Below are 57,671 nucleotides of genomic sequence, written 5' to 3'. Positions count from 1 at the left end.
TCGGCGCACACGCCGGGTCGCTGCTCGTGCTGACCGGGACCCCGGTCAACGTGCTCGTCTCCGAGCTCGCGGTCAGCACCGGGCATGCCCCGTTCGGATTCTTCGAATTCGGTCTCGTCGGCCTCCCGCTCGTGGCCGGAACCATTCTGGTCACCGTTTTCCTCGGCCCACGACTCCTGCCGGACCGAGCTGCCGAGGTCGCACCCAAGGACCTCAGCGACCACGCGCGTACCCTCGCCGCGCAGTACTCGCTCGAGGACGCCGGAAGCCTCCTGAACCGGAAGAACGGTGTCACAGAGGTCGTCATCGCACCCCGTTCGTCCTTCGTCGGAGAAAGTGTCTTCACGGGAATGGTGACAGACAGCGGGGAGCTTGTCGTCATCGCGATCCAGCGCAGCGGGGAGGACCTGACCACCGCCGTCCTCGCCGAGGGGGACGTGCTGCTGCTCCGCGGAACCTGGCAGGCGCTCGACCAGAACACCGCGGACCCCAACGTCGTCGTCGTCGACGCACCCCAGCTGATCCGCCGCCAGGCCGTGCCGATGGGGCCGCGCGCCTCGACGGCACTCGTGATCCTGGCCGGCATGGTCATCCTGCTCGCCACCGGCATCGTGCCTGCCGCCGTGGCCGCCATGGCCGCCGCGACGGCCATGGTGCTGCTGCGGGTGCTCACGGTGGCCCAGGCACATCGCTCGATCTCGTGGACCACGCTGATCCTCGTCGGCGGGATGATTCCGCTGTCGACCGCGATCCAGGTTTCCGGTGCGGCCGACGCCATCGCGAATGGCCTCGTCGCCGCCGTCGGCACCTCGAGCCCGTACCTGCTCCTCCTCGGTATCGCCGTCGTCACGAGCGTGCTCGGGCAACTGATCAGCAATATGGCCACCGCCCTGATCCTCGGTCCGATCGCCATCGCCATCGCGACCGAAACCGGGATCTCGCCGCTCCCGCTGCTGATGGGCGTCACTGTCGCCGCCGCGGCGTCGTTCCTCACGCCGGTCGCGACCCCGGCCAACACCATGGTGATGGGACCGGGCGCGTACCGGTTCGGAGACTACTGGAAACTCGGGCTGCCCCTCCTGCTGCTCTTCATCGCCGGGGCCACCTTCCTGGTCCCCGTCTTCTGGCCATTCCACCCGTGACCTGACCCGCTCCACCACCGACACCACCCAGTTGAACCACTCGAGAGGAACACCATGGCATTCGGACGACGTTCACGCGGACTCGCGGCAAGTGCGGGACGCACTGCCGTCATCGTCGGGACAGCAACCGCAACGAGCAATGCCGTTCACGGCTCCGCAGCCCGCAAACAGGCGGCCGCTACCGCAGCAGCCCCGGCCGTCGCGGCACCCGTTGCTGCGGCGGTACCCGTCGCGGTCCCGGTCGCGACGCCCCGGGAGGACATCATCAGCAAGATCGAGCGCCTCGCGGCACTGCACGCATCCGGTGCCCTCACCGACGCGGAATTCGCCCTCCTCAAGGCCCAGACGATCGCTTGAACCGCGCATGACATTCGGCAGGGTGAACGACACCAGGCTCCTCTCGGGAGGCCCGTTCAAGACCGGGTTCATCGCCACGCTCGGCGTACTCCTCGCCCTCCTTCTCGGTTCGGCGGTGATCTCGCTCAGCACCGCGATCACGCTGATCTTCCTCGCGCTCTTCATCTGCCTGGGGCTCTACCCCGTCGTTCAACGCCTCGAGGGCCGGGGGTTCTCCCGCACCGGGGCCGTGCTCACCGTCCTCGGGGCGTTCGTCCTGGTCATCGGGTTGCTGGCGTGGCTGATCGTGCCGATCCTGGTCACCCAGGCCGGCCAGCTCGCCGCGTACCTGCCGAAGGGACTCGATCAGGTCGAGCACCAGGACTGGTTCGTTTCGGTCAACGCCGCATTCGGCGGGGCACTCACCCCGGCTCTCGACTGGCTCATCGCGGCGACCGGGGACCCCACCGTCTGGCTTTTCGTCGGAGGAGGCGCCCTCAGGGTCGGGGCAGGCATTCTGAACGGAACGGCGGGCACAATCTTCGTCGTCGTGCTGACGCTCTATTTCGTGTCGAGCCTCGAGACGATCAAGGAAGGCGTGTACTCCCTGATCCCGAAGAGCAAACGTGCCGGTTTCATCGAGCTCTCCGAAACGATCGCCGCCTCTGTCGGCAAGTACCTCGGCGGAATGGTGATCCTCGCAGCAATGAACGCCGTCTTCACCTTCATTCTTCTCACGGCCTGCGGAGTGCCGTTCGCACCCGTCCTGGCCGCCCTCGCCTTCCCGATCACCCTGATCCCGCTTGTCGGTCCCGTGATCAACACCGTCATCGTGACGGCCGTCGCGCTCTTCAGGCTCCCCGTCTACGGCGGTCGTCGTGCTGGTCGTGATGCTGGTCTACGTGCAGATCGAGTCCTACGTCATGACGCCGCGGATCGTCGGCAAGGCGATCAGCATTCCCGGGTCGCTGGTGTTGATCGGCGCGCTCGTCGGTGGCACACTGCTCGGACTACTCGGAGCTCTCATCGCCTGCCCGACGACCGCCTCCGTCCTCCTGATCATGAAGAAGGTCGTCGTGCCGGCCCAGAACACCCGCTGAGGCGCCCGCTATGCAGGATTTCGAAACCATCACCCTCGTCCTGATCCTCGTGCACGTCATCGTCGGCTTCCACGGCGACCGTGCTGGTGTCGGCAAATCGAACCCCCTCGAGCGCGATCGCCTGGGTGCTCACGATCGTCTTCATCCCCTACCTCGGAGCCATCGCCTTCCTGCTCGTGGGGTTCGGGCGGCTCCCCGCACGCCGTCGGGAGAAGCAACGCGAGGTCAACGAGCTCATCCTCTCCCGGACGGAAGGCTTCCATCAGGTCAGCCACCGCGACCAGTGGCCGCAGTGGTTCCCGTCCGCGGTCTCGCTGAACCTCAACCTGGGGGCGCTCCCCATGGTCGGCGGCAACCGGGCCGAACTGCTCCCGGAATACGAAGGCTCCCTCGCGGCCATGACGGCGGCCGTCGACACGGCGACGGAGTACGTGCACGTCCAGTTCTACATCCTGGTGCTCGACAGCGTGACGGAGCCGTTCTTCGACGCACTGCGCCGCGCGACCGCGCGAGGCGTCGCCGTCCGGGTGCTCTCCGACCACCTGTCCGGGTTCCTCCTGCCCCGGCGCGCGGAGACGCTCGCCGCCCTGTCGGACATGGGCGCCGAATGGCACGCCATGCTCCCGCTCCGGCCGTTCCAGGGGCAGTGGCAGCGACCAGACCTGCGCAACCACCGCAAACTCGTCGTCGTCGACGGTCGGATCGGGTTCACCGGTTCGCAGAACCTGATCGACCCGACCTACCTGAAGAAGAAGAACCTCGCGCGAGGCCTGCGCTGGCATGAGCTGATGGTGCGACTCGACGGTCCCGTCGTCCGTGAACTCGACGCCGTCTTCGTCACCGACTGGTACAGCGAGACAGATGTCCTTCTTCCCCTCGACACGACCCCGGTGCTCGTCGACTCCCGCACGGAGTACCTGGATGCGCAGGTCGTCCCGAGCGGGCCGAGTTTCGAGAACGACAACAACCTCAAGCTGTATGCCCTCCTGATCCACAAGGCCGAACGCCGCGTGAGCATCACGAGCCCGTATTTCGTGCCGGAGGAGTCGACCCTCCTTGCGATCATCACCGCGGCCTCCCGTGGCCTCGACGTCGAGCTGTTCGTCTCCGCCATCGGCGACCAGGCCCTCGTCTACCACGCCCAGCGGTCATACTACGAGGCGCTGCTTCGCGCAGGCGTCTCGATCTACCTCTACCGAGCCCCGACGGTGCTGCACGCCAAGCATTTCACCATCGACGATGACATCGCCGTGATCGGATCCAGCAACATGGACATCCGCTCATTCAGTCTCAACATGGAGATCTCGGTACTCGTGCACGGACGGGACTTCACCGACAGCATGCGACTGGTCGAGGACGACTACCGGGCGAACAGCGTCAGGCTCGACCTGGCCGACTGGCTCGCCCGGCCTGTCGCCCAGAAGGTCGGTGACAGCCTCGCGAGACTCACCTCGTCACTGCAGTGAGCAATCCGCTACGCGGTAAGCGAAATGTAACCGAATCGACTCCCGATCGGGGCGCGGCCGTGTTTGGATAGGACCTAGTTCAATTGGTATCGCTTGGTATCAGTCTGGAGGAGGAAAAGAATGTCCCAGATCGCAGCACATGGTGCCATCGACAACCAGAGCGCCACTCACCAACTCACGGCCGCCGACAGGTGTGACGCGTGTGGCGCGCAGGCGTACATTCGCGTCAGCGTCAACAACAGCGAACTGATGTTCTGCGCCCACCACGGCCGGAAGCACCAGGAAAAGCTCTCCGCCATCGCAGACAGCTGGCACGACGAGTCCAGCAGGCTCCTCGAAGACCAGCGCTCGTAGCGAGACCGCAGTACGACCCGAAACGGCGTCGTTGCGACAGTGGTCGCGGCGGCGCCGTTTTTGTGTGCCCGCGTGCCCGCTAGGAATCGGCGGTGAGGCTCAGGGCGGAGACCACGACGTCGGTCGCCGCCTCCGCGATCGCATCGACGTCCGCCGCGCGCTCCGAGCGCACGTACACGCCCCCCGCCCGCGTCACGGCTGCGGAGAGGATGTGGTCGGCCAGACCAGGATTGCGGGCCAGGACCGGGCCGTGCAGGTGGGTGCCGAGGAAGCTCCCCATCCGGAGGCCCTCCGTCTTCGCCCCGTTGCCCATCCCGCTGAGCACCCGGCCGAGAACGGATGCCTCAGCGCCGACGTAACTGCGGGCGTGGTTCTCGAAGCCCACGAGCCGGCCGAACGGGGATTCGACGACAAGGTCGTCCGTCGCGCGCACCGCAAGCGGGACCGCGCGCCCGGCCACGAGGCCGAGACCTTCGACGACGGTACCGTCTGGGAGCTCGATTCCCCAGCTCAGTAGTTCCCAGCCGGTTCCGACCGCGAGCACGGGGACGCCAGCCGTGGTCCAGGCGCGCAACGCATTGACCAGCGGTGCGAGCAGATCCCGGGCCTCGAGGAGGTCGGAGTCGTTGCCGGAACCGATCACGATCGCGTCGACCTTGCTCGGGAGGTCGTCGAGGGACCTGACCGGCACGATGGTCGCCTCAAAACCGGCCCAGCGGGCGCGTTGTGCGAGCACCCGGGCATTGGCGGCGTCCCCGTTGGTGTCGAGAAGTTCGGGAAGAACGGACAGGATCGTGAGTGCGCGCATGGATCAACCCTCCCGGTTCGAGGCGAGGCCGAGGTGTGCGCGGGTGCGCCGCATCGAGTCCGCCGAAAAGATGATGGTCTTGATGCCGTGCACCGGATCGGGCAAGGCGAGGAAGTCGTCGAGCGCGCGGCCGAGGTCAGGTTCGATCCGGTCCACGATCACCCCGTCGTAAGCGAGTTGCAGCGCGATATCGTGGGCTTTCGAACCAGACGCGATCAACACCCGACCCAGCGCGGACGTATCCACCGGCCAGAAGTACGAGGGATCGCGGACATCGGACCCGATGGCGACGAGGACCTGGTCGAGGCCGGGCTCAAGGCTGTCGACGTTGAGCTGGAAGCTCGCCGGGTTCTGCACGAGCACGAACTCGACCCGGTGGCCTCGGACGGTGACGATCTCACCCCTGCCGAAGACGGGAGGGATCGTGGAAACGGCGGAACAGGCCGTTGCCGCGTCGAAGCGGTCCCCGAGCGCGGCCCGGGCGGCCGCAATGGCCGTGAGTGCGTCCACGGCGTAGTGGACGCCGCGGGCGGGCAGTTCGAGATCGAAGCTCGCGCCCTCGAGAAGCACCGAAGCCGAGCGCCCGGAAACGCTCGTGAGCAGGACCCCGCCTGCGGCCGGCATCCGCTCTGACGCGGTCAGGCTGTAGCCCAGGCCGCGCGGGTTCTCCGCGAGGACCTCGGCAGTCACCCCGTAGCGGGCGATGACGGCCGGCCCGTCGAGTCGTTCGGCCAGTCCCGTGAGGGATGCGTCGTCTGCGTTGATGACGACCGTCCCACTCGCACGGTTCGCGATCCTGGCGAGCATGGCCACGACCATGTCGGAGTCGTGGAAACGGTCGATCTGGTCGACCATGACGTTCGTGAGAGCGACGACCCGGGGGTTGAGCGTCGCCGAGATGAGTGCACCATGGCCCTCATCCATCTCGAGCACGGCCATGTCGCCGTGGATCCGGCCGGACAGGCTGACCTCCTCGAGCAGGGCCGAGGTGAGTCCCTGGCTGATGTTCGCGGTCGACTGATTGGTGAACACTGCGACGCCGTGCGCGCGCAGAGCCGCGACGAGCATCTTGGTGGTCGTGGACTTGCCGCTCGATCCGGACACGATGACGAGACCGTCTGGAAAACCGTTCAGAACGCTCGCGAGGAACCCCGGAGCGATCTTGTTGACGACGAGGCCGGGAACGGCGGATCCCCCCGCCCGGCTTTCGCCAGCGCGCGAGGACCCGCACAGTTCGGCCGACCAGGATCGCCGGTGCATAGCGCACGGGATTCTATTCGAGGTAGTCGCGTAGTGACTGCGACCGGGACGGATGACGCAACTTGGCCATCGTCTTGGATTCGATCTGACGGATGCGCTCGCGGGTGACCCCGAAGGTGTCACCGATCTGGTCGAGCGTCTTGGGCATGCCGTCGCCGAGGCCGAAGCGCATCCGGATCACGCCCGCCTCGCGCTCGGAGAGCGAGTCGAGCAGGCTCTCGAGCTGCTTCTGCAGCATCGTGAAGCCGACGGCGTCCGCGGGGACGACGGCCTCGGTGTCCTCGATGAGGTCACCGAATTCGCTGTCGCCGTCTTCGCCGAGCGGGGTGTGCAGGGAGATCGGTTCGCGGCCGTACTTCTGCACCTCGACGACCTTCTCAGGGGTCATGTCGAGCTCGCGGCTCAGTTCCTCCGGCGTGGGTTCGCGACCGAGGTCCTGGAGCATCTGGCGCTGCACGCGAGCGAGCTTGTTGATGACCTCGACCATGTGCACGGGGATGCGGATGGTGCGGGCCTGGTCGGCCATCGCCCGCGTGATCGCCTGGCGGATCCACCAGGTGGCGTACGTGGAGAACTTGAAGCCCTTGGTGTAGTCGAACTTCTCCACGGCGCGGATCAGCCCCAGGTTGCCTTCCTGGATCAGGTCGAGGAACTGCATTCCGCGGCCCGTGTAGCGCTTGGCGAGGGAGACGACGAGGCGCAGGTTCGCGCCGAGCAGGTGGCTCTTGGCGCGCGCGCCGTCCTTGGCGACCCAGAGCAGTTCGCGCCCGAGGGCACTCTTCTTCTCCGCGTCGGTCATCTGGGACATCTTGTCCTCGGCGAACAGCCCGGCCTCGATGCGCATCGCGAGCTCGACCTCTTCGGCCGCGTTCAGCAGGGCGACCTTGCCGATCTGCTTCAGGTAGTCCTTGACCGGGTCGGCGGTCGCACCGGTGATGGCGCTCGAGTAGACGGGGACCTCGTCCTCGTCGTCGACGAGGGACAGGACGAGTGCACCGCTCGGAAGGGGCTCCGTCGGCGTCTTCTTGCCGTGGTCATCGTCGTTGTGGTCATCCTCGACCTCATCGTGACCGTTCAGGTCGTCGTGGTCGTCTGCGCCGGCCTTGGACTTCGCGCCGGCCCGCTTGCGCGGCGAACGGTGCTCGTCCTCGTCATCGTCATCGTCGTCATGGCCTGAGCCGGCGGCGGCGACGGCTGCGGCATCGGACGCGGCGGCAGCTGCTGCGGCCTTCGCGACGGCGGCCTTGGTGGGCGCGCGCTTGATGGCGGGGGCCTTGGCCGGTGCCTTGCGGGCTGGGGCCTTGGCGGGAACCTTCGTCGCGGCATCCGCCTCGGCAACGGTGGTCTCTTCGGTTGGCTCGGTCTTTGTGCGGGTTGCCATTCGAACACCTCTCATGCCGTCGGGTGTGCACCGGCGGCGCTGCCCGCCGGTGCGGTGAACCGGGGGAAACGGTTCGTGCGCCAAGCCGGGCAGATATGAATTTTGGGCAGTACTAGGACCCATGTCAAGTCCCGGGCCGCGCACCATCAACTGGTAACGGTGCACCCAGGACCAGAACGGGCCCTATTGACAATTATTGCATGCTTTGTGTATATACCGAGCCAGTGCGCGGCCTCTCGGACACGCTCAACGCGAACGCGGGCGCCGCAGGGCCCGGGCGGCGGCGATCCAGAGCGGCGCCACTTCGACGCCCTCGTCGCGGGACAACAGGAACCGGGTGCGGCGCCGGGCACGGAGCAGGAACACGACGCCGATCCCGACGACCAGGAACTGAATGAGGAAGGCCACCCGGAAGGATTCCAGGGAGTACAGGTTGCTCGGTGCTCCCCCGGCGACCCGCCAGCCGTTCTGCAGGTCGAGCAGGACTCCGATCAGGTACACCATCACGAAACTCGCCGTGAAGCCGCCGACATTCACGACGCCGTTGGCCGAGCCGTGGCTGCGTTTCGGATTGAAGCTGCGTGCGAAGTCGAATCCGATCAGGGAGCCGGGCCCGCCGATGCCGAGGGTGACGAGGAGCACGACGATGAGCCAGAACGGCGGGGTTCCCGGCCAGGCGAGGACGACGGTCCAGGCCGCCGCCATCAGGATGACGACGGCGAGCACGATGTTGCTGCGGCGCTGCGGGAACCGGGCGGTGAGGATGCCCAGAACCGGACCGAACACCATCCCGGCCGCGACGAGCACCATGAGCATCGAAGCGGCAAGCCCGGGGTCGTAGCCCAGGCCGTACACCATGAAGGGGAAGCCCCAGAGCATGCTGAAGACGGTTCCCGGCGACTGCGTCACGTAGTGCGACCAGAAGCCGAGCTGCGTTCCCGGCCTGCGGAAGCTCTTCTTGAGCAAAACGAGCGCCTCTCGCAGGCTCGTCGGCCGAGCCTCGTCCGTCGATCCCTCCGGCCGGTCCTCGATCACGGCGATCACGACGACGAGGGCGACCACGGCGACGGAGGCCGCGGACAGGAACGCGGGCGTCCAGCCGAAGCTGTGCAACACCCAGGCGAGCGGAACCGCGGAGAGGACCTGGCCGAGCTGGCCGATGTTGCCGAGCCACTGTGAGAGCCTGGGGCACAAGCGGGCCGTCGAACCAGGATCCGATCAGGCGGATCATGGAGATGAAGATCGCGGCGTCTCCCGCACCGACGAGCATCCGGCCGGCGACGGCGGCGGTGATATCGGTCGAGAACGCGAGGGTGACCTGGCCGCCGATCATGAGCGTTGTCCCGACGATCACGAGGATCCTCGGTCCGAACCGGTCGATGAGCACCCCGACGGGAACCTGGGCCGCGGCGTAGACCACGAGCTGCACGACGGCGAGGCTGGAGAGCAGCGCGGCGGTGCCGCCGAAGCGCTCAGACGCCGCGACACCGGCGACGCCGAGCGACGTGCGCTGCAGGACTGCCGATAGGTACGCGAAAGACCCGATGGAGAAGATGAGCCAGGAGCGACGGGAGTTCATTGCTCCCAATCTATCCGGTCCGGGTGGGTGGCCGGCTCAGGCGACGGTGCCGTCGTCGCGGCTGCGGCGGGCCGCGAGGAAATTCTCGAGTTCTGCGGCGGTTTCGTCGGCGCTGGGAAGTTCGCCGTCCTCATCGGTCAGGGGTGACCGAACGCTGCTGCCTTCCATGTACGTGTCGTAGCGTTCCTCGAGGGTTCCGACGAGCTTCGCGAGTTCCGGGTTCTCCCGCACCTGTTCGTCGATCCGATTGATGAACTCGCGATTCTGCTCGCGCAGCTGGTCGGTCGGGAAGATCAGGCCGGTTGCCGCACTCGTGCTCTCGAGGGCGGACAGTGCCGCAGCCGGGAATTCCGTGTCCGCGAGGTAGTGCGGCACGAGCAGGACGAACCCGGCGACCGCGGCGCCGCTCTCGTGCAGGCGCAACTCCACGAGGTGGAGGACGTTGGACGGAACCTGGGTGTGCGGACGCCAGACCGACATGCTCTCGATCAGGTCAGAGCGGGTGCCGCTCACGGTCACACCGATCGGGCGGGTGTGCGGAACGGGCATCGGGATCGCGTGCACCCACGTCGTCGCCGCGACGCGGAATCGCCTGTCGATCTCGAGAACGGCGGCGGTGAACTGCTCCCAGCGGAAGTCAGGTTCGAAGCCGGACAGCAGCAGGAACGGCTGGCCGATCTCGTCGTGCGCGAGGTAGAGCCGCAGCATCGGCGGCTGGTAGCCGGTGAGGTGGTCGCGATCGAAGTAGATGATCGGGCGCCTGGCCCGGTAATCGAGAAGGACGTCCGCGTCGAAGGACGCGATCATCGTGTGGGTCAGGTTTCCGAGGAGGTACTCGGTGAATTGCGCCACCGCTCCCCCGGCGTCCGCGAACCCGGTCAGGCCCGCGACGAGGTTCAGGCCCTCTGGCACGGATGCCGCCTCGGCCGTCAGCTCGTAGATGTCACCAGGATCGCGCATGCCGTTAACTCTAGGCTGCGTATCGCGGCCGGGTGGGAATCCGCGGCACCCGGAGTAGTGCCGTGAGCGAACAGCCCGCACACGGTGCGGCAGCCGCGCAGTCCGCACAGGCCGCACAGGCCGCACAGGCCGCACAGGCCGCACCGGCGCACAGGGGCGGCCAGTACCATCGGAGGATGACCGCTCCCGTTCTCTCCGTGTCCGCACAACCCGCCATCGAATCAACCGCCGACGTCCTCATCGTGGGCGCGCTCCAATCCGCAGACTCCGCCGTGCTCTTCGCCGACCCGGCGTTCTCGGCCCTGTCGACCGTTCTCGCCGACCTCGGCGTCACGGGCGCGCGCGACCAGGTGGTCCGCATCCCGGCATCCGTCGGCGGCGCGCGCACGATCGCGATCGTCGGGCTCGGCAAGGATGCCGACGTCGACGCGTTGCGCGCGGCCGCCGGTTCCGCCGTCCGCCAGCTGACCGGCGTCGAGAGCGTCGCCTTCGCATTCCCGCTGACGACCGGCGCGGAACTCACCGCCGTCGTCGAGGGCGCCGCGCTCGGCACCTATTCGTACACGGAGTACCGCCAGTCCTCCCTCGCGGGGACCCGGCTTCCCGCCGGCCGCGTCACCGTGCACAGCGCGCTCGACGGAACGGACTCCCTCGCCCACGCCATCGTCGTCTCGGAGGCCGTCGCCCTCGTCAAGGACCTCGTGAACATGCCCGCATCCGATCTGTACCCCGAGGCGCTCGCCAACCGGGCGGTCGCCGCCGCCGCGGACCTGCCCGTCACGGTGAGGGTCTGGGACGAGGCCGAACTCGCCGCCGACGGTTTCGGCGGCATTGCCGGCGTCGGGCAGGGTTCCACCCGGCCGCCGCGCCTGGTCAAGGTCAGCTATGCCCCTGAGACGGCAACCCGTCATATCGCGCTCGTTGGCAAGGGCATCACCTTCGACACAGGCGGACTCTCCCTCAAGCCGGCCGGCTCCATGGTCGGCATGAAGTACGACATGACCGGCGCGGCAACGGTTCTCGCGGTCGTGCTCGCCGCGGCCAGACTGTCCCTCGACGTGCGCATCACCGCCTGGCTCTGCATCGCGGAGAACATGCCCTCCGGCAACGCGATCCGCCCGAATGACGTTCTTCGCATCCGCGGCGGTCGCACGGTCGAAGTGCTGAACACGGATGCCGAGGGACGGCTCGTCCTCGCCGACGGGCTTGTCGCAGCAGGAGAGGAAGAACCCGACGCGATCATCGATGTCGCCACCCTCACGGGCGCGGCCATCACCGCTCTCGGAAACCGTTACTACGGCGTGATGGGCGAGGACGCGCTCGTCGCCCGGGTGCTGGCAGCAGGCACCGGTGTCGGCGAACAGCTCTGGGCGATGCCACTCCCCGACGAGCTCCGTGCCACGCTGAACTCCGACGTCGCGGACATCGCGAACGCCAAGATGGGCTCGAGCGCCGGCGGAATGCTCCTCGCCGCCGTCTTCCTGCGCGAATTCATCGGCACCCGCGGGACAGGGGACGACGCCGTGACGATCCCCTGGGCGCACCTGGACATCGCCGGACCTGCGCACAACACCGGAGGCGGCTGGGGCTTCACGAACGCGGGTCCCACCGGCATTTCGGTGCGCGCTTTGCTGCGTCTGGCCGAGGACTTTTCGCGCCCGTAGTACAGTCGAGGTGGCATGGGGAAGAAAGCGCCCGGCTCACGGGTGTCATCGATTCCCGTCCCGCAGACTTTTTGTGCATTTCCGCTTGTGATTACGCGCTTGTGACCAGCGCCCGTATGTGAATAAAAGGGAGTCCCTGAGTGTCGGAACAGAATTTTGACCTTGTCGTTCTCGGTGGAGGAAGCGGTGGCTACGCAGCAGCACTGCGGGCCGTCCAGCTCGGCATGACCGTTGGCTTGATCGAGAAGGGCAAACTCGGCGGCACCTGCCTGCACGTCGGGTGCATCCCGACGAAGGCCCTGCTGCACTCGGCCGAGGTGGCCGACGTGAGCCGCGAGGCCGCGAAGTACGGTGTGAAGACCCAGTTCGAGGGCATCGACATGGCGGCCGTCACGGCTTTCCGTGAGGGAATCGTCGCGTCCAAGTACAAGGGCCTCCAGGGCCTGATCAAGGCACGCGGTATCACCGTCATTGAGGGCGAAGGCCGCCTGGTGGCGCCGAACACCGTCCAGGTCGGTGACGACCGCATCGTCGGCAAGAACGTCGTTCTCGCCACGGGCTCGTACTCGCGATCCCTCCCGGGCCTCGAGATCGGCGGCCGCGTCATCACGAGCGAGCAGGCCCTCGATCTGAACTTCGTCCCGAACAAGGTCGCCATCCTCGGCGGCGGCGTCATCGGAGTCGAATTCGCGAGCGTCTGGAAGTCCTTCGGCGCCGACGTCACCATCATCGAGGCGCTGCCGCACCTCGTCCCGAACGAAGAGGAATCGGTCTCCAAGCAGGCTCGAGCGCGCATTCCGCAAGCGCGGGATCGAGTATTCGCTCGGCATCCGCTTCCAGAGCGTGACCCAGCACGAGAACGGCGTGGTCATCACCCTGGAGAACGGTTCGACCGTCGAGGCCGAGATCCTGCTCGTCGCCGTCGGACGCGGTCCCGTCACGGCCGGTCTCGGCTTCGACGAGGTCGGCGTGGCAATGGATCGCGGTTTCGTCCTCACGGACGAACGCCTCGCGACGAACATCCCCGGCGTCTACGCCGTCGGCGACATCGTTCCCGGCCTCCAGCTCGCGCACCGCGGCTTCCAGCAGGGCATCTTCGTCGCCGAGGAAATCGCCGGCCTCAACCCGATCATCGTCGAAGACCTGAACATCCCGAAGGTCACATACTCCGACCCTGAGATCGCGTCCGTCGGGTACTCCGAGGCGAAGGCATCCGAGAAGTTCGGCGCCGACCAGGTCTCGTCCTACGAGTACAACCTCGGCGGCAACGGCAAGAGCTCCATCCTCGGCACGAGCGGTTCGATCAAGGTCGTCCGGGTCAACGACGGCCCCATCGTCGGCATCCACATGATCGGCGCGCGCGTCGGCGAGCTCATCGGCGAAGGCCAGCTGGTTGTGAACTGGGAGGCGTATCCGGAGGACATCGCCCCGTTCCTGCACGCGCACCCGACCCAGAACGAAGCGCTCGGCGAGGCATTCCTGGCCATTGCCGGGAAGCCCCTCCACGCGATGTAGCCGATTCCCGGCTATCGACCGTCTATAAGCTAAGTACAGATCACATAATGGTTTTGAAGGAGACAAACGCATGAGCGAATCCGTTAGCCTTCCGGCACTCGGTGAGAGTGTCACAGAGGGTACGGTTACCCGCTGGCTGAAGAACGTGGGCGACCGCGTCGAGGTCGACGAACCCCTGTTGGAAGTATCGACCGACAAGGTGGACACGGAAATCCCGTCCCCCGTTGCCGGCATCATCGAAGCGATCCTGGTTCAGGAGGATGAAACCGTCGAGGTGGGTACCGCGTTGGTGATGATCGGTGATGGTTCTGCCGCCGCCGCTCCCGCACCGGCCGCGGCTCCCGTGGTCGAGGCTCCGGCCGCGGCTCCCGTGGTTGAAGCTCCTGCAGCCCCCGCCCCTGTCGCAGCCCCGGTCTACGCACCCGCGCCGGTCGCGCCGCCCGTCGCCCAGCCGGTCTACTCCCCGGTCCCCGTCGCAGCACCTGCTCCGGTCTTCGCGCCGGTTCCGGTCGCCGCCCCGGCACCGGTCGCAGCGCCGGCACCCGTCGCGTCCCCCGTCGTGGCAGAGCCCGCCGTCTCCCGTGGCTCCCACGCAGGCACCTCCGGCTACGTGACCCCGATCGTCCGCAAGCTTGCGAACGAGGCCGGCGTCGACCTGTCCAGCGTCACCGGAACCGGTGTCGGCGGGCGTATTCGCAAGCAGGACATCGAGGCGGCCGTCCCGGCCGCCGGCGCCGCGGTATCCGCTGCGACGTTCGAGGTTTCGCCGCTGCGCGGCACCTCCAAGCCGATGTCCCGGCTGCGCAAGGTTGTCGCAGAACGCGCCGTCATCTCGATGCAGTCGTCGGCGCAGCTGACGACCGTCGTCGAGGTCGATGTCACGCGCGTCGCGATCTTCCGCGACAAGGTCAAGGCGTCGTTCTTCGAGAAGACCGGCAACAAGCTGTCGTTCCTGCCGTTCTTCGCCCTCGCCGCCGCCGAGGCACTGCAGGCGAACCCGATCATCAACGCCACGATCGACGGCGACACGATCGTGTACCCGGCACAGGAGAACATCAGCATTGCCGTCGACACCGAACGCGGTCTGCTGACCCCGGTCGTGCGCAACGCCGGCGAACTCGATCTGGCCGGATTCGCTGCCCAGATCGCCGACCTCGCTCAGCGCACGAGGGACAACAAGCTCAAGCCCGACGAGCTCTCCGGCGGCACGTTCACGCTGACCAACACGGGTTCGCGTGGGGCGCTGTTCGACACTCCCGTCGTGTTCCTTCCGCAGAGCGCGATCCTCGGAACGGGCGTCGTCTACAAGAAGCCGCTCGTCGTGTCCAGCGGTGGCCTCGACGCCATCGCTATCCGGTCGTCGGTCTACCTGGCGTTGTCCTACGACCACCGCATCATCGATGGCGCGGATGCCTCGCGCTTCCTCGTCACGATGAAGCAGCGTCTCGAGGCGGGCGACTTCGAAGCCAATCTCGGCATCTGAGTCGTCGAGCCGGCAGGTTCTGTCAGCCGGCGCCGAAGAACTCGCGTAACCGCCAACCGGCCTCGCCCTTGACCACAAGGACCGAGGCCGGTTCGTCGTTTCCCGGTCCCACCTCCGGGTCGCTGCTGGACAGGGCCACGAGGGCCAGGTTCCCGATCCGGTCGACGAGAATCGGGCCGGAACCGTCGACGACCGTCTGCGCGCTGGCATCCCTCCCCTCTGCTGGCGCCTGCCCGATCAGTCCGCTGTCCTGGGCCAGTGCCGGCGAGTCCGGCTGGGCGATGTCCGCAAGGCACTCCCGATCCGCGGCGACAATGCACCGGGCCCGCAGCCGGAGCAGTTCCACCGTGGCACCGACGGGGTCCTCACCCCGGAGGGCCTCCTGGTCGGTCGCGCGCGGACCCGCGACGACGAGCGGGTCCACCGCGGCGGACACTCCCCCGCTCGTGTCGAGAGGCGATGAAGAAGCAGTGCCGACCGCAGTCGGGTCCGGTCCGGAGCCGGCCGCCCGCGGTGTGAGCATGGCCCAGCCTCCGACGAGCAGGATGACGACGAGGGACGCGCCGGACAGAATGAGAACGCGGCGCCGCCGGCGAGCGGGGTCGTCCGCGGCTCTCCACGTGCGCCGCCGCGTCGCTGGTCGGGAGTGTCGGTCACGAAACGGCTTCGTTCCTGGCTCGAACGCGTGCGCCGCCCGGCCGCGGTGCGCCCGAACCGCCGGTGGCCCGAGCCGCCCTCCCGTCAGGCGTCCACCGATGGTTCGCGCGACCTGAACCGCCCACGCCCGCAGGAGCGGCCCGACGGGTGTGTCCAGAGCGGACTCGAGCCGAGCAAGGCGACCCCGGTCGGGGAAAAGCCTCCGGGTGTCGATCGTCGCCCCGCCGCCCAGGGAGACCTCGGGGCCAGGGAGCCGGACCGGTGCGGCAGGAGACCAGTCGAACAGGGCCTGCTCGAGCCCGGCCAGGGCCTCCCGGAACGCGCCGGACCGCCGCGACGTGAACAATTCAGCCGCCGCAGGACGCACGCGTTCCGGAACTCGGTCGAGGACGGCCTGAACCAGCTCGTCGCACCCGCACCGGGCTTCGTCCAGCAGGCTCGTCCCGTGCCTGGCCCGGCGGCGGCAGGTCGCGCAGGCCGCCCAGGCCCCCGACGACGGGGCGACCGGCGTCGTCGAAACGCACGTGACCTGGCCCGATCTCCGGATGTACCCAGCCCCGGTCGTAGAGGCCCGCCAAGGTCGCGAGCACAGGGGCCAGGATCGAGACCGCCTCCCCCGGGTCGAGCATTCGCTCGCCGGCGAGGAGCACGCCGAGGGATCCGCCGCGGTCCTCGGCCAGGACGAGGCAGACGCGGCCGTCCGGCAGCGTCGCAACGTCCAGCAACCGGCCCACCCCGCCGTCCGCGATGCTCTCGAGGGCGTGGACCTCCCTGTCGATCGCCGCGTCGCCGGCCGCATCGCTGGCGGATGCGTCACGGAACACCTTGAGCACGACAACCTCCCTCTGGCCGTTCGTGCCGACCCCGGCAGAGGCGCCGAGATAGATGTCCGACCTGTCAGCCGAACCGATGCGCCGGAGCACGCGGTAGCCGGCAACGCTCCCGACGACATCCGCTGGCTGTGCCCCGGAAGCGCTCACGCCGGCAGAGCGCTGGCCGGCACGGGATGCCCCGACAGGTGACCTGCCTCTCCGACCTCCCGCACGTTTTGTCACGCGCCGATCATCGCCCGCCCGGACACCGCGACCGCCCGCGCCGATCGGGCTGTGCACACTCCGTCCGTTCCGGTAGCTGGTGAGGACAGGCTGACCTAGACTGGCCCAATGCTCGACTTTCTCGTCGCGGGGCTAAGCGCCAACTCCGTGCCGTATCTCGTGGGCCTTGAGCTCCAGCGCACCGTCCATCGTGCCGTTGTTTCCGGGGAACGCCCGGACACCGTCATCTTCCTCGAACACCCCGCTGTGTACACCGCCGGGAGACGCACGTCCGCCGACGAACGGCCGACGGACGGCACCCCGGTCATCGACACGGACCGGGGCGGCAAGATCACGTGGCACGGTCCCGGCCAGCTCGTGGGCTATCCCATCCTCCGCCTCGCCGAACCCATCGACGTCGTCGGCTACGTTCGCCGCCTCGAGGGCATCCTCATCGACGTCCTCGCCGGGCTCGGAGTCGACGGCCGCCGCGTCCCGGGTCGGTCAGGGGTGTGGGTCGGCCTGCCCGGCTTCGAAGACAAGATCGCTGCCATCGGAATCCGAGTCGCGGAAGGTGTGACCATGCACGGCTTTGCCCTCAACTGCAACAACTCGCTCGAACCATACGAGCACATCATCGCGTGCGGCATCCGCGACGCCGGGGTCACCACCATTTCCCGCGTCCTCGGCCGGGAGGTGACGCCGGAGCAGCTGGTGGAACCGATCCGGGCCCGTTTCGCCGCCGAGCTGGTGGCCGCCGCGTGAGCGCCGTGCCAGAGGGCCGCAAGATGCTCCGGCTCGAGATCCGCAACATGGAATCGCCCATCGAACGCAAACCGGCCTGGATCAAGACGGTCGCCAAGATGGGACCGGAGTACCGCAAGCTCCAAGACCTCGTCAAGGGTGAGAACCTGCACACCGTGTGCCAGGAGGCCGGCTGCCCGAACATCTTCGAGTGCTGGGAGGACCGCGAGGCGACCTTCCTCATCGGTGGCTCGCAGTGCACCCGCCGCTGCGACTTCTGCCAGATCGACACGGGCAAGCCTGCGGAGTACGACACCGACGAGCCGCGACGGGTCGCGGAATCGGTCGTGGCGATGAACCTCCGGTACGCGACGGTGACGGGCGTCGCCCGCGACGACCTTCCCGACGAGGGCGCCTGGCTCTACGCAGAGACGATCCGGCAGATCCACGCGCAGAGCCCCGGAACGGGAGTGGAGATCCTCGTCCCCGACTTCTCGGGAAACCCCGAGCTCCTGGGCGAGGTGTTCTCCGCGAAGCCAGAGGTCTTCGCGCACAACGTCGAGACGGTTCCGCGCATCTTCAAGCGAATTCGCCCGGCCTTCCGGTACGACCGTTCCCTCGACGTCATCACCCAGGGTCGCGCCGCAGGCCTCATCACCAAGTCGAACCTGATCCTCGGCATGGGCGAGGAACGCGCAGAGGTCAGCCAGGCGCTCCAGGACCTCCACGATGCCGGAACCGACATCATCACCATCACCCAGTACCTGCGGCCGAGCGCCCGGCACCTCCCCGTCGCCCGGTGGGTCCGGCCGGAGGAGTTCGTCGAGCTGAACGCCGAAGCGGAAGCCATCGGATTCCTCGGTGTGCTCTCCGGCCCGCTCGTGCGATCCTCCTACCGGGCGGGACGCCTCTGGGCGCAGTCGATGCTCGCGACGAACCGCGAGGTGCCCGCCGAACTCCGCCACCTGGCTGACGCCTCCCTCGGGTTCGCCCAGGCCGTCGCCCGTCCGGGCGGCATCAGCGCTGACTCGACGGAAAATCGGTCATCGGAGATTCTGGCGACTCGGTAAACTCGACAGCATGGCACGCAGCAAGGACAAGACTCCCAAACCCCACAAGGAACCCGGCCGCATCAAGCAGATGTGGCAGGTGTTCCAGATGACCCGGCGGTACGATTCCAAAATCGTTCCGCTTCTCCTCGTGGGCTTCTTCGTGCCGCTCGTGGCCTCGATCATCGTCGCGATCCTTGCGACCGACGGAAACGTTCTCACGCTCGTCCTCTGGATCATCGCCGGGCTCCTCGCCGGGGTGCTCGCGATGCTGATCATCCTCGGCCGGCGCGCTGAGAAGGCCGCCTATTCCCAGATCGAAGGCCAGCCCGGCGCGGTCGGTGCCGTGCTGCGCAGTTCCCTCAAGGGCGGGTGGGTCGGCAGCGAGATGCCCATCGCTGTCAACGGCAAGACCCAGGACGCGGTCTACCGTGCCGTCGGTCGCGGCGGCGTCGTGCTGATCAGCGAAGGCCCGCGCACCCGGACCGCCCGCATGCTGGAAGAGGAACGCCGCACGGTCACCCGTCTCGGCGGCCACGTGCCCGTCACGGTCCTGTCCGTCGGCCCCGATTCCGACGCCGTGCCGCTGCACAAGCTCGCGAGTCGCCTGCGCAAGATCAAGCCCAGCCTGACCAAGGCCGAGGTGCTTGCCGTCAACAACCGGCTGAGTTCGATCACGAAGAAGCTTCCGATCCCGAAGGGCGTCGATCCGACCAAGGCCCGCCCCCAGCGCGGCAACTAGGCTCGTCCACCCGTCCACACCGCACGAAAAAGAACCCCTCGTCATCGCGACGAGGGGTTTTCGCGTCGGTCGACGCGGCGGTCGGTCGGCGCGGCAGCCCACGCGGCGCGTGATTCAGCCGCGGACGAGGACGGTCCCTGCGACCTTGTCGTGGAAGCCCCGCTGGTCGGAGTCCCAGACCAACGCGGGGAATGCCAGGCCGAGCAGCACGGAACGCACGATCGGCCGCCACGGCCCGACCCAGCCTCCCGCGAGCGGGATCACGCGGAGTCCGACGAGGCGGTGGCCGATGCTCCCGCCGATCGTCGGGATGAACACGACCTGGAGCAGGACGTACGTCCCCGTCACGACGAAGCCGTTGTAGTCGAGGAACGTGTAGCGGAACACCGTGAAGGCGAGCGCCATCGCGAGGGCGTAGTCGATCAGCAGTCCGAGCATCCGTCGCCCGGCACGGCCCACCGAAAGCGGACCCTGGTCGGGAAGCCCGAGTCGCTCCCCCGGCCATCTGCTCGGCGGGAGCTGTCCGAAGGTGGTCGGTTTCGAGGCTGAGGGAGGCACGGGATGATCCTAGCCAAGGGCACCGCCTGTAACATGTGAGAAACAAAGCCGTCACAGCTGAGTAATGCTGCCGTAATACTCTCTGGGTAGCCGCCGTGCGCGACTTTCTGTCATTAACGCCCTCGTCGTTTGGAGTAAACCCGCATGTTCCGCGATTCGTCAGAAGTACTCAAGTTCATCAAGGACACTGACGTCAAGTTTCTTGACATTCGCTTCACCGACCTCCCCGGTGTGCAGCAGCACTTCAACATCCCCGCGTCGACGGTCGATGAGGAATTCTTCACGGTCGGCCAGATGTTCGACGGTTCGTCGATCCGCGGCTTCGCCTCCATCCACGAGTCGGACATGCAGCTCATCCCGGACGTGACGACGGCATACGTCGACGCCTTCCGCGCCGAGCGCACCCTCATCATGCTCTTCGACATTTACAACCCGCGCAACGGCGAGATCTACTCCAAGGATCCCCGCCAGGTCGCGAAGAAGGCCGAGAAGTACCTCGAGTCGACCGGCATCGCCGACACCGCCTTCTTCGCCCCCGAAGCCGAGTTCTACATCTTCGACGACGTGCGTTACGAAGTGAACCAGTACTCGAGCTTCTACGCCGTGGACTCCAGCGAAGGTGCCTGGAACTCCGGCAAGAAGGAAGAGGGCGGCAACCTCGCCAACAAGACCCCGTACAAGGGCGGCTACTTCCCCGTCAGCCCCGTCGACCAGCACGTCGACATGCGCGACGACATCTGCCTCAAGCTCATCGACGCCGGCCTGATCCTCGAACGCAGCCACCACGAGGTCGGCACCGGCGGCCAGGGCGAGATCAACTACCGCTTCGACACCATGGTCCACGCGGCGGACGACCTCCTCAAGTTCAAGTACATCGTCAAGAACACGGCGCACGAATGGGGCAAGACGGCAACGTTCATGCCCAAGCCGCTCTTCGGCGACAACGGTTCCGGCATGCACACCCACCAGTCCCTGTGGGCCGGCGGCAAGCCGCTGTTCTATGACGAGGCCGGCTACGGCGGACTCTCCGACATCGCACGCTGGTACATCGGCGGCCTGCTCAAGCACGCCCCGGCGGTCCTCGCGTTCACGAACCCCTCGGTGAACTCCTACCACCGCCTCGTCCCCGGCTTCGAAGCACCGGTCAACCTGGTCTACTCGGCCGGCAACCGCTCGGCCTCGATCCGCATCCCGATCACGGGCACCAACCCGAAGGCCAAGCGCATCGAGTTCCGTGCGCCCGACGCCTCCGGAAACCCGTACCTCGCCTTCGCCGCCCAGCTCATGGCCGGCCTCGACGGGATCAAGAACCGGATCGAGCCGCACGAGCCTGTCGACAAGGACCTCTACGAGCTCCCGCCCGAAGAAGCCAAGAACATCCCGCAGGTTCCCGCTTCCCTCGAGGAGGCTCTGCTGGCCCTCGAAGCCGACCACGACTTCCTCCTCGCCGGCAACGTGTTCACGCCTGAACTGATCGAGACCTGGGTCAGCTTCAAGCGCGAGCAGGAAATCAAGCCGCTCGCCCAGCGCCCGCACCCGTTCGAGTACGAACTGTACTACGGGGTCTGAGTCACGCAGGCCGGACGACGGCCGCAGCACGGACAGAAGGACCGCACCCGGAATGGGTGCGGTCCTTCCGTTTGTCCGGGCCGGGTTCTGGTCAGCCGAAGATGAACGCCGGCTCACGCTGGATGGTGCGGTCCGCGATGCCGTGGGCCTCGGCGGCGCGGGCAGGGTGTACCGTCGCCTTCCCGATCGACAGCACGTTCCAGCCTTCCGCCGCCCAGGCTGCGGAATCCAGGCAGTTTCGGCCGTCGATCACCGTGCGCGTGCGAACGAGCGCACCCAGTGCTGCCGGATCCGCAGCCAGGAACTCCGGCCATTCGGTCAGCACGAGAACGGCATCCGCTCCGGAGACGGCATCCGCAACCGAGTCCGCATAACCGAGCGTCGGGAAAATCCGTTCCGCCGTTCCGCGCGCCCGGGGGTCGTAGACGACGACCTGGGCGCCGCGCAACTGCAGGGCAGCAGCGACGTTGAGTGCGGGCGAGTCGCGGACATCGTCGGTGTGCGGTTTGAAGGCCACCCCGAGCACGCCGATCCGGCGGTTCAGGACCGAACCGCCACAGGCGTCGATGGCCCGGTCGATGACGCGCTGCCGCTGGCCCATGTTGATCTCGTCGACTTGCTGGAGCAGGCCGGCCGCGGCGAACGCACCGAGTTCATTGGAACGGTGCATCAGGCCACGGATGTCCTTCGGCAGGCAGCCGCCGCCGAATCCGAGCCCGGCATTCAGGAACTGCCGGCCGATCCGCTTGTCGTACCCGAGCGCATCCGCCAGCTGGGAGACATCGGCGCCCGCGGCCTCACAGACCTCGGAGATCGCGTTGATGAAGGAGATCTTGGTCGCGAGGAACGCGTTGGCGCTGACCTTGACCAGCTCAGCGGTCGGCAGGTCGACAACGATGACGGGTGTGCCGTTTCCGATCGGGTAGGCGTACACCTCGCGCAAGAGAGCTTCGGCGGCCGCGGACGCTCCGCCGAGGACGAGGCGATCCGGGGCGAGAGTATCCTCAACGGCCTTGCCCTCGCGCAGGAACTCCGGGTTCCAGACGAGTTCAGCGGTCACGAAGTCCGGCGTCGACTCGGCCACGATCTCGCGCAGGCGCGCGGCCGTGCCGACCGGCACGGTCGACTTGCCGACGATGAGGCCGTCCCGGACGAGGTTGGCGGCAACCTGCCTGGTGGCGTCCTCCACGTAGCTGAGGTTCGCCGCGAAGCTCGTGGATTTCTGCGGGGTTCCGACGCACACGAAGTGCACGTCCGCAAACGCGGTGGCCTCGGCGATGTCGGTCGTGAACCGAAGGCGGCCGCTCGTCACATGAGTCAGCAGAAGCTCGGGCAGACCGGGTTCGTAGAACGGCACGATGCCCTTGCTGAGCGCGTCGACCTTGCGCTGGTCCGTGTCGACCCCGATGACCTCGAACCCCATTTCAGCCATGGCCGCCGCGTGGGTTGCCCCGAGGTAACCGGTGCCGATGACGCTGATCCGCGGCGAACGCGGGGTTGGGGCGCCGGTCGTTCCAACGTCGGCCGCCTCGGTGGTTGCAGGTGTCGTGGTCATGATGTCCTTCCGGTCACGAGGTGGTGCGGAGTACGGTCGGTGGGTTCGAGGGTCACTTGGCGGGTACCAGGGTGAAGTTGGCCGCCGGGTTACTCAATCCCGCACTGAATGCGGCGAGGCTCTCCGGCCGGGAGTCGATGCGCCAGTCATTGGTGCTGAGCTCCCCGCCGACGAAGCTCGAGACCGCGAGGTCGAACCACGAGACGCCGATGATGTCGTCGTTCTCCGGTTTCGCGAGCGATTCGAACAGGCTCGTGATCCACGCGACCTTGTGGCCACCGGTCTCGGTCGCGCCCACCTCGGCGAGCACGATGGGCTTCCCGGTGAGCTGGCGCAGCTGGGCCAGGCTCCGACCGAAGGTGTAGTCGAAGGTGTAGTTGTTCCTGGTGTCCGTGCTTGTCGGCGGGCGCAGGTACCCGGACAGGCCGACCCAGTCGACGTAGTCATCGCCGGGGTACATGCTGGCCAGGTATTCGGGGGTCTGGTGGGTCGCCGTCAGGTTGTTGATGATGTTCGGTGCCCACACCCACAGGGCGAACTGGTTCGCGCCCTCGGTCTCGAAGATGTCGTGCACGTGGTGCCACATCTTCACGAAGTCGCCCGGGTTATTGCCGTTGATGGCTTTACCCCTCCCGTTATCCTCCGCCCACGGGTACCACACCGAGTTCATCTCGTGGTCGAACCGGATGGCGACCGGAAGGCCGGTTGCCACGACATCCTTGGCGTACTGGTGCAGGTACTCGTCGAACGAGCCGTCGATGATGTTCGGCAGCGAATAGTCCGGCGCGTCCGTGACGCCGTTCTTGGCGTTGATCGGACGTGATTCCCAGGTCATCAACGGCATGGAACCGTGGGCCCAGGCCCGGGTGACGGCTTCGGACCGGAATGCCTCGTCCCAGCCGCTGAAGTAACCCGTCACCGTCGGCTGCACGCCGACGCTCACGCTCGTCGCATCGAACGTCGCCCAGTTGAACGGCGCCTGCTGCGTGTACATGCCGAAGAAGCGGCTCGTGGGATTCCGGATCTCAGCCAGAGTCGGCGCCGAGATCGGCGTCACGCTTGCGGTGCTGGACCCGGTCTTCACCGTTGGCGCCTTGCCGGGACCCGCGACGGGCGCGGCGTGCGCGGCATCCGCTTGGGCCGCGAGCTGGGCGACCTCGTTCTGGGCTCCCAGGAGTGCGCTCTCGGCGGCGCGCACCCGCTCCTGAGCGGTGGCGAGTCCTTTGGTGTTGCCCGCGGCGACGACGGACGCGGCCTGCTTGGCACGGGCCAGTTCGCTGGAGCGCGTGTTGAGCCGGCCCTGGAGGGCGGTGAGTTGCGCCTTCAAATCCTTGTTCTGCGCCACGAGGGAACCGTCGGCTTGTTCTGTTCCCGAGATGACCGCGGACAGTGCCTGGGAGACGGGGCTTCCCGGTGAAGACCAGACGACCCAGGAGAGGGTGGCGAGGACGACTACGAGCGCGATGATGCCCACACCGGACCGGCGTGACTGGGCCGACGTGGCGGCCCACCAGGATGGTTGCTTAGACAATGAAGAACGCCTCCAGGAACAGAATCGAAAAGCCGATGAGATAGGGAATGCCGGCCTTGAGGTTGTGACGGTGGATCGGACGGGTGCGCCGCACGACCTCGCTCGATGCGACCTTCACGACCGGCCGCTCGAGGACACGGGTCTGCCCTCTGCCGTCGTCGAACCCGAGACGCACCACGAGGTCGTCACCGGGGTAGGAGCCTGGCCTCGGCGAATTCGGTTTCGAACTCGGGATCGAAGTCGGTGGGAATGGTCGCCCCGAGCCGCACCGGTGACGATGCGGGGTTCTCGGATGACCTGAGATTCGACAGGTCGGTGTCGGTGCCGCCTGTCCCCCCTGCGTACGCGCCTGACCTGGTTCCCCAGCCGCTCGCGTGCGCCATCCGGAAGAAGCCGAACAGCCGGATCGGCATGAGGAAGAAGGTCGAAATGAGGATGAAGACTGGGAGCCGGAAGAAATCCGTCGGCTTCTCCGCGAGGTGGCGGACCTGACGGATCGCCATGCTGACCACAGACGAGGCCACCATCAGCAGGACGACGGTGACGAGTCCGCCCTGGACACCGTATTCGTCGAGGAAGCCCTGGTAGAAGTTGAAGCCCTGGCCGGTCACCGACCGGTAGATCCAGCCGAGGAAGACCCCGGCGAGAATGAATGGCAGCGCGATGTCCAACACCATGAAGAACGCGAGGAGCGGGGCATGGCCTAGCATCCACGGGAGCATCCGCAGGGTGTTGTACTGGCTTCCGCGAGCCCACCGCAGCTGCTGCTTGAAGAGCTTCTTCACCTTCAGGGGTGCGTCCGTGTAGACGAGACTCGTGTGCTGGTAGACCGTGCGGTATCCCTCTTTGAGGGTGAGGTTGGTCAGGGTGCGGTCGTCGGAGACTTCGAGGAAGACGCCCATGAACTTCTCGGTCATGAACTTGTCCATCACCCGCATCATGATCGTCCGCCGGAACGCGATGGTGCGCCCGGGGAGGCAGCCGACCTGGCCGACGACGCTCTGCGCCGGCATCGAGTACAGGGCGCGGGAATTCTCGAGCCAGTCCGCCCACCGCGTGATCCAGTTGCGGTCCGGATCGAGGATCCGCTGCCGGGTGGTGACGCCGCCGACCTTCTCGTCGGCGAACGGCTTGATGAGCTCCTCGAGGGCGTTCGGCATCCACACCGTGTCGGAGTCGACGAGGATCGTGATGTCCCCCGTCGACAACGTGGTGCCGATCATCACGGCGTTGCGCTTGCCGGGGATGGGCGTGTGTACCCAGCGGACGAGTGGGGCGAACTCCTCGCACACCGTGACGAGACCCGGATTCTCCGGGCCGTTGATCACGACGATGATCTCGCCGGGCCGCTGTTCGACCATTCGACCGATCACGTCGCGGAAGAGGTCGAGAGGTTCGTCGAGCACGGGCACGACGACGCTGGTGGTGAGGTCACAGGACTCGGTGTACGGGCGATACCTCGAGGACAGGATGACTTTCAGGAGCCAGACGAACCAGATGAGCGCCGAGTACACGGCGAACATGTAGACCTCTGGATGCCCCTCCAGCATGTGCCGGATTTGCAGGATGAAGATGAACATGACGAACCCCGATTCTCATTAGTCACGCTGAAGTCCGCGGCAGTGAGGACGGTTTGTGTTTCGGGGTACCTGAATAGTGACCGCCCCCCGCCCGGGGCGCAAATGCGCGACACGCGCGGCGTGACGCTCGCGTCGCGGGCCGCCGGACCGTCGAAAACGGGCCGGGACGCGTCACCGGCACACCAGGACCGAGACCCGCCGCCGATCTTCTCCCCCTCTGTGCGCAGGCGCAAGCGCACCCAATGCACAGGTGAACGCCGTATTCCGCCGAGCCATCGTGTGCGGCTGCGTGTCACGCACGTCACAGCTTCCGACGTCGCCGTGCGCCGGATCCGGAGGTCCCGGCCGGCCTCACGCCGCCCAGATCCGAACGAGTACGGAGCTTTCGACGATGACAGTTCTCCGGGATTTAACCTGGCCGACCCAATCCGTCACCCGGTCTTGGTCGGGAACAGCCTGAATCGTCGCCGTGAATCGGCTGGATATCTACCCGGCGAAGGGTCCCGCGTGTTCGACCGGGCCGTAGAAACGACGCTCGAACACGGCGCGGGCACGCCGGGTGACGGCGAGGTAGTCGTCCTCGAGCCGGTTGGCGGATCCCGGCGGGTATTCGAGGATCCGGGCGATGCCCTCGAGCTGGATGCGATCGGTCGGGAGCGTGTCCGCGGTCCGGTTCATCCACAGGGTCATGGCCGAACGGCACCGGGAGGCGAAGATCCACGCCGCCCGGAGGGTCTCGGCATCGGCATCGCTCACGAGCCCGGCCCTGGCGGCGGCGTGCAGGGCGCCGAGGGTCGAGTGCGTGCGCAGTTCGGGGATCGCCGCTGCGTGCTGAAGCTGCAGCAACTGGACGAACCACTCGACGTCACTGAGCGAACCGCGCCCGAGCTTGAGATGACGGTTCGGGTCTGCGCCCTGCGGCAGCCGTTCCTTCTCGACGCGCGCCTTCATCCGTTTGATCTCCCTGACCGCCTGGTCGTCGATCGCAACGGGGAAGCGAACCGAGTCAGCGAGGGCCTCGAAGTCGGCGAGAAGGCGGGCATCCCCGGCGACGCCCCTGCCCCGGAGGAGCGCTTGCGCTTCCCAGGTCAGCGACCAGCGCCGGTAGTAGGCCTCGTAGGAGTCGAGGGAGCGGGCGACGGCACCGTTCTTTCCCTCCGGACGCAGCCCGAGGTCGAGGTCGAGCGGCAGGCGGCTGTCCTCCGTGAGACGTTTGAGTTCGCGGGCGATGAACATCGCCCGGGTGTGAGCGGCCTCGCCCGTGACGACTCCCGCCCGGAACACGTACATCACGTCGGCGTCCGAGCCGAAGCCCAGCTCCGCTCCCCCGAAGCGACCCATGCCGATCACCGCGAATTCGATGCCGTCGGCGTCCCCGTCCGGCTCACCGCGGAGGCCGGTGCCGCGGATCGCAGCCGTGACACCCTCGATCACCGTCGCGGTGACGTCGGTGAGGCCCGTCGCGAGCTGGTCGATGCTGATCCGCCCGAGGATGGACGAGAACGCCAGGCGCAGGATCTCGCGGCGCCTGGCCGTCCGCAGGACGGATGCCGCGGCATCCGGTGTCTGGTGGCGGGCCAGGACCGCGCGGGTCTCCTCACGCAGCACGGTGAGGGGTCGTGGGCGCAGGTCGTTCTCGTTCTCGAGCCACGCGACCGATTCCGGAATCGTTTCGAGGAGTTCGCCGACGAATCGGGAGGAGGACAGCACCCGGGTGAGCCGTTCGGCGGCGCCGGAGGAATCACGGAGCATCCGGAGGAACCAGTACGTCGATCCGAGACTGTCGCTGAGTCGCCGAAAGGCCAGCAGGCCGTAGTCGGGGTCTGCACCTTCCGAGAACCACTGCAGGAGCACGGGAAGAAGGTGGCGCTGGATCGTCGCACGCCGCGACACGCCGCCCGTGAGTGCCGCGATGTGGGCGAAGGCGCCCTTGGTGTCGCGGAACCCGATCGCCGCGAGCCTGGCCTCCGCCTGCGCGCTCGTGAGGACGAGGTCGCCGTCGGGGAGCGCAGCGACGGCGGAGAGCAACGGCCGGTAGAACAGGCGCTCATGCAGTCCGCGCACCCGGTGTTTCGTGTCCGCCCACCGCGTGCTCAGCTGGGCGGCGCCCGCGGCGAGCCCGGTCGCACGGGCGAGGATGCGCAGGCTCGCCTCGTCCCGCGGCACGAGGTGGGTGCGCCGCAGCCGGTAGAGCCTGCAGGCGGTGTTCCATCAACCGCAGCATCCGGTAGTCCTGGGAGAATTCCGCCGCCTCCGCACGGCCGACGTAGCCGGATTCGGCGAGGGCTGCGAGTGCGGGGAGCGTCCCGGCCTGGCGGACGCCCTCATCGGCCTGCCCGTGAACGAGCTGGAGGAGCTGGACGGTGAACTCGATGTCGCGCAGCCCGCCGGGGCCGAGCTTGAGCCTGAACGTCGACCTCGTCGTCGGGGATGTTGTCGGTCACCCGTTCCCGCATCCGCTGGACCGACTCGACGAAGTTCTCCCGGCTGGCGCTCGTCCACACCTTCGGCCCCACGGCCGCGAGGTACCGTTCTCCGAGCCCGGCATGGCCGGCGAGCGGCCTCGCCTTGAGGAGGGCCTGGAACTCCCAGCTCTTCGCCCACCGCTCGTAGTACGCGATGTGCGAGTCCAGGGAACGCACGAGTGCCCCCGACTTTCCCTCAGGGCGCAGGTTCGGGTCGACCTCCCACAGCTCGGGTTCGAGTGTCGGCTGGTTGAGCCCGCGCATCAGCAGGATCGCCAGCCTGGTCGCGATGTCGACGGCACGGCCGGATTCGAGCCCGGAGTCGGGGTCTGCCTCCGCGACGAAGATGACATCGACGTCGCTGACGTAGTTGAGTTCCCTGGCTCCGGCCTTGCCCATGCCGATCACGGCGAGCCGGGTCGCGCGTACCTGGTCGACGGGGAAGACGCCAGGCGCGGCAACGGGCGCCGACGACATCGCGCGAGCCACCGCGAGGGAGCCCTCGAGCGCCGCTGCGGCGAGATCGGACAGCACCCGCGCGACGCCGTCGAGGCCGGCGACCGGGTCGGCCTGCTCGAGATCGAACGCGGCGACCTCCGCGAGCCTCCGCCGATATCGCACCCGCAGTGCCACCCAGCCGGCGTCGTCGACGAGGGTCGCGACGCCGTCGACGGCGCCGACCGCGGCGAGCAGGTCCCGGGTGAGGCTCCTCTGGTCCGGGAAGGACCTGTGACCGGGTGGCGAGGACGCCGAGCTCCTCCGGATGCCGCAGGAAGAATTCGGTCAGGCCGCGGGACGCGCCGAGCACGAGGAGGAGGCGAACGGGTGCACCCGGGCACGCCAGGAGCGCCAGGAGTTCCGTCGGCGCCTGCCGGAGCAGATTGATCAGGCCCGAGAGTGCCGCGTCCGGGCTCGCCGTGCGCGCGAGCAACGGCAACAGCTCTGCAGAATCGGGTCCGCCGAGGCTGAGGACCTCGTCGAGGCACGCCCGGACCTCACCGAGATCAGCGAAGCCGACCCTCGCGAGTTCGGTGAGGGTCAGCGCCTCTCGCGCCATCGTGCGCTACAACATCTCGAGGTTCTTTTGCAGGCTCGAACGGAGTCACCTGGGAGCGGTATTCCTTCCACTCCTGTCGCTTGTTGAGCAGCACGTAGTTGAACACGTGCTCGCCCAGGGTCTCGGCGACGAGTTCGGATTCCTCCATGAACTGGATGGCGTGGTCCAGGCTTGCCGGCAACTGGCGGTAGCCGAGGGCGCGACGTTCGGTGTCGCTGAGACCCCAGACGTTGTCCTCCGCTTCCGGCGGCAGTTCGTAGCCCTCTTCGATGCCCTTGAGTCCGGCAGCGAGCATGAGCGAGTATGCGAGATACGGGTTCGCCGCGGAATCGATCGCCCGGTATTCGATGCGGGAACTGTTGCCCTTGTTCGGCTTGTACAGCGGAACGCGGATGAGCGCGGACCGGTTGTTGTGGCCCCAGCACACGAAGCTCGGGGCCTCGTCGCCACCCCAGAGCCGCTTGTACGAGTTCACGAACTGGTTCGTGACCGCGGTGATCTCCGGCGCGTGCTTGAGCAGGCCCGCGATGAACTGGCGCCCCGTGCGGGACAGCTGGTACTGCGCGCCCGCCTCGTAGAAGGCGTTCGTCTCGCCCTCGAACAGGGAGAGGTGGGTGTGCATGCCAGAGCCTGGCTGGTCGGACATCGGCTTCGGCATGAACGTCGCGTAGACGCCCTGCTCGATGGCGACCTCCTTGATGACCGTGCGGAAGGTCATGATGTTGTCGGCCGTCGACAGAGCGTCCGCGTAGCGGAGGTCGATCTCGTTCTGGCCGGGGCCGGCTTCGTGGTGGCTGAACTCCACGGAGATGCCGAGTTCTTCGAGCATCCGCACGGAGCGGCGCCGGAAGTCGTGCGCGGTCCCGCCGGGGACGTTGTCGAAGTAACCGGCGGAGTCGACGGGAACGGGCCCGTCCTTGCCGTACTTCGACGATTTCAGCAGGTAGAACTCGATCTCCGGATGCGTGTAGAACGTGAAGCCGCGATCCGCCGCTTTGGCGAGCGTGCGCTTGAGCACGTTGCGCGGGTCGGCAACCGCAGGCTGCCCGTCCGGGGTTGTGATATCGCAGAACATGCGCGCGGTCGGGTCGACTTCGCCCCGCCACGGCAGGATCTGGAACGTTGTGGGATCCGGATGCGCGAGGACATCCGCTTCGAAGGACCGGGTCAGGCCCTCGATGGCCGAGCCGTCAAAACCGAGACCTTCCGCGAATGCGCCCTCGACCTCGGCCGGTGCGATCGCAACCGATTTCAACGTGCCGACGACGTCCGTGAACCAGAGACGAATGAACTTGATGCCCCGTTCCTCGATGGTACGAAGAACGAAGTCGCGCTGCTTGTCCATCCACGCCCTTTCTTGTTGATCACTAGGTTACTGGCTGTCGTGACCTCGCGTGCGAAAAGGGCCCCCGTGAGCGGAATCGGTCGCTGGCTACACTGGAGGCATGCCAGAGTCGACCGCGTCAGACGCTCCCCGTTCCGTCAATGATCTGAATCCCTTCGTTCCCGCTCCGGCAGGACCCAAGCGGGTGCGCACCCGCCACTTCTCGAACGCGAAGCAACATGGCATCCCGATTACCGGCCTGACCAGCTACGACATGCTCACGGCCCAGATCTTCGACCAGGCAGGGATTGATTTCCTCCTGGTCGGCGACTCGGCAGGCAACAACGTCTTCGGCTACGAGACGACGCTCCCCGTCACCGTCGACGAACTGATCCCGCTCACCCGCGCGGTCGCGCGGGCCGTCACCCGCGCCCTTGTCGTCGCCGACATGCCCTTCGGCTCATACGAGACCGGGCAGACCGAGGCGCTTCACACGGCGGTGCGGTTCATGAAGGAAGCGCAGGCGCACGCGGTCAAGCTCGAGGGAGGAGTGCGCAGCCACAAGCAGATCAAGCGCATCGTCACGAGCGGAATCCCCGTGATGGCCCACATCGGCTTCACGCCGCAGAGCGAGCACGGCCTCGGCGGCCACATCATCCAGGGTCGCGGCGACGCCGCAGAGCAACTCCTCGAAGACGCCCTCGCTGTCCAGGACGCCGGCGCGTTCGCGGTCGTCCTGGAGATGGTGCCGGCCACCGTTGCGGCAGAGGTGACCAGCAAGCTCGAGATTCCCACGATCGGCGTGGGGGCCGGGCCCGACGTCGACGGCCAGCTCCTGGTCTGGACGGACTTCGCCGGCATGACCGAGGGCCGGGTGCCGCGTTTCGTGCGGCAGTATGCCAACGTGCGCAGCGTCCTCACGGATGCGGTGCACCAGTTCAAGTCGGACGTCGAGACCGGCGTGTACCCCGGTCCCGAGCACAGCTACGAATAGCGGTCAGCGGTCCTCCGCAGCGTCCTCCGCCGCCCACTTGGCGCTGTTCGCGCGGAGCTTCTCGAGGGCATGGGCGGCCTCGTCGCGGGTTGCGAACGGCCCGACACGATCGACGGCGAGAGAGACCATTCCCTCTTCGACGGCGCCCGTGCGCAGGTTGTACCAGAACTGGTGCTCAGTATCTTCGGCCATAAGCTAGATCCTATGCCTAAGGATTCCGCCGGTCACCTGTTGCCAGGCCCGGTCTCCCCCACCCGTCCCGTCCCCACCAGGATCCCCCGTCCGGAGTACGTCGGCCACCCGGCTCCCAGGCCGTTCACCGGCTCCGACGTGTACCCCGCCGCGAAGATCGAACTGATCCGTGAGGCCGGCCGGATCGCCGCTGAGGCGATCGAGGCGGTCGGCAGAGGAATCCGCCCCGGCGTGACCACCGAAGAGCTCGACCGCATCGGCCACGAGTTCCTGATCGAGCACGACGCATACCCGTCCACGCTCGGCTACCGGGGCTACCCGAAGTCGCTGTGCAGGCTCGGTGAACGAGGTCATCTGCCACGGCATCCCCGACACGACGGTCCTCGAAAACGGCGACATCGTCAACATCGACATCACCGCCTTCCAAGAACGGCGTCCATGGAGACACGAACGTCACGTTCATCGTCGGCGAGGCGAGCGAGGCGGTCACGCTCCTCGTCGACCGCACGAGGGAGGCGCTCGCCCGCGGCATCAAGGCCGTCGCCCCCGGCCGCCAGGTCAACGTGATCGGCCGGACCATCGAGTCGTATGCGAAGCGGTTCGGCTACGGCGTTGTGCGGGACTTCACCGGCCACGGCGTCGGCGAGGCGTTCCACTCCGGCCTGATCGTCCCCCACTACGACTCTGCCCCGCAGTACGACACCGTGATGGAGGTCGGCATGGTCTTCACGATCGAACCGATGCTCACCCTCGGCGGCACGGACTGGGACCTGTGGGCGGATGACTGGACCGTGACGACCAGGGATAAGAGCATCACGGCCCAGTTCGAGCACACCCTGGTCGTGACCGAACGCGGCGCAGAGGTCTTGACCCTTCCCTAGACGATAGGTTTTCTACTATGAATTCTCAGACGGCCATCGGCATCGACATCGGCGGGACCGGAATCAAGGGGGCCCTCGTCGATCTTGCGACGGGCGCCCTGCTGACCGACCGGGTCAAGCTCCCCACACCCAAGGGCGGCCGTCCAGCCGACATCGTCGAAACGACCCGCGTCATCCTCGAAAGGGTCGGTGCCGCGGCGGGAGTGACGGATGTCCCCGTCGGAATCTGTTTCCCCGCCGTCGTCAGGCACGGCCGCACGATGTCCGCCGCCAACGTGTCCAAGAAGTGGATCGGCCTCGAGGCCTCCGCCCTGTTCGCGAGAAGCCTCGGCACGCCCGTCACGTTCGTGAACGACGCGGACGCAGCGGGGTACGCCGAATCCCAATTCGGCGCAGCACAGGGGGTGGATGGCGTGGTGATCCTGACCACGCTCGGCACCGGCATCGGCACGGCACTCCTGAACGACGGGGTCCTCGTGCCCAACACCGAACTCGGTCACCTGCAGATCGACGGCGTCGACTACGAGACCCGCGCCTCCTACTCGGCACGGGAACGGGAGAACCTCTCCTGGTCGGCCTGGGCCACGCGGCTGCAGAAGTACTACTCGACCCTTGAGGCGCTCTTCTCCCCCGACCTGTTCGTCGTCGGCGGCGGCGTCTCCAAGCACCACGACGACTTCCTGCCGCTGCTCTCCCTGCACACGCCGATCGTCCCGGCCGCGCACAAGAACAACGCCGGCATCCTCGGTGCGGCAGCCCTCACGGTGCAGGACCTGAACTAGACCCGAACCGGGATCGCCCGGAGAAGGTGCGCGGCGCTGCACTCGGGAGGGCGGCCCCATCGGTGGAAAAGGGGGAATGGGCCGGCTGGTACGCCGGGTTCTGTCCCGGTTTTCACCGGGGACGGCCATCTATCTCGGGACTACGTTGCCGCAGCCCTCTAGCGGTCTACCCGGAAACTCGGCGAGCCGCCTTAACGTTTCCTGTGTGACCTTGCTCCGGACGAGGTTTACCGAGCCGACCAGGTCACCCTGGCCTCTGGTGGTCTCTTACACCACCGTTTCACCCTTACCACCGAAAAACGGTGGCGGTCTACTTTCTGTGGCACTGTCTCGCGGGTTACCCCGGGTGGGTGTTACCCACCGCCCTGCTCTGTGGAGCCCGGACGTTCCTCGGCACCCGATCCCCCGAAGGGAACCGGCTGACGCGGCCGTCTTGCCGACCCATTCTTCATCCCAGACTACAGGATCAGATTCCGGACTCCTCCGTGCGCACCAGGATCGCGCCGCAATCCGGGCAGAACAGCACCTCATCCGCCGCCGACGACCGCACGGACTCGAGGTCGCTTCCGGTGAGGGTGATGGTGCAGCCGCTGCAGGTGCGCTGGCGCAACAGTGCGGCGGCGTTGCCGTGGCCGCTGACGAAGAGCTTCTCGTAGAGGCTCGCCAGATCCGGCGCGATCGTGCCGGCGATCACGGCCCGGTCGCGGCGGAGCCTCCTCGAGCCTGGCGGTGCAGGGTGGCGAGGTCGGCGTCACGCGAGATCTCGGTCTCCTCGACGCGGGCGGCGAGAGCGTCGCGTTCGGCTTCGACGACCGCGACGGCCGCTTCCCGTTCCTCGAGGCGTTCCATCACGGCGATCTCGATCTCCTCGAGCGCCAGCAGCCGCTTGCGGAGAGCGGCGAGTTCGGTGTCAAGGGCCTGGACGTCCTTGACCGAGCTCGTGGCCTGCAGGCGTTCGTCGTCGCGCTTGATGCGCTTCTCGACGACCTCAACGTCGGATTCGATCCGGTTCAGTTCGAGGCGCACGTCCTCGACCTCACCGTGGAGGGTCGTGAGGCTCATCCGGGTCTTGTCCGCGGTCGCGGCGAGTGCGATGAGTTCGGCGTGCTGGGCGAGCGCCCTGGTCTGGTGATCGACCTGCTGGAGCCTGATGTCGAGGGCCTGGAGCCGGAGAAGCTCCTTCTGCTCGATGGGGGATGCCTTCACTTGTGTCCTGACCTTCACGGGTATTGAGTTCGACCGGCCCTGTGGCCGGATACTGTCGGTGGGGTTGTGCAGGCTACTGCACGATGACGAAGTCCCACGGGTCCGTGCGCAGATCGCTCACGTCCACCCGCAGGCCCGGAAAAGCGTTCCTCAGCGCATCGGCGGCGGTGTCAAGCCACAACCACTCGCTCGCCCAGTGTGACACGTCGATCAGTGCGGGCGTGTTTCCGTCGAGCAGCGCCTGTTCCCGGGCTTCGGAGGCCGGGTGGTGTCTGAGGTCGGCGGTGATGAAGACATCCGCTGCCAGCACTGCCGGATCTTTGAGCAGCGAGTCGCCCGCACCGCCGCACAGCGCGACCGTGCGGACCGGGGCGTTGTACTCGCCAGAGACCCGGATCCCGGACGCCGTCGCGGGGAGGATCGTCGCGAGGCGCCGGGCGAGTTGGCCGAGGGTGGTGGGAGTGGGGAGTTCCCCGACCCGCCCGATGCCGGTCCCCGGAACGGTCCCGGACGTGATCGGCTGGGCGTCCACGAGCCCGAGCCGGGTGGCGAAGACGTCGGAGACACCGTCGACGACGACGTCGGCATTCGTGTGCGCGGCGAGGAGTGCGCAGCCCGACCTGATCAGCCGGGCCAGGAGGGCGCCTTTGTACCGGTCTTCGGCGATGGACGTGACCCCGCGAAGAAGGAGCGGATGGTGGACAAGGAGGAGGCCGACGCCGGTCTCGATCGCCTCATCCACGGTCGCGGAGACGGCGTCGACCGCGAGGAGCACGGAATCGACCCGGTTCGTGGGGTCGCCGCTCACGAGTCCCGGTGCATCCCACGTCTCTGCACCCGACAACGGCCAGAGCTCGTGGACGGTCCGGGTGATCTCTGCGAGCGAATAGGACACCCCGTCAGCCTACCCGTGAGGCTCACTGCGCGGACGCCGGGGACCTGAGGCTCTCCTGCCGGCGAATCGCGGGAATGCCCGCGAGCAGGGGAGTTGCGAGGCCGAGGGCGAAGGCGATCAGGATGCCGGGGTTTGTCGCCGCGAACTCCCCCCTCGGGTCGATGCCCAGCGGTGCGAAGAGGTAGCCCTGCCACGCCGACCAGCCATCCCCCGGGACGAGAAGCCCCCAGCCGATCGCGCTGAAGACGACGAAGGCGGCCAGATTGACCCAGCGCACGTCCGCATACGCCCCGCCGCGCTTGAGGAGACTCCGGGTGTCGTAGCGATTGGCCCGCACGAACGTCTCGGCGGAGAACAGCCCCGACCAGGCCGCGACCGGGATCGCGAGTGTCAGCGGCACGGTGAGGAACGCCGCCCGGACGCCGAGTCCACCGAACGGCAGGAGGAGCAATGCCGCACCGATCGCGGTGACCGCGACACCGGCGGCCCGCGGGACTCCCGACGAGAGTGCGGCGGCTGCCAGGCCTCCCGAATACAGGGTCAGGATCAGTGCCGAGAGCACGGTCACCGTCCCGAGCAGAAGAAGAGGCCATTCGAGACCGGCGGGCAGGAGCGCAGCGAGGGTTCCGACCGGGTCCACGGCGAGGTCCGCACCCCGCTGGCTCTGTGATGAGACGAGCAGGGCTCCCCAGGCTGCGAGAACGAGGGCAGGCACCCCGAGCCCCGCGAAGAGCCAGAGGACCGCGGCCGATCCCGAGCCCGACCGTCCCTGATAGCGGGCAAGGTCTGCGCCGCTCGACGCCCAGGCCAGTCCGAGGTAGGCGAAGACGAGGGTGACCCCGCCCAGCACCATGAAGCCGCTTCCGTCCGGGACGGAGAGCGCCGCACCGATGTCGACGAGCCCGGCGGAGAGCACCATCACTGCGATCACCAGGGCGGCCCCCGCGACGGCGAGCACGGCCTGCACCGACCGGATCAGCGCATAGCCGAAGAGCGCGACCACAGTCGCCACGATGAGGACCGCAAGGGCGGCGAGCGGAACAGAACCGTCTCTGACCTCTCCCGAGATCCGCGTCGCTGGTCCGGTGGCCGCTGTCACGGCGCGGCCGAGGATCGCGAGCAGCAACGCTCCCCACGCCATGCGCACGAGCAGGGCGAACGCGGTGGGAACGAGGTTTCCGATCACGCCGAAGGTCGCACGCGACAGCATGACCATCGACTGGCCGTTGCGGCGGCCGGCGAGGGTTCCCAGGCCAAGGGGGATCAGGGAAAGCCCGATGCCGAGCACGGTCGCGAGCACGACCTGGCGGATGCTGAGACCGAGGTATGCCAGGCGCGCACCGACCGCGACGCTGACGACGGATGCGGTGACCGCGAACCAGAGGCGGAACACCCGACTTGCTCGCCCGACCCGATTCACCACCGGGGTCGGCGCCTGCGCGTAGCGCTCGATCACGAGCCGCGGTTCCTCGGCGAGGGCGGCATCAACGAGGACGATTTCGTCGTCGTCGACCCGCGGGCTCGGCACCGGAGCGGCCACCCCTGTCGGCACGTCGTCGGCGTCGTCCGGCAGGTCGTCGTCGACTCCGAAGCCCACGATCTCGGTCGCAGCCGTCCGAGGCGCTCCCCCGTCCGGTGGCGCGATGCCGAGTTCGATCACGGCCGGAGACTCGACGGTGAGCGCGTCGTCGTCGCCTGGGGAGGACGGTTCGGCTGGAACGGGGCGATCGTGCCCCCTCGGGTACCTGTCGGACATGCCCCGAGTGTAGCCAGATGCCCGAAATCCGGGCAGGCCTACCAGCCGAGGGTGCCCGGCTCCCCCTTGAACGGCCCGACGACGCTGGAGGTGATCCAACCGCCATAGAAGGATCCGGCCTGCGGCCGGACCTCTTCGCCGTCGATCGTGCAGAGATCCATTCGCCCCGGATAGAGTGCGATCCGGCCCGCGAGGGCTTCGAACCCCGGCTCGGGCTCCAGATAGGTCCAGGCCGCGCCGACGGCGCGAGCCGCACCGGAGACGACGGTCAGGTACGAGGCGGTTCCTTTGTATTCGCAGACCGAGCGGCCGGCCGCGGGAATGAGGGACCCCGGGAGGAAGGCGTCAGATGGCAGGTAGTACGCCGGCGGGTGGCTGGTCTCGAGCACGCGGACGGCGTTCACGGTGCGGGCGATCTCGCGCCCACCGAACCTGATCACCACTTCCGCGGAGACGGGTTCGATTCTGGGCGGGCGTGGGTAGTCCCACACCGATTCCTGGCCGGGACCCGGGACGACCCGGATGCTGCGTGCGGATGTCATCGCACCATGGTAGCCGCGCTGCCCGGCGGCGGGCCCCTCGAATACCCCGAGAGTACACTCCGGGCATGACGGAGAACATGATCGTTGCTGTCGACGGCGGGCCGGCCAGCGCCGCCGCCCTCGACTGGGCGCTGACCCGGTTGGTCGCCCGCACGTCCGGTGGATCGTCCGCTGAGCCGATCGAGCTCGAACTCACGACCGTCGTCGAACTGGGTTGGTCTCCCCATGACGTCGCCGTGAGCTTCCAGCCCGCGTACGAACGTGCGCTCGCCGCGGCCGCCAGGCACGTGGAGGAACGGATGCCGGGGTGCCGCAGGACGAGCTACATCCGGCACGGAGTTCCCGTAGACGAGCTGGTCAGGGCGTCCGCTTCGGCGGATCTGCTGGTGATCGGCTCGAACAAGACCGGGCTCCTGGCCGGCGCCGTCTACGGGACGCTCCCCCTCCGCCTCGCGGCGCATGCGCACTGCCCGGTCGTCGTGGTTCCCGCGACGTGGCAGCCGCGAATCGGCCCGGTCGTCGTGGGCCTCGACAACGATCCTGCCGGCACCGAAGCCCTCGACTGGGCGGCCGACGAGGCGGTCAGGCTCGGGCGCGGCCTTCGGATCGTGCACTCCTGGTCGATCCCGATGACGGTTGCCGTCGACCTCGGTGCGACAGTGCCCTATGAAGTCTTGCGTGCGGCCAATGCCGAGGCCCTCTCGACCGCTGCCCAGCGGGTGCGGGACGCCCGTCCGGGACTCGACGTGGTCGAGATCCTTGAAACGGGACCGGCTGCCGCCGCGCTCGTCGACGCCTCCGGCCAGGCGGAACTGCTCGTGGTCGGCACGCACGGACGTCGCTCGGTCGGCGGCCTCATCCTGGGTTCGGTGAGCCACGACGTGTTGCTCAACCTGCCCTGTCCGGTCGCGGTCATTCCGCGTCGACCCACGGGGACCTAGCCAGAGGCGACGCAGTCACACGCGACGCAGAGGCGGGTAATGCTCAGTAGTCGAATTCGTCGAACTGGGGAGCATCGAGACCGTCACCGGTCCACCCGACCTGCGCAACGGCCATCGGAGCGAGAGCCTTCTTGCGCAGGCCCGCGGTGATGTCGGGGTCGACGAGTTCGCGGAAACCGGGCGGCGACGTGACGCTCGTCAACTGGCTCGCCGCCCCGATCAGGAACTGGGCCCGTCCGACCTGTCCGCTGTCGCCGAGGACGGGAATGTCCACGACTTCGACCTGGCCTCTGGTACTGAGCCTTTCGGCGTACTGCATGACCGCGTCGGCAAGGTCACTCCCGGTAACGACCGATCCCCCGGCATGGAATATGCGCTTCATCGTCTTCCCTCACTGCCTCAGTGGAATGTCCAAGTGCAGCCGGGGTCCGGGGCTCAGTCACAGTATATGCAGAACCGGTTCAGAGGCGAAGGGTTCGATCGACTACGGCCGCGGCCACTTCGACGAGCGGCAAGCTGTGGCTCCTGGCGTGACTCCGGAGCATCGTGAACGCCTCGCTCATGTCGACGTCGTGCATGAACGCGATGACGCCCTTGGCCTGCTCGATCACGACGCGGCTGCTGAGAGCGTGCTGCAGCTGTGCGCGCGCGATATCGCTCTCGCGGATCGCCCGTTCCTGCAGGATTCCGATCGTCGCCGTGTCCGCGAGGGCCTGGACCGTGCGCAGGTCCTCGGCGCCGAGTCCGCCGAAACGGTCCCAGAACAGGTTGAGCGACCCGATGGTCGTCGCCCGCAGGTGCATCGGAACGGCATGCATGGACAGGAATCCCTGTTCGAGTGCGCCCGCCCGGAAGACCGGCCACTTCGGGGCGACGAGGTCGAGGTCGGGAATGGCGACGGCGGCACCGGTCGTCACGCACTCGACGCAGGGGCCGGCGCCCGCTCGCAGCTGGAGGATTTCCACGAGCCGGGTGCGCTCGTTCGTCGAGGCCACGACCTCGAACTCACCGCGTCCGGCCACGAGGATGATGCCGACGGCCGATGCGCCGAAGAGGAGCGCGCACCGCTCGACGAGCGTTTGCAGGAGGTCGACGACGTCATAGCCGACGACGAGCGTGTCGGCCAGCGTGACGAAGGTCTCGACGAGCTGACCCTCCCGGGATTGTGTGACCATAATCTAATCCTAAGGTGAGAGGACCGTGGAGAAATCAATTTTCCGGGCGACCACATCGTGGGCGACGGACCGCACAGATCGTGCGTTCGAGAAAGCGTATCCACGCAGAAGCAGCAACGCATCCGCGGCGGACAGATCCAACTGGGCGAGGATCATTCCGGTGGCCTGGTGGATCACGCGGCGGGAGAATCCCTCGCCTTCCGGCTCCGTCGGGGCGGCCGGATCGGGTCCATCGACAGCGGTCCAATCCGAGTCGTTCCCGGCGGAACCGTAGCCCCGGAGCGCCCTGCGCAACACGACCCGTGCGACGATATCCGCGAGTCTCGTCGCGTCGGCGACGGCGTCCGGCGGCAGTGGACCCGCCACGAACGAGTAGAGGTCGACGGCGCCGATCTCAAGCGTTCCGATGACGAGGGGGAAGGCGAACAGTCCCCCGACATCCGTTTCGCCGAGTGCCGCGCGGAACATCGGCCATGCCGCGTTCTGCTCGAGCCGGACGTCGGGAGAGAGGACCGGGCGCCTGGTCGCCAGCGCCCTCCAGCAGGGTCCCTCGCCGAGATCGAACTGCAGTTCGTCGATCCGGGCGGCGAACGCGTCGCTCGCGCTGATCGTCTCTGTCCCGAACGGCGCACCGAGTGTGGAGATCGCCGCCCCGTCGACGGGGAGAACCCTCAGGAACGGAGCGCACAGCTCGGTGCCGGAGTCGTCCCACGCCTCGAGCTCCCTGGCGGCCGTATCGAATGCCTCACGACTAACGGGGCACACCGGGCGCACCCTTCGCTTCGGGGGCAGGCGTGTGCGGGTTGACCGGGACATCCGCTCGCAGATCACTCCACAGGAGAGCCACTGGCACACACGACCTTTCGGCTCCCGGAGGAGCGACCGGTTCACACGGGAGTCCCGGCAGGACTCGCCGAATCATCTCAGCTTAACGTGTACCGCCAAATCCGGTGTCACCCGGGATACTACTTTCACGCACGCTTATGAACTGAATCACGCCCTGTGCACTTACTGGTGGGCCCTACCGGGCTCGAACCGATGACATCCACGGTGTAAACGTGGCGCTCTACCAACTGAGCTAAAGGCCCCTGCGATTCGACGACCGCCGAGGGTGAACCGACACCACTATACCGGTGCGACCGGCAGGCGGGTCACGCGGGCTGGAGTTCGCCGATCGCCGCGCGGTAGGCGTCGAGTGAACGCGCCTCGCCGGGGGCCGTGATGAAGCTCGCACGGATGATGCCGTTCGGGTCGATCAGGAAGGTCGCGCGGTTCGAGAAGCCCTTTTCCTCGAGGAAGACGCCGTATTCCTTGGCGACGGCCCCGTGCGGCCAGAAGTCGGCGAGGAGGTTGAATCCGTAGTTCTCCTGCTCACCCCACGCTCGCAGGGCATGGCGGGAGTCCACAGAGATGCCGAGGAGTTCGACGCCGCTGTTCTCGAACAGGCTCAGGTTGTCGCGCAGGGTGCACAACTCTCCACTGCAGATTCCCGAGAACGCGAGAGGGAAGAAGACCAGCGCCACCGACTTGTCGCCGCGGTACTGGCTCAGCTGGATGTGCTCGCCGTACTGGTTGACCAATTCGAAGTCGGGTGCCTGGGTGTCGTTCTCCAGAGCCATAGTGCGTCCTTTCCTGCGTCAACCACCAGTGGCAAGCGCCGGAACAGCCTAGCCCCGGGCAGGGGGAAACCTAGACAATTCTTTCGCTGACAGCGTTGTTCCCGAAGGGGCCGCGCGTGCACGGCGCACAGCTGGAATCTGTAGGCTGGCGTGGTGCCAGCGGTCCACAGGGACCGATTTGCGGCACGCCTAACCAGGCACGGTCGCGTATCACACGACCTGCCCGATAGAGAGAGGTCGACTGTGACTGTCAACGACCAGGACCCATACTCGGTGAACAGCACGGATGCGGATCCGGAAGAGACGAAAGAGTGGTCCGAATCTCTGGACGCACTCGTGGCCGCCCAGGGACACGAACGCGGCCGTGAGATCATGCTGAGCCTGCTCAAACGATCCAAGGAACTGCACCTGGGCGTCCCCATGGTGCCCACCACGGACTACATCAACACGATCGCGGCCGGCAACGAGCCGGACTTCCCCGGCGACGAAGACATCGAGCGCCGCTACCGCGCCTGGATCCGCTGGAACGCAGCAGTGCTCGTGCACCGCGCCCAGCGACCCGGGATCTCCGTCGGCGGACACATCTCGACCTACGCCTCATCCGCCGCCCTCTACGAGGTCGGCTTCAACCACTTCTTCCGCGGTCAGGATCACCCGGGCGGCGGAGACCAGATCTTCATCCAGGGCCACGCCTCCCCGGCACCTATGCCCGTGCGTTCCTCGAGGGTCGCCTGAGCGCGAACCAGCTCGACGGCTTCCGCCAGGAGAAGTCGCACGCGCCGCAGGGACTGTCCTCCTACCCGCACCCGCGCCTGATGCCGGAGTTCTGGCAGTTCCCGACGGTGTCGATGGGCCTCGGCCCGATCAACGCCATCTATCAGGCGCAGACCAACCGCTACCTCACCAACCGCGGGATCAAGGACGCGAGCGACCAGCAGGTCTGGGCGTTCCTCGGCGACGGCGAGATGGACGAGGTCGAAAGCCGCGGCCAGCTCCAGGTCGCAGCCAACGAGGGCCTCGACAACCTCAACTTCATCATCAACTGCAACCTGCAGCGCCTGGACGGACCGGTCCGCGGAAACGGGAAGATCATCCAGGAGCTCGAGAGCTTCTTCCGCGGTGCCGGCTGGAACGTCATCAAGGTCGTCTGGGGCCGCGAGTGGGACGATCTCCTCTCCCGCGACGTCGACGGAGCCCTGCTCAACCTCATGAACGTCACCCCCGACGGCGACTACCAGACGTACAAGGCCGAGAGCGGCGCCTACGTGCGTGAGAACTTCTTCGGCCGCGACCCGCGCGCCCTCAAGCTCGTCGAGGGCTACACCGACGACGAGATCTGGAACCTCAAGCGCGGCGGTCACGACTACCGCAAGGTCTACGCCGCGTTCAAAGCCGCATCGGAGCACAAGGGACAGCCGACCGTCATCCTCGCGAAGACCGTCAAGGGCTACGCCCTCGGCCCGAGCTTCGAGGGTCGCAACGCGACCCACCAGATGAAGAAGTTCACCCTCGAGAACCTGAAGACCTTCCGTGACAGCACCCACATGCCGATCACGGATGCCCAGCTCGAGGAGAACCCCTACCTCCCGCCGTACTACCGTCCGGACGAGAACGACGAGGCGATCCAGTACCTGCACGAACGCCGCCGCGCCCTCGGCGGCTACGTGCCGGAACGCCGCAGCAAGTACACCCAGGTCAACCTGCCGCAGGACTCGACGTACGCGCCGACCCTGAAGGGCTCCGGCACCCAGGAGATCGCCACGACGATGGCGTTCGTCCGCCTGCTCAAGGAACTCTTGCGCGCCAAGGACTTCGGCAACCGCATCGTCCCGATCATCCCGGACGAGGCCCGCACCTTCGGCATCGACGCGTTCTTCCCGAACGCCAAGATCTACAACCCGAACGGCCAGCAGTACACGTCCGTCGACCACGCCCAGCTGCTCGCGTACAAGGAGAGCCCGCAGGGCCAGATCCTGCACGTCGGCATCAACGAGGCCGGCGCGATGGCCGCGTTCACGAACGTCGGAACCACATACGCCACCCAGGGCGAGCCGCTCATCCCGATCTACGTCTTCTACTCGATGTTCGGGTTCCAGCGCACCGGCGACGCCATGTGGGCCGCCGGGGACCAGATGGCCCGCGGGTTCATGATCGGAGCCACCGCCGGTCGCACGACCCTGACCGGTGAAGGACTGCAGCACGCCGACGGCCACTCGCCGCTCCTCGCATCCACGAACCCCGCCGTCGTGTCCTACGACCCGGCGTACGGGTACGAGATCGCGCACATCGTGCGTTCCGGTCTCGAGCGGATGTACGGCGGCCTGCACGACGACCCGAACGTCATGTACTACATCACCGTGTACAACGAGCCGGCCGTGCAGCCGGCCGAGCCGGACGAGGTGGACGTCGACGGCATCGTCCACGGCATCCACCGGATCAACCACTCACAGGTCACCGGACCGAAGGCCCAGCTCCTGGCCTCCGGCGTCGCGGTGCCGTGGGCGCTCGAGGCGCAGGCCCTGCTTGCCTCCGACTGGGGTGTCTCGGCCGATGTCTGGTCCGTCACCTCGTGGGCCGAACTGCGCAGGGACGGCATGCGGGTCGAGGAGCACAATTTCCTCAACCCCGACCAGGGCCCGCAGGTGCCGTACGTCACGAAGAAGCTCGCGGGAGCGGCCGGCCCGTTCATCGCGGTCAGCGACTTCATGCACGCCGTGCCCGACCAGATCCGCCAGTTCATCCCCGGCGATTTCGCCACCCTCGGAGCCGACGGCTTCGGGTTCTCGGACACCCGCCCTGCGGCCCGCCGGTTCTTCAAGATCGACGGACCGTCCATGGTCGTGCGCACCCTCGAGATGCTCGCCCGCCGCGGCGAGATCGACAAGGCGGTCGTCGGCCAGGCCATCGAGAAGTACCAGCTGCACGACGTGACCGCTGGTACGACGGGCTCCGCCGGGGGCGAGAGCTAACCCGACTGTGGCCCCGGCACCGAAGACGAAGGAACAGACGCTCGCCTGGTTGCGCACCATCTCAGGGGAGCTGTCCACAGCGACCCTGAAACGACTCGAGGACACGCTGCCCTGGTACGGCGATATGCCGCCAGGACGGCGTTCCTCGGTCGGGCTGGTCGCCCAGGCGGGCATCACCTCCTTCATCGCATGGTTCGACGACCCGAAATCCACCCCGTGGATCGCGGCTGACGTCTTCGGTGCCGCCCCGAGGGAGCTGTTGCGCTCGGTGAGCCTGCAACAGACCCTCCAGCTCATCCGGGTCTCCGTCGAGGTCGTCGAGGAACGCGTCAAGGACGGCGGCGAGATCCTCCGCGAGGCGATCCTGCTCTACTCCCGCGAGATCGCCTTCGGGGCGGCGGATGTCTACGCGCGCGCCGCAGAGGCACGCGGGCTCTGGGACGTGCGACTCGAGGCCCTCGTGGTCGACTCGATCCTCAGCGGCGAGTATGACGACGAACTGCCGAGCCGGATCGCGGCACTCGGCTGGCACGGCCACGGCGAGGTCTGCGTGCTCGTCGGTACCACCCCGAAGATGCTCGACGTCGACCAGCTGCGCCGCTCTGCGCGGCATATGGCGGCGGATGTGCTGATCGGGGTGCAGGGCAACCGGCTCGTTCTCGTGATCGGTCGCGCGCACCCCGCCTCGGCGGACGCCGAGGACACCGTCGGGACGGCATCCGCCCTCACCTTCATGGAGATCGCGGTGCAACTGGAGCCGAGCTTCGGCGCGGGGCACCTCGTGCTCGGACACGAAGTACCGAACCTCGTCGACGCCTCCAAGAGTGCGAAGGCGGCCCTGGCCGGCTTCGCGGTCGCCCGGTCCTGGCGGAACGCGCCGCGCCCCGTCCAGGCGGACGACCTGCTCCCGGAGCGCGCCCTCGCGGGCGACCCGCTCGCCCGCGCCACGCTCATCCACCGCATCTACCGGCCGCTGCAGGCGCATTCGACCGAACTGCTCACCACCCTGTGGTGCTACCTCGACAACGGCCGCTCGCTCGAAGCGACCGCCCGGGAGCTCTTCGTGCACCCCAACACCGTGCGCTACCGCCTGAAGCGTGTCTCCGAGGTCATCGGCTACGACGCGACGGGCGCCCGTGAGGCACTCATCCTGCAGTCCGCGCTCATCCTCGGATCGATCAGCGACCACGACGGCTCTACCCGACGCCGCTGACACCCCTCGTTTGCCGGTTTCTGCGGGAACCCACAAACGTTTTTCGGATACTTGGTCGATCATCGACACTCCGCGGCGAATTGACCTTGGGAGACTAGGGGAATGATTGTTGTCGTCTGTCCCGGACAGGGCTCACAAACCCCCGGTTTCCTCGTCCCCTGGCTTGAAGACCCCGCTTTTGCGGCCGGACTCGACGCGATGTCCGCCGCGAGCGGACTCGACCTCGTCGCCCACGGGACGGTCAGCGACGCCGACACCATCCGCGACACGGCCGTCGCCCAACCCCTGATCGTCGCCGCCGGCATCCTCACCATGCGTACGCTCTTCGCCGCCGGACGCGGCGACCGCATCGCGGGAATCGCGGGGCACTCGGTCGGCGAGATCACCGCAGCAGCCGGGGCGGGCATCCTGAACGATGCCGACGCCCTCGGGTTCGTGCGGGAACGCGGCGCGGCGATGGCCGAGGCCGCAGCCCTCGAACCGTCCGGAATGAGCGCGGTTCTCGGCGGCGACGAAGCCGAGCTTCTCGCCCTCCTCACCGAACTCGGGCTCGAACCGGCCAACTTCAACGGTGGCGGCCAGGTCGTCGTCGCCGGCGCGATCGACGCACTCGCCCGTCTCGCCGCCGCTCCCCCGCCCGGTCCCGCGTCATTCCCCTGCAGGTTGCCGGTGCATTCCACACCCGGTATATGCAGCCTGCCGTCGCCTCGCTCGCCGCGGTCGCCGCACGCCTCGCCCCCTCGAACCCGACCCTGCCGATCTGGACGAACCGGGACGGCAGTCAGGTCGTCGACGGCGCGCGGTTCGTCGGATATCTCGTCGACCAGGTCTCCTCGCCGGTACGGTGGGATATGTGCATGCAGTCTTTCGAGGCCGCCGGCGTGACCGGAATCATCGAGGTCGCGCCAGCAGGCGCCCTTGTCGGCCTTGCCAAGCGTGCACTCAAAGGCGTACCCAGCGTCGCGATCAAGACCCCGGACGATCTGCCCGCCGCGTTTGCACTGATCGACCAGCAGTAAGCCCGACGGAAAGAGACCATGACCAAGCCCACACTCAAGCAGTCGCACGGCCCCGCGTTCACGCGCATCATGTCGGTCGGCGCCGCCCGCGGTGACCTGACCGTGCCCAACGACGACCTGGTCGGTCCGATCGATTCCTCCGACGAGTGGATCCAGCAGCGCACCGGCATCATCAGCCGCACCCGGGCAAGCCGCGACGTGCTCGCCGTCGACCTCGCTGAGATCGCCGCCAACGAGGCCATCGAGAAGTCCGGCATCGACCCGACCCTGATCGACGCGGTCATCGTCGCAACCATCAGCAACGGCCGCCAGACGCCGTCGATGGCCGCCGTCCTCGCCGACAAGGTCGGCGCGAACCCCGCCGCCGCGTACGACATCAACGCCGCCTGTGCGGGATACGCCTATGCGGTCGCCCAGGCCGACGCCCTCATCCGCACCGGGGTCGCGCACTACGCACTCGTGGTCGGAGCGGAGAAGCTGTCCGACCTCGTGGACCCGACCGACCGCAGCATCTCCTTCCTGCTCGGCGACGGCGCAGGCGCCGTCGTCATCGGCCCGAGCGACTTCCCCGGCATCTCGAGCACGGTCTGGGGGTCGGACGGCTCCAAGGCCGGCGCGATCCAGATGAACCACACTCTGCAGGAATACCACCGCGGCGAATCCGAATGGCCGACCCTCCGCCAGGAGGGCCAGACAGTCTTCCGCTGGGCCGTATGGGACATGGCGAAGGTCGCCAAGCAGGCCCTCGAGGCCGCGGGCGTGACGAGCGCCGATCTCGCAGCCTTCATCCCACACCAGGCCAACATGCGCATCATCGACGAGTTCGCGAAGCTCTTGAAGCTTCCCGAGTCCGTGATCATCGCGCGCGATATCGCCACAACGGGAAACACCTCCTCGGCATCGATCCCGATCGCCACGCACACCCTGCTTGCCGAACACCCGGAGCTCAGCGGCGGTCTCGCCCTGCAGATCGGCTTCGGCGCCGGACTGGTGTTCGGCGCGCAGGTCGTCGTGCTCCCGTAGTTTTCCCATACCGCCTCTAAACTGAATCTCGGTCATACGAGACACCCCAAGGAGAAAAAAATGGCATTGTCCACCGAAGAAGTACTGTCCGGCCTCGCTGAGCTCATCAATGATGAGACCGGCATTGCGGCTGACACGGTTGAGATGGGTAAGTCGTTCACCGACGACCTCGACATCGATTCCATCTCGATGATGACCATTGTCGTCAACGCAGAAGAGAAGTTCGACGTGAAGATCCCCGACGAAGAGGTCAAGAACCTTAAGACCGTCGGCGACGCCGTCGACTTCATCGTCAAGGCCCAGGACTAAAACCACCGAGAGCAGGCCGGCCGGCATTGCCGACCGGCCTGGTCTGTGGGCTTCGCCCGCCGTTTTGACGTACCACGGAGAGTTGCATATGACCAAGAAGATCGTTATCACCGGAATCGGTGCGACCTCCCCCTCTCGGAGGCACCGCCGCCGAGACCTGGGCTGCGCTGTTGAACGGCGAGTCCGGAGCCACCACCCTCGAGCAGGAATGGGTCGCTCGCACCCAGCTGCCCATCACCTTCGCCGCACAGGCAAAGGTCCCCGCCAGCGAGGTCCTCGCCCGGCATGAGATCAAGCGTCTCGACCCCTCGAGCCAGTTCGCGCTGATCGCCGGCCGTGAGGCCTGGGCGGATGCCGGATCTCCCGGTGTCGAACCCGACCGGCTCGCTGTCGACTGGGCCACCGGTATCGGCGGTGTGTGGACACTCCTCGACGCGTGGGACACCCTGCGCGAACGCGGTCCTCGCCGCGTCCTGCCGATGACCGTCCCGATGCTGATGCCGAACGGGCCCGCCGCGGCAATCGGCATGGACCTGCACGCCCGCGCCGGCATCACGACCGTCGTGTCCGCTTGCGCGTCCAGCACGGAATCCCTCGTCAACGCCTATGACCGGCTCCAGGCCGGCCGCGCCGACGTCGTCATCGCCGGTGGCTCGGAAGCCGCGATCCACCCGCTGCCGATCGCGTCCTTCGCGGCGATGCAGGCGCTCTCCAAGCGGAACGATGACCCTGGACACGCCTCGCGACCGTACGACGTGTCGCGCGACGGCTTCGTGCTCGGCGAAGGTGCGGCTGCACTCGTCGTCGAAACCGAAGACCACGCCAAGGCCCGCGGTGCGCACATCTACGCCGAACTGCTCGGCGGTGCCGTCACAAGTGACGCGTACCACATCACGGCTCCCGACCCCGAGGGTTCGGCGGCGGCCCGGGCCATGATCACCGCCATCCGCAACGCCGGCGCCGACCTCGGCGACGTCGCCCACATCAATGCGCACGCGACCAGCACGCCGGTCGGAGACATCGCGGAGTACAACGCGCTCCGACGGGTGTTCGGCGACCTGCTCGAGGGCATCCCCGTTTCCGCGACGAAGGCATCCACCGGGCACCTGCTCGGTGGGGCCGGTGCGATCGAGGCGTTCTTCACCGTGATGGCGCTCTCGACGCGGACCGCCCCGCCGACGATCAACCTCGTCGAACAGGACCCGGCCATTCCGCTCGACGTCGTGACCTCGCCGCGCACCCTGCCCGGCGGCAATCTCCTCGCGATCAGCAACTCGTTCGGATTCGGCGGCCACAACGCCGTCGTTGCGTTCCGCTCGGTCTAGTCGGCACGCTCGATCCAGCCGGAACGTTCGTCCCTGCACCAGGCTCGGCCCTTCGGGGTCGGGCCTGTTCCCGTTTCCGCCCCGGTCTCGTGTCGATCCGGACGGGTCAGCCGACCTTGTGCAACCAGACCACGGAATTGAAGTCGCTCGCGGTGCGGAACGGCTCGAGTTCGTCGTCCCAGGCCTGGCCGAGGGCCAGGCGCAGTTCGCGATGCAGTTCGAGGGCGTTCGCACCGGCGGTCTCCATCGCGTAACGGATCCGGTCCTCCGGGATCACGATGTTCCCGACGGTGTCGGTCTGGGCGAAGAAGATTCCGAGCTCCGGCGTGTGCAGCCAGCGCCCGCCGTCGACGCCGAAGCCGGCGTCCTCGGTCACTTCGAAGCGCAGGTGATCCCAACCAAGCAGGGCGGATGCGAGGCGCGCTCCGGTTCCCGGGACGCCCTCCCAGTAGTATTCGGCGCGCTGCGAGCCGCTGAGCACCGGCTGGTCGGACCAGTCGAAGTTCACGGCCTCGCCGAGGGCGCGCCCGACCGCCCACTCCACATGCGGGCTGAGCGCCCGTGGCGACGAATGCACCAAAAGCACCCCTCGCGCTGTTGGTGGCTGGCGCGCAGGTATTGCTGTCATCGATTTCTCCGTTCTGTGAGGTGCGTCTTCCCCAACGACCTCAGAACTGCGGATTCAATACGATGCGAGCGAGTGTGAACTTGTCGCTACGACGGAATCACTCCCGTCTTCTTGGATTATGCCTCAGCCGCCTGTGGGTATTCAAGGAGGATCGGGTTATTTGTTCCCGCCATGACACTCGGCTCGCGCGTCTCTCCCGGTGACATGGTTCGCTATACTCGGTATAGTTATCTCTCGCTTCTGGAGGCCCGGTGTCGGTACGCAGTTGTCTGCTTGTGATCCTGTCGATCGGTCCTGCCTACGGATTCCAACTTCACGCTGAGCTCAGTTCCCGAACAGCCGGTCGCCGGAACGTGAACGCCGGCCAGGTCTACGGCACGCTCGAACGACTCGTGAAACAGGGTGTCGTGGAATCGGCAGGGACCACCGACGACGGACTCCCCCTGTACCGGGCGACAGCGACCGGCCTGGGCGAAGCATCCGCCTGGCTCACTGCGACCGAGAGTGCCGTCGGCGAAGAATGGAACGACCTCGTCGACCGGGTGCTGCTCGCCTCGTCACTCCCCGATTCGGACGTTCTCGGCATCATCGCCCGCTATCGGACGCACTGGCAGGCCGACCTCACGGCCTCGGGTTCCGCCGCAGAACACGACGCCGCACTCGCCACAGTGCACGGCGGGAAGCTCCGACCGGGTTCCGGGCAGGACCTGCTCTGCGCGGCTGCGCGGCACGCCCTCGCGACCGCGGCACTCGCCTGGCTCGACAGCAGTGAGCGCGCCCTCGTCGCCGCCCCTGGGGAATTCGGACACGGCCTCAATCTTCAGAAACCTCGGCGCGGCCGACGGCCGGCCGTGGCGGCGTAGCTCGATCACGGCGTTCAGTCGGGTAGAAGTTATCCACAAAAATCCCTAAGGACCGGGCTATCCACAGGTGGTTCGTGGGGTGGTGGATGCCGCGGGGATGTCGGTGGTGGTCCGTAAAGTGACCGGCATGACAGCTGAAAATACCTCAGAACCCCACCGGGAAAGCCCGGTGGACAGCAGTGTGGACAGTACTGCGGACAGCCCGGTCGACAGCACCGCGGAACCCCCGCCCGGGACCCCTCCCGACCCGAATGTGAATCCACCGCACCTCGGTCTCGTTGAGCCGTCGCTGGCCGAGGTCTATGACGCGATCCGGGACGCGGACCGGGAAATGAATCGGGCCGCCGCGAAGCGGGCCGACGCGATCTATACCGCCCAGCGGGTGCTGGCCGATGTGGGGCGCGCTCGGGCGGAGGCCGCGGAGCGCGCGGGTGGGCGGCGCCCGCTGTGGTCGCCGGAAGAAGCCACGAAGGAGGAATTCACCTGCGAGGTCGGCGCGCTGCTCCGGCTCCCGCGGCGCACGGCCGAGACCCTGATCGAAGCCAGCCGCACCCTCGCCGAAGACCTCCCCGCCACGAGGGAAGCCCTCACCTCCGGGTCGATCAGCTACCGGCACGCACAAGTCATCATGGACCAGGCCTGGGGTATCAAAGTCGACGGCGACCTGGAAGCATCCGCCCGGGCACGGGCCGTGTTCGAGGACGTGCTTGTGCCCGTCGCGGAAGTGCTGACCGTGGCGAAGCTGTCCGACCGGGCCCGCCGGGTGCGGGAACGCACCCACCCGGAAACCATCACCGCCCGGCACCAGAAAAGCGTCGAGGACCGGCACGTGGTCTTCCAGGCCCTCAACGACGGCATGGCGTCCCTGTATGTGACCGGGGACGCCGAGAAAGTGCAGGCCGCCTACCACCGCACCCTCGACGTGGCCCTCACCCTGCAAGGCCCCAAGGAAACCCGCACCCTCACCCAGATCGCCGCGGACGTGCTCACCGACGTCCTGATCGGCGGCGTCACCCCGGACGGGATCGGTGCCGGGGTGGCCGCGCAGGTCAACGTCACCGTTCCCGTCCTGACCCTGCTCGGCAAAAGCGCGGAACCCGGGTACCTCGCCGGATACGGACCCATCGACCCCGACACCGCGCGGCGGCTCGCGGCCGGGGCGCCGAGCTTCACCCGGCTGCTCACCCACCCCGAGACCGGGGCCGTGCTCTCGATGGGCCGCGACACCTACAAGGTCCCGGCCGCGCTCAAGAAATGGCTCGAGGTGCGGGATGAAACCTGCACCTTCCCCGGCTGCCGCCGCTCCGCGAAACGCTCTGACGTGGATCACAGTGTCGAGTGGCAGCACGGCGGCGAAACCGACGCGATGAACCTCGCCCACCTCTGCCCCTACCACCACGCGGTCAAGAGCTACACGAGGTGGACACCGAGACACCTCGGTGACGGCCGGATCGAGTGGACGTCCCCGGCCGGGTACAGCTACATCGTCGAACCCTCCGCCGATATGCGACCACCCCGGAAACCCACACCCACACCCAAACCGCCGGTCCCGTTCGTCGACGTCTGGAACCTCGAACCCACACCCGACAACCCCGACAACCCGACACCCTTCTAGGCGGCGCAAGGAAAGGAATGCCTCGTCGAACGTCGACGCGGTCGCCCCGGACAGGCAACGACTGGAAGATGCTTTCGGTGGACGACGGAGCCGGTCGACGACACGGCCGGTCGGTGACGCTACCGGTGGACGATGCAGCAGACCGCCGACACTTCCGGTGAACGACACTGCTGGTGGACGACGCAGCCTATTGACGAAGCGTCCGGTCGACGACACGGCCCATGGGCGACACTTCCGCTCGACGACGCGACCGGTCGACGACGCAGCCGCTGAAGCACCTCGGCGAAAGGTGAGGCGATCGGCTCAGTCGTGAAGTGGCGTGCCGTCCGCGGCCAGGACCATGCGCTCGCCGGCCTCGATCGGGATGGCCAGACGGTTCTGGGCAGGTGCGATCGGGCAGTTGAAGTTGTAGCTGAACGCACACGGAGGCAGGTAGGTCCGATTGAAGTCGAGGCGAATCGTGCCGTCGCCCTCCGGTGAGACACGCAGGAATCTGCCGACGCTGTACGTGCTGACCCCGTTGGTCGCGTCGGCGAACACGAGGAGCAGACTCGGCCCATCCTCGAAGGCCACGAGGTTGTAGTCGATGCCGTCCCTGGTGAAGGTGATCTCGCCAGGCAGGGCACGCTGGCGGGTTCGCCCCTCGTCCTGCAAGTGAGCGATACTGACCTCGCCGCGCCCGGAGATCGGCGTGAAGGTCGCCTCGACCACCCACTCCGGGTCAAAGGGGAACGCGTCGATCCGACCGAAGTCGCGGATTCCCTCGGAGGCGGCATCCCACACCCGAAGGCCATACCCGCCGTCTTCGCCTGCGATCACGGTTCCCGTGAGCGTCTCGCTGAAGCGGATGCCCGAAGGCTGCATCGCATCGAGTCCGGCGACCAGCACCGAACCATCGACCACGTCACCGTCGACGATGATCCCGTCGCTCGCTGTCGCTGTGAGGGAGAGGCCCGACACACCGGCCGGGAGCGGCGCCCACAGCCCGGGGACGCCCCAAATCGGCTGGCCGACCGCCGGATCACCAGTGATCCACTGGTTGTTCACGAGAGCGAGATTGCCTCGCGGCCCGACGACCGCACGGGTCCGACCGTCGCGGAATTCTGCCAGCTCTGCCAGTGCGGCGTCTGTGCCGCTCTGATCCACGCTGCCCTGGGTCGCGCTTCCGTCAGCCACGCTGCCGTGTTCTACCTGATGTGCCATTCCTGCGCCATCCCGTCGTCTGAGTACCTTGGATGCAACCGTCACCGGCCGGAGTTTATTGCCGCGACGGGCACTATTTCGCGTCGCCGTAGTTGTCGACTGTGGCAACGGTCAGCAGGAAGTCGACGGGGAACGTGCCGAACAGGTGTCGGCCGGCCGTCGCGGCAGCATCTTCGATAATGGTCACTACCCGGGCCGCCAGGTGCTCGGGAGTGTGCACGATGACCTCGTCGTGGAGGAAGAACACCAGGTGCGGGGCGTCGGCGAACACTGCGCCGCCACCCCCGGAAGGAGATTCAGACCCGGATCCTGACCCGGATCCCGACCGTGACCCTGGCCCGGACCCGGAGGGTGCCTGAACCTCGGTGGACAGCTTCCGGAGTTCCCTCCGGATCTCAGCCATCCAGCACAACGCCCACTCTGCCGCGCTCCCCTGCACCACGAAGTTGCGGGTGAAACGGCCCCAGTCCCTGGCCTGGGTGCGGGCCCTGCGCTCATCAGCGTCGCCGGCTCCCTCCGAGGAAGCCAGGGACTGGGCGGCGTACCAGGCATCACCTGGCGGCGGCGACGATCGGCCGAGCCTGGTCGTGACCTGGTCGCCGCGCTCGCCCCCGCGCGCGCGGCGGTCTCGGTCAGCGCGAGCGCCCGCGGGTACGCTCGTGCGAGCCGGGGCAGCAGCCGCCCACTCTCCCCCGTCGTCGCGCCGTACATCGCACCGAGCATGGCGACCTTGGCGTGCGCGCGGGTTTCGACGAGGCCGCTCGCGACGATGCCGGCGTAGAGGTCGCTGCCGCGCCCGGCATCCGCCATGGCCGTGTCGCCCGAGAGCGCTGCGAGGATGCGCGGTTCCAGTTGGGCGGCATCCGCGACGACGAGCTTCCAGCCAGAGTCGGCGACAACGGCACCGCGCACCTGTTTGGGCAGCTGCAGCGCTCCCCCGCCGCGGGTCGCCCACCGACCGGTCACGACCCCGCCCGGCAGATACTCCGGGTGGAAGCGGCCGTCGACGATCCAGGTGTCCATCCAGTACCAGCCGTTGGCGCTCAGCAGCCGGGCGAGCTTCTTGTACTCCAGCAAGGGCTCGATCACGGGATGGTCGAGTTCCTTGAGTTCCCACGCCCGCGTCGAGGTCACGGCGAGCCCGGCTCGCCGCAGGGCGCGGATGAGCTCGGGCGGCGAATCCGGGTTGACAAGCGGGTCCTCGAGTTCATGGCGGATGCGTGCGACCAGTTTCTCGAGAAGCGCCGGACGGATTCCGGGGCCGACCCTCGGCCCGAGGACCCTGGTCAGCAGCTCGTCATGAACGTCGGTACGCCAGGGCAGGCCGGCGAAGCGCATCTCGGCGGCGATGAGCGCGCCGGCGGATTCCGCGGCGAGCAGCAGGCGGAGCCGCCCCGGCTCCTCACTCTCCGCGACGGCCGCAAGCTGGAGCCGGAACTCGGCGCCCGCGTCCGCGAAGCCTCCGCCCGCGTCGACGTCGCTCTCCTCTCCGAACAGGTCGAAAAGAGTCGCCCCCGGATCGCGGGTCTCCACGACGACCGCGAGGGCGGCATCCCATCGGCTCGGTTCCGCTCTCGCGAGGTCGCTCCCGGCAGTGAGCACGGAGTGGCGCAGGATCGCATGGCAGAGCCGCAGATCGTGGGCGCGTTCGACGCGGACGCCGGCCTCGAGGAGGACGGGGTAGATGCTTGCGGTGTCCTCCCAGACCCAGCGCGGGGACCGGGGTTCCTCGTGAAGCACGAAACCGGGGAACTCCGTCGCCGGCACTGTGCGGGCGGCACCGAGCGCCACACCATCGTTGTCCAGGACCTCGACGAGGAACTCCCCGTTCCCACCTCGAGCGACCAGTATGTACACCCTGTCCATTCTGCCAGCGTGCACCGACGGCCCTCGCGGCGACGAGCGACCGGCTCACCGCAGGGAACCGCACCAGGGCGGGGCGGGGCACAGGGGCAAGGCGCGGCAGCGCAGGGCAGGGCAGCACAGCAGGGCGGCGCAGCAGGGCAGCACAGCAGGGCGGCGCAGAGAAACCGTTAGGTTCCGTCGGCGGGCCGTATGGATACCGTGAGGACCCCGGTTCTCGCCCCGAATCCGGCGTAATCCTGTGGAGTACCCCGGTTCCGACCCCGGGGCACCCGCGCCTGCACCGGCGCGGTCACCGTGTGGATGGAGTTCTCCCGTGCCCGACCTCGTGCTTGACATCGTCTACGTTCTCGGCGTGATCGCCGTGTTCGCCCTGATCGGCCTCGTGGCCAAGGGAGTCGAGAAACTGTGATCGTCTTCGACCTGCTCGGCGCGCTGCTCGCCGTTGCCGCGCTGGGTTACCTCATACTCGCCCTCGTGAAGCCGGAAAGGTTCTGATGGACCTCTGGTTCGCCGTTCTCCAGGCGCTCACCCTTGCGCTTGTCCTCGCCCTCATCTACCGCCCCCTCGGCGACTACATGGCGACGTTCTACCAATCGTCGCGTGACAATCGGATCGAGCGCGGTTTCTATCGCCTGGTCGGGGTCAATCCCCGGTCACAGCAGACCTGGCAGTCCTACCTGCGCAGTGTGCTCGCTTTCTCCCTCATGGGGGTGCTCTTCGTCTACGTCATCCAGCGCGCCCAGGCGGTGCTGCCCTATTCCCTGGGCTTTCCGGCCATCCCGTCGGGCCTGTCGTTCAACACGGCCGTCTCGTTCGTGACCAACACGAACTGGCAGTCATACTCCCCCGACGTGACCATGGGCTATTCGGTGCAGATGCTCGGCCTGGCCGTACAGAACTTCGTCTCCGCGGCGGTGGGCATCGCCGTGGCGATAGCCCTGGTGCGCGGCTTCGCTCAACGCCGGACGGGCACGATCGGCAATTTCTGGGTCGACCTGACCCGCGGGGTGCTGCGCCTGCTGCTCCCGGTGGCGATCCTCGCCGCGGTCGTGCTTCTCGCCGGCGGTGTCATCCAGAACCTCACCGGCTTCACGGATGTCACGACGATCACGGGTGCCACCCAGTCCATACCCGGCGGGCCGGTGGCCTCCCAGGAGGCGATCAAGATGTTCGGCACGAACGGCGGCGGATTCTTCAACGCGAACTCGGCGCATCCGTTCGAAAACCCCACCGCGTGGACGAGCATGTTCCAGATCGTTCTGATGCTCGCGATCCCCTTCAGCCTGCCCCGCACCTTCGGCACGATCGTCGGCGACAAAAAACAGGGCTACGCCATTCTCGGCGCGATGGCCGCCATCTTCGTGGTCTCCCTCACCGCGCTCACGCTCTTCGAACTCGGCGGCGCCGGCACGGCCCGCCTCGCGGCCGGCGGCGCCATGGAAGGCAAGGAACAACGCTTCGGCATTATCGGCTCCGCCCTCTTCGGGACGGCGTCGACCCTCACCTCGACCGGTGCGGTGAACTCCATGCACGACTCGTTCACGGCGCTCGGCGGGCTGATGCCGATGCTCAACATGATGCTCGGCGAGGTCGCCCCCGGCGGCACCGGGTCCGGGCTCTACGGCATGCTCATCCTCGCCGTGATCACGGTCTTCATCGCCGGTCTGCTTGTCGGCCGCACTCCCGAATACCTCGGCAAGAAGATCGGCCCGCGCGAGATCAAGATCGCGAGCCTCTACATC

Annotated in this window: 45 protein-coding genes, 1 tRNA gene, 1 other RNA gene and 9 pseudogenes (2 of these 56 only partly in view); 26 read left to right on the top strand and 30 right to left on the bottom strand. The window is 67.4% G+C overall.

Annotation, left to right across the window (positions count from 1 at the left end):
- The 5 genes from KIV56_RS01925 to KIV56_RS01900 form a co-directional block, all read left to right on the top strand.
- Positions 1-1,142, top strand: partial view of an SLC13 family permease gene (locus KIV56_RS01925; RefSeq protein WP_281534955.1) — the 3' portion only. It extends 421 nt beyond the left edge of the window; only the last 1,142 of its 1,563 coding nucleotides appear in the window; the start codon falls outside the window, past its left edge; the stop codon is at positions 1,140-1,142.
- A gap of 54 nt (positions 1,143-1,196) precedes the next feature.
- Positions 1,197-1,499, top strand: a complete 303-nt coding sequence (locus KIV56_RS01920; RefSeq protein ID WP_281534954.1) for an SHOCT domain-containing protein — start codon at positions 1,197-1,199, stop codon at positions 1,497-1,499.
- A gap of 7 nt (positions 1,500-1,506) precedes the next feature.
- Positions 1,507-2,622 carry an AI-2E family transporter gene (locus KIV56_RS01915; RefSeq protein WP_432432589.1) on the top strand — a complete coding sequence of 372 codons (1,116 nt, stop codon included), beginning with the start codon at positions 1,507-1,509 and terminating at the stop codon, positions 2,620-2,622.
- 42 nt (positions 2,623-2,664) lie between these two features.
- On the top strand, positions 2,665-4,044 hold the full coding sequence (gene cls, locus KIV56_RS01905; protein WP_348648452.1) for a cardiolipin synthase: 1,380 nt from the start codon (positions 2,665-2,667) through the stop codon (positions 4,042-4,044).
- 120 nt (positions 4,045-4,164) lie between these two features.
- Positions 4,165-4,398: a DUF7455 domain-containing protein gene (locus tag KIV56_RS01900; RefSeq protein WP_134531803.1), complete on the top strand. Its 234-nt coding sequence runs from the start codon at positions 4,165-4,167 to the stop codon at positions 4,396-4,398.
- Between the two features lie 79 nt (positions 4,399-4,477).
- Here KIV56_RS01900 and KIV56_RS01895 read toward each other — a convergent pair whose 3' ends face one another.
- The 6 genes and pseudogenes from KIV56_RS01895 to KIV56_RS01870 all read right to left on the bottom strand — a co-directional run bounded on the left by KIV56_RS01895 (position 4,478) and on the right by KIV56_RS01870 (position 10,386).
- Positions 4,478-5,206 (bottom strand): type 1 glutamine amidotransferase, encoded by a 729-nt coding sequence (locus KIV56_RS01895; RefSeq protein WP_281534953.1) that lies wholly within the window; start codon positions 5,204-5,206, stop codon positions 4,478-4,480.
- A gap of 3 nt (positions 5,207-5,209) precedes the next feature.
- Positions 5,210-6,466, bottom strand: coding sequence for a MurT ligase domain-containing protein (locus KIV56_RS01890; protein ID WP_281534952.1), 1,257 nt, complete (start codon positions 6,464-6,466; stop codon positions 5,210-5,212).
- A 13-nt stretch (positions 6,467-6,479) separates the two neighbouring features.
- Positions 6,480-7,847 (bottom strand): RNA polymerase sigma factor, encoded by a 1,368-nt coding sequence (locus tag KIV56_RS01885; RefSeq protein WP_281534951.1) that lies wholly within the window; start codon positions 7,845-7,847, stop codon positions 6,480-6,482.
- A gap of 246 nt (positions 7,848-8,093) precedes the next feature.
- On the bottom strand, positions 8,094-9,041 hold the full coding sequence (locus KIV56_RS01880) for an MFS transporter (RefSeq protein ID WP_281534950.1): 948 nt from the start codon (positions 9,039-9,041) through the stop codon (positions 8,094-8,096).
- A gap of 40 nt (positions 9,042-9,081) precedes the next feature.
- Positions 9,082-9,426, bottom strand: a pseudogene (locus KIV56_RS01875) (MFS transporter); the annotation flags it as partial.
- Between the two features lie 36 nt (positions 9,427-9,462).
- Positions 9,463-10,386, bottom strand: coding sequence for a proteasome assembly chaperone family protein (locus KIV56_RS01870; protein ID WP_281534949.1), 924 nt, complete (start codon positions 10,384-10,386; stop codon positions 9,463-9,465).
- Between the two features lie 176 nt (positions 10,387-10,562).
- Between KIV56_RS01870 and KIV56_RS01865 the strand changes: the two genes are divergently transcribed.
- From KIV56_RS01865 to KIV56_RS01855, 3 genes and pseudogenes are all read left to right on the top strand, one after another.
- A complete protein-coding gene (locus KIV56_RS01865; protein ID WP_281536038.1) occupies positions 10,563-12,050 on the top strand; it encodes a leucyl aminopeptidase in 1,488 nt (495 codons plus the stop codon).
- 140 nt (positions 12,051-12,190) lie between these two features.
- Positions 12,191-13,565: pseudogene (lpdA, locus tag KIV56_RS01860) on the top strand (dihydrolipoyl dehydrogenase).
- Between the two features lie 70 nt (positions 13,566-13,635).
- Positions 13,636-15,048, top strand: a complete 1,413-nt coding sequence (locus tag KIV56_RS01855; protein ID WP_281534948.1) for a 2-oxo acid dehydrogenase subunit E2 — start codon at positions 13,636-13,638, stop codon at positions 15,046-15,048.
- 22 nt (positions 15,049-15,070) lie between these two features.
- Here KIV56_RS01855 and KIV56_RS01850 read toward each other — a convergent pair whose 3' ends face one another.
- Together KIV56_RS01850 and KIV56_RS01845 are read right to left on the bottom strand one after the other, a co-directional pair.
- Positions 15,071-16,051: a hypothetical protein gene (locus KIV56_RS01850; RefSeq protein ID WP_281534947.1), complete on the bottom strand. Its 981-nt coding sequence runs from the start codon at positions 16,049-16,051 to the stop codon at positions 15,071-15,073.
- Position 16,052: 1 nt separating this feature from the next.
- Positions 16,053-16,685 carry a hypothetical protein gene (locus tag KIV56_RS01845; RefSeq protein WP_281534946.1) on the bottom strand — a complete coding sequence of 211 codons (633 nt, stop codon included), beginning with the start codon at positions 16,683-16,685 and terminating at the stop codon, positions 16,053-16,055.
- 183 nt (positions 16,686-16,868) lie between these two features.
- On the opposite strand from KIV56_RS01845, the gene lipB reads away from it, so the two are divergent.
- The 3 genes from lipB to KIV56_RS01830 are packed head-to-tail and all read left to right on the top strand — an operon-like array spanning position 16,869 to position 19,274.
- On the top strand, positions 16,869-17,504 hold the full coding sequence (lipB, locus tag KIV56_RS01840; protein ID WP_281534945.1) for a lipoyl(octanoyl) transferase LipB: 636 nt from the start codon (positions 16,869-16,871) through the stop codon (positions 17,502-17,504).
- On the top strand, positions 17,501-18,553 hold the full coding sequence (gene lipA, locus KIV56_RS01835; RefSeq protein ID WP_281534944.1) for a lipoyl synthase: 1,053 nt from the start codon (positions 17,501-17,503) through the stop codon (positions 18,551-18,553). The genes lipB and lipA overlap by 4 nt, the downstream gene beginning before the upstream one ends.
- Positions 18,554-18,563: 10 nt before the next feature.
- The gene (locus tag KIV56_RS01830; protein ID WP_281534943.1) at positions 18,564-19,274 is read left to right on the top strand and encodes a DUF4191 domain-containing protein; all 711 of its coding nucleotides are present in this window, start codon (positions 18,564-18,566) and stop codon (positions 19,272-19,274) included.
- A 114-nt stretch (positions 19,275-19,388) separates the two neighbouring features.
- Here KIV56_RS01830 and KIV56_RS01825 read toward each other — a convergent pair whose 3' ends face one another.
- On the bottom strand, positions 19,389-19,832 hold the full coding sequence (locus KIV56_RS01825) for an RDD family protein (RefSeq protein ID WP_281534942.1): 444 nt from the start codon (positions 19,830-19,832) through the stop codon (positions 19,389-19,391).
- A gap of 144 nt (positions 19,833-19,976) precedes the next feature.
- Here KIV56_RS01825 and glnA point away from each other — a divergent pair, with 144 nt between their 5' ends.
- The gene (gene glnA / locus KIV56_RS01820; RefSeq protein ID WP_134531790.1) at positions 19,977-21,401 is read left to right on the top strand and encodes a type I glutamate--ammonia ligase; all 1,425 of its coding nucleotides are present in this window, start codon (positions 19,977-19,979) and stop codon (positions 21,399-21,401) included.
- 91 nt (positions 21,402-21,492) lie between these two features.
- On the opposite strand, the gene KIV56_RS01815 is transcribed toward glnA, so the two are convergent.
- From KIV56_RS01815 to KIV56_RS01790, 6 genes and pseudogenes are all read right to left on the bottom strand, one after another.
- The gene (locus KIV56_RS01815; protein WP_281534941.1) at positions 21,493-22,956 is read right to left on the bottom strand and encodes a UDP-glucose dehydrogenase family protein; all 1,464 of its coding nucleotides are present in this window, start codon (positions 22,954-22,956) and stop codon (positions 21,493-21,495) included.
- Positions 22,957-23,008: 52 nt separating this feature from the next.
- Positions 23,009-24,487 carry a glycoside hydrolase family 26 protein gene (locus KIV56_RS01810; RefSeq protein ID WP_281534940.1) on the bottom strand — a complete coding sequence of 493 codons (1,479 nt, stop codon included), beginning with the start codon at positions 24,485-24,487 and terminating at the stop codon, positions 23,009-23,011.
- A complete protein-coding gene (locus KIV56_RS01805; RefSeq protein WP_281534939.1) occupies positions 24,480-24,605 on the bottom strand; it encodes a hypothetical protein in 126 nt (41 codons plus the stop codon). Before KIV56_RS01805 ends, KIV56_RS01810 begins: the two co-directional genes overlap by 8 nt.
- A gap of 67 nt (positions 24,606-24,672) precedes the next feature.
- The gene (locus KIV56_RS01800) at positions 24,673-26,067 is read right to left on the bottom strand and encodes a glycosyltransferase (protein WP_281534938.1); all 1,395 of its coding nucleotides are present in this window, start codon (positions 26,065-26,067) and stop codon (positions 24,673-24,675) included.
- Positions 26,068-26,553: 486 nt separating this feature from the next.
- Positions 26,554-29,589: pseudogene (locus KIV56_RS01795) on the bottom strand (bifunctional [glutamine synthetase] adenylyltransferase/[glutamine synthetase]-adenylyl-L-tyrosine phosphorylase).
- A gap of 6 nt (positions 29,590-29,595) precedes the next feature.
- A pseudogene (locus KIV56_RS01790) lies at positions 29,596-30,934 on the bottom strand (glutamine synthetase family protein).
- A 100-nt stretch (positions 30,935-31,034) separates the two neighbouring features.
- Here KIV56_RS01790 and panB point away from each other — a divergent pair.
- The gene (gene panB, locus KIV56_RS01785) at positions 31,035-31,907 is read left to right on the top strand and encodes a 3-methyl-2-oxobutanoate hydroxymethyltransferase (RefSeq protein WP_281534936.1); all 873 of its coding nucleotides are present in this window, start codon (positions 31,035-31,037) and stop codon (positions 31,905-31,907) included.
- 3 nt (positions 31,908-31,910) lie between these two features.
- Here the strand turns inward: panB and KIV56_RS01780 are convergent, their stop codons facing one another.
- Positions 31,911-32,099, bottom strand: a complete 189-nt coding sequence (locus tag KIV56_RS01780) for an SPOR domain-containing protein (RefSeq protein ID WP_281534935.1) — start codon at positions 32,097-32,099, stop codon at positions 31,911-31,913.
- A 12-nt stretch (positions 32,100-32,111) separates the two neighbouring features.
- Between KIV56_RS01780 and map the strand changes: the two are divergent.
- Together map and ppgK are read left to right on the top strand one after the other, a co-directional pair.
- A pseudogene (gene map, locus KIV56_RS01775) lies at positions 32,112-32,980 on the top strand (type I methionyl aminopeptidase).
- A gap of 17 nt (positions 32,981-32,997) precedes the next feature.
- A complete protein-coding gene (ppgK, locus tag KIV56_RS01770) occupies positions 32,998-33,762 on the top strand; it encodes a polyphosphate--glucose phosphotransferase (RefSeq protein ID WP_281534934.1) in 765 nt (254 codons plus the stop codon).
- Positions 33,763-33,835: 73 nt separating this feature from the next.
- Here the strand turns inward: ppgK and rnpB are convergent.
- From rnpB to KIV56_RS01740, 6 genes are all read right to left on the bottom strand, one after another.
- An RNA gene (gene rnpB, locus KIV56_RS01765) (RNase P RNA component class A) lies at positions 33,836-34,206 on the bottom strand.
- Positions 34,207-34,228: 22 nt separating this feature from the next.
- A complete protein-coding gene (locus KIV56_RS01760; protein WP_281534933.1) occupies positions 34,229-34,456 on the bottom strand; it encodes a zinc ribbon domain-containing protein in 228 nt (75 codons plus the stop codon).
- Complete coding sequence (locus KIV56_RS01755; protein WP_281534932.1) at positions 34,453-34,968, bottom strand: zinc ribbon domain-containing protein; 516 nt, start codon at positions 34,966-34,968, stop codon at positions 34,453-34,455. Before KIV56_RS01755 ends, KIV56_RS01760 begins: the two co-directional genes overlap by 4 nt.
- 73 nt (positions 34,969-35,041) lie before the next feature.
- A complete protein-coding gene (locus KIV56_RS01750; RefSeq protein ID WP_281534931.1) occupies positions 35,042-35,863 on the bottom strand; it encodes a Nif3-like dinuclear metal center hexameric protein in 822 nt (273 codons plus the stop codon).
- Positions 35,864-35,885: 22 nt separating this feature from the next.
- On the bottom strand, positions 35,886-37,619 hold the full coding sequence (locus KIV56_RS01745; protein ID WP_281534930.1) for a purine-cytosine permease family protein: 1,734 nt from the start codon (positions 37,617-37,619) through the stop codon (positions 35,886-35,888).
- A 38-nt stretch (positions 37,620-37,657) separates the two neighbouring features.
- Positions 37,658-38,161 (bottom strand): DUF427 domain-containing protein, encoded by a 504-nt coding sequence (locus KIV56_RS01740; RefSeq protein ID WP_281534929.1) that lies wholly within the window; start codon positions 38,159-38,161, stop codon positions 37,658-37,660.
- 65 nt (positions 38,162-38,226) lie between these two features.
- Here KIV56_RS01740 and KIV56_RS01735 point away from each other — a divergent pair, with 65 nt between their 5' ends.
- The gene (locus KIV56_RS01735) at positions 38,227-39,102 is read left to right on the top strand and encodes a universal stress protein (RefSeq protein ID WP_281534928.1); all 876 of its coding nucleotides are present in this window, start codon (positions 38,227-38,229) and stop codon (positions 39,100-39,102) included.
- A gap of 43 nt (positions 39,103-39,145) precedes the next feature.
- On the opposite strand, the gene KIV56_RS01730 is transcribed toward KIV56_RS01735, so the two are convergent.
- From KIV56_RS01730 to KIV56_RS01710, 5 genes are all read right to left on the bottom strand, one after another.
- Entirely contained in the window at positions 39,146-39,421 is a 276-nt protein-coding gene (locus tag KIV56_RS01730) for a hypothetical protein (protein WP_281534927.1), read from the bottom strand.
- Positions 39,422-39,563: 142 nt separating this feature from the next.
- Positions 39,564-40,277, bottom strand: coding sequence for a GAF and ANTAR domain-containing protein (locus tag KIV56_RS01725; protein ID WP_281534926.1), 714 nt, complete (start codon positions 40,275-40,277; stop codon positions 39,564-39,566).
- Between the two features lie 9 nt (positions 40,278-40,286).
- Complete coding sequence (locus KIV56_RS01720; protein WP_281534925.1) at positions 40,287-41,042, bottom strand: GAF domain-containing protein; 756 nt, start codon at positions 41,040-41,042, stop codon at positions 40,287-40,289.
- 247 nt (positions 41,043-41,289) lie between these two features.
- Positions 41,290-41,365: transfer RNA gene (locus KIV56_RS01715), tRNA-Val, on the bottom strand.
- 63 nt (positions 41,366-41,428) lie between these two features.
- On the bottom strand, positions 41,429-41,896 hold the full coding sequence (locus KIV56_RS01710; protein ID WP_281534924.1) for a peroxiredoxin: 468 nt from the start codon (positions 41,894-41,896) through the stop codon (positions 41,429-41,431).
- 243 nt (positions 41,897-42,139) lie between these two features.
- Between KIV56_RS01710 and aceE the strand changes: the two are divergent.
- The 6 genes and pseudogenes from aceE (at position 42,140) to KIV56_RS01680 (ending at position 49,754) form a co-directional block, all read left to right on the top strand.
- Positions 42,140-44,865, top strand: a pseudogene (aceE, locus tag KIV56_RS01705) (pyruvate dehydrogenase (acetyl-transferring), homodimeric type).
- Positions 44,866-44,872: 7 nt separating this feature from the next.
- Positions 44,873-46,078 carry a PucR family transcriptional regulator gene (locus KIV56_RS01700; RefSeq protein WP_134531774.1) on the top strand — a complete coding sequence of 402 codons (1,206 nt, stop codon included), beginning with the start codon at positions 44,873-44,875 and terminating at the stop codon, positions 46,076-46,078.
- A 102-nt stretch (positions 46,079-46,180) separates the two neighbouring features.
- A pseudogene (locus KIV56_RS01695) lies at positions 46,181-47,097 on the top strand (ACP S-malonyltransferase).
- 18 nt (positions 47,098-47,115) lie between these two features.
- Complete coding sequence (locus tag KIV56_RS01690) at positions 47,116-48,120, top strand: beta-ketoacyl-ACP synthase III (RefSeq protein WP_281534923.1); 1,005 nt, start codon at positions 47,116-47,118, stop codon at positions 48,118-48,120.
- Between the two features lie 60 nt (positions 48,121-48,180).
- Positions 48,181-48,429, top strand: a complete 249-nt coding sequence (locus KIV56_RS01685) for an acyl carrier protein (RefSeq protein WP_134446473.1) — start codon at positions 48,181-48,183, stop codon at positions 48,427-48,429.
- 88 nt (positions 48,430-48,517) lie between these two features.
- Positions 48,518-49,754 (top strand): annotated as a pseudogene (locus tag KIV56_RS01680) (beta-ketoacyl-[acyl-carrier-protein] synthase family protein).
- Between the two features lie 106 nt (positions 49,755-49,860).
- Here KIV56_RS01680 and KIV56_RS01675 read toward each other — a convergent pair.
- The gene (locus KIV56_RS01675) at positions 49,861-50,382 is read right to left on the bottom strand and encodes a DUF3145 domain-containing protein (protein WP_281534922.1); all 522 of its coding nucleotides are present in this window, start codon (positions 50,380-50,382) and stop codon (positions 49,861-49,863) included.
- Between the two features lie 251 nt (positions 50,383-50,633).
- Here KIV56_RS01675 and KIV56_RS01670 point away from each other — a divergent pair, with 251 nt between their 5' ends.
- A complete protein-coding gene (locus tag KIV56_RS01670) occupies positions 50,634-51,245 on the top strand; it encodes a PadR family transcriptional regulator (protein ID WP_348648451.1) in 612 nt (203 codons plus the stop codon).
- A 253-nt stretch (positions 51,246-51,498) separates the two neighbouring features.
- Positions 51,499-52,860 (top strand): HNH endonuclease signature motif containing protein, encoded by a 1,362-nt coding sequence (locus KIV56_RS01665; protein ID WP_281534921.1) that lies wholly within the window; start codon positions 51,499-51,501, stop codon positions 52,858-52,860.
- A 303-nt stretch (positions 52,861-53,163) separates the two neighbouring features.
- On the opposite strand, the gene KIV56_RS01660 is transcribed toward KIV56_RS01665, so the two are convergent.
- Both KIV56_RS01660 and KIV56_RS01655 read right to left on the bottom strand, forming a co-directional pair.
- Positions 53,164-54,036, bottom strand: a complete 873-nt coding sequence (locus KIV56_RS01660; protein ID WP_281534920.1) for a DUF1684 domain-containing protein — start codon at positions 54,034-54,036, stop codon at positions 53,164-53,166.
- 100 nt (positions 54,037-54,136) lie between these two features.
- A pseudogene (locus KIV56_RS01655) lies at positions 54,137-55,929 on the bottom strand (bifunctional 3'-5' exonuclease/DNA polymerase).
- A 405-nt stretch (positions 55,930-56,334) separates the two neighbouring features.
- Between KIV56_RS01655 and KIV56_RS01650 the strand changes: the two are divergent.
- Both KIV56_RS01650 and kdpA read left to right on the top strand, forming a co-directional pair.
- Positions 56,335-56,424 carry a potassium-transporting ATPase subunit F gene (locus tag KIV56_RS01650; RefSeq protein WP_281534919.1) on the top strand — a complete coding sequence of 30 codons (90 nt, stop codon included), beginning with the start codon at positions 56,335-56,337 and terminating at the stop codon, positions 56,422-56,424.
- Positions 56,424-57,671: the 5' portion of a potassium-transporting ATPase subunit KdpA gene (kdpA, locus tag KIV56_RS01645; protein WP_281534918.1), read on the top strand. Its footprint extends 426 nt past the window's final position; only the first 1,248 of its 1,674 coding nucleotides appear in the window; it begins with the start codon at positions 56,424-56,426; its stop codon lies off the right edge, out of view. Before KIV56_RS01650 ends, kdpA begins: the two co-directional genes overlap by 1 nt.

The organism is Cryobacterium breve, assembly GCF_027594785.1.
Lineage (GTDB): Bacteria > Actinomycetota > Actinomycetes > Actinomycetales > Microbacteriaceae > Cryobacterium > Cryobacterium breve_A.
Note: the sequence above shows the minus strand (reverse complement) of the source record. Positions and strands in the feature narration are given on the sequence as shown.

What these genes read in the sequence shown, in the direction of transcription:
- lipB (WP_281534945.1), top strand. Translation starts at nt 16,869, where the DNA reads ATGCTCGACTTTCTCGTCGCGGGGCTAAGCGCCAACTCCGTGCCGTAT.
- KIV56_RS01800 (WP_281534938.1), bottom strand. Translation starts at nt 26,067, where the DNA reads ATGTTCATCTTCATCCTGCAAATCCGGCACATGCTGGAGGGGCATCCA.
- KIV56_RS01830 (WP_281534943.1), top strand. Translation starts at nt 18,564, where the DNA reads ATGGCACGCAGCAAGGACAAGACTCCCAAACCCCACAAGGAACCCGGC.
- KIV56_RS01870 (WP_281534949.1), bottom strand. Translation starts at nt 10,386, where the DNA reads ATGCGCGATCCTGGTGACATCTACGAGCTGACGGCCGAGGCGGCATCC.
- KIV56_RS01685 (WP_134446473.1), top strand. Translation starts at nt 48,181, where the DNA reads ATGGCATTGTCCACCGAAGAAGTACTGTCCGGCCTCGCTGAGCTCATC.
- KIV56_RS01690 (WP_281534923.1), top strand. Translation starts at nt 47,116, where the DNA reads ATGACCAAGCCCACACTCAAGCAGTCGCACGGCCCCGCGTTCACGCGC.
- glnA (WP_134531790.1), top strand. Translation starts at nt 19,977, where the DNA reads ATGTTCCGCGATTCGTCAGAAGTACTCAAGTTCATCAAGGACACTGAC.
- KIV56_RS01675 (WP_281534922.1), bottom strand. Translation starts at nt 50,382, where the DNA reads ATGACAGCAATACCTGCGCGCCAGCCACCAACAGCGCGAGGGGTGCTT.
- KIV56_RS01740 (WP_281534929.1), bottom strand. Translation starts at nt 38,161, where the DNA reads ATGACATCCGCACGCAGCATCCGGGTCGTCCCGGGTCCCGGCCAGGAA.
- KIV56_RS01915 (WP_432432589.1), top strand. Translation starts at nt 1,507, where the DNA reads ATGACATTCGGCAGGGTGAACGACACCAGGCTCCTCTCGGGAGGCCCG.
- KIV56_RS01815 (WP_281534941.1), bottom strand. Translation starts at nt 22,956, where the DNA reads ATGACCACGACACCTGCAACCACCGAGGCGGCCGACGTTGGAACGACC.
- KIV56_RS01735 (WP_281534928.1), top strand. Translation starts at nt 38,227, where the DNA reads ATGACGGAGAACATGATCGTTGCTGTCGACGGCGGGCCGGCCAGCGCC.
- KIV56_RS01725 (WP_281534926.1), bottom strand. Translation starts at nt 40,277, where the DNA reads ATGGTCACACAATCCCGGGAGGGTCAGCTCGTCGAGACCTTCGTCACG.
- KIV56_RS01890 (WP_281534952.1), bottom strand. Translation starts at nt 6,466, where the DNA reads ATGCACCGGCGATCCTGGTCGGCCGAACTGTGCGGGTCCTCGCGCGCT.
- panB (WP_281534936.1), top strand. Translation starts at nt 31,035, where the DNA reads ATGCCAGAGTCGACCGCGTCAGACGCTCCCCGTTCCGTCAATGATCTG.
- KIV56_RS01920 (WP_281534954.1), top strand. Translation starts at nt 1,197, where the DNA reads ATGGCATTCGGACGACGTTCACGCGGACTCGCGGCAAGTGCGGGACGC.
- KIV56_RS01855 (WP_281534948.1), top strand. Translation starts at nt 13,636, where the DNA reads ATGAGCGAATCCGTTAGCCTTCCGGCACTCGGTGAGAGTGTCACAGAG.
- ppgK (WP_281534934.1), top strand. Translation starts at nt 32,998, where the DNA reads ATGAATTCTCAGACGGCCATCGGCATCGACATCGGCGGGACCGGAATC.
- KIV56_RS01885 (WP_281534951.1), bottom strand. Translation starts at nt 7,847, where the DNA reads ATGGCAACCCGCACAAAGACCGAGCCAACCGAAGAGACCACCGTTGCC.
- KIV56_RS01745 (WP_281534930.1), bottom strand. Translation starts at nt 37,619, where the DNA reads ATGTCCGACAGGTACCCGAGGGGGCACGATCGCCCCGTTCCAGCCGAA.
- KIV56_RS01730 (WP_281534927.1), bottom strand. Translation starts at nt 39,421, where the DNA reads ATGCAGTACGCCGAAAGGCTCAGTACCAGAGGCCAGGTCGAAGTCGTG.
- KIV56_RS01900 (WP_134531803.1), top strand. Translation starts at nt 4,165, where the DNA reads ATGTCCCAGATCGCAGCACATGGTGCCATCGACAACCAGAGCGCCACT.
- KIV56_RS01865 (WP_281536038.1), top strand. Translation starts at nt 10,563, where the DNA reads ATGACCGCTCCCGTTCTCTCCGTGTCCGCACAACCCGCCATCGAATCA.
- KIV56_RS01895 (WP_281534953.1), bottom strand. Translation starts at nt 5,206, where the DNA reads ATGCGCGCACTCACGATCCTGTCCGTTCTTCCCGAACTTCTCGACACC.
- KIV56_RS01710 (WP_281534924.1), bottom strand. Translation starts at nt 41,896, where the DNA reads ATGGCTCTGGAGAACGACACCCAGGCACCCGACTTCGAATTGGTCAAC.
- KIV56_RS01780 (WP_281534935.1), bottom strand. Translation starts at nt 32,099, where the DNA reads ATGGCCGAAGATACTGAGCACCAGTTCTGGTACAACCTGCGCACGGGC.